Below are 57,251 nucleotides of genomic sequence, written 5' to 3' on the forward strand. Positions count from 1 at the left end.
CCCCCGCCTATACTAAATTCATGTCTTACAGTATGACCTGGAGCTTTAGGAGCTATCATAATCACATCTATACCTTTTGGAGCAACAATTTGTCCATAATGGATATTAAATCCATGTGCAAATGCTAGAGTTTTACCTGCTTTTAATTCAGTTTTAATTTCTTCATTAAAAATTTCACTTTGAATTTCATCAGGAGCTAAAATCATAATCAAATCTGCTTCTTTAGTAGCTTCTTTTACACTTTTTACTATAAAATTTGCTTTTTGAGCTTTTGCCCAACTTTGCCCACCCTCTTTTAAGCCTATGATCACTTCTACACCACTATCTCTTAAATTCATAGCATGAGCATGACCTTGAGAGCCAAAACCTATAATAGCTACTTTTTTTGATTTTATTAAATTAATATCACAATCTTTATCATAATAAATTGACACAGCCATTATGCACTCCTAAAATTAAAATTAAAGCAAAGATTATAACTAAAAAATATAAATTTAATCCTTTTATGATAAAATTTAAGTTTTGAAAAATTACTATAAAGAGTATTATGAAAGAATTATTTAATCAACTAAGCTATGGTCTAAATGCTGATGAAATTACCAATAAAAGCAAGCAAATCATTAGAGAGTTGCTAACTTGTGATATCATTAAATTTTATAAAAACAAATACTATTTAAAAGATGGCTTTACTTTTGGTAAGATTGATATTTCAGCTAATGGAACGGGATTTTTAGAAAGTTTTGATCCTGTTTTTAAGCGTGATTTGCTCATAGAAAATAAAAATTTAAAAGGAGCAAATTATGCTGATATAGTTGTAGCAAAATTACTTCCTCTTAAAAAAAAGCGTCCAAGTGCTAAAGTTATCTTAATACTTAAAAGAGCCCATGAAACTTCTTTGGTTATAACTAAAAAATACGGTGAAGCAGTCCTTGGAGTAAATATTCAAACAGGACTCACATGTGCCTTAAAAGCCTCTCAAAAATCCTTAAAAACTCTACCTTTAGGAACTATTTTAAAAATAGAAAATCATGATAATAATATCACTGAAGTGATAGGGCATATTAATGATGATTTTGTAGATGAAAAAATTTCCTTAGCACTTTTTAATAAAAATGCAGTTTTTGATAATTTATGTGAAAATGAAGCAAGAGCTTATGGAAATGAAGTTGATGCGAGTATGTATCCATCAAGAAAAGATCTTAGAAATTTAAATTTTTGTACCATTGATCCAATTGATGCAAAAGATTTTGATGATGCAATTTATTATGATAAAAATGAGCATGCTATTTATGTAGCCATAGCTGATGTAAGTGCTTATGTGCATGCTTATAGTGCTATTGATAAAGAAGCAAGATCAAGGGGTTTTTCGATTTATTTTCCTCATATTGCTATACCTATGCTACCAAGAGCTTTGAGTGAAAATATTTGCTCACTAAAACCTAATGAAGATAGGTTAGCATTTTGTTTTAAAATAAGCTTAGATCAAAACAATGAAGTGATTAAAGAAGAGCTTTTTGAGGCTATTATCAACTCAAAACGCCGTTTTAATTACGATGAAGTTGATGAGTATTTACAAAAGCAAGAAGATTTAGGCGCAATCAATTGGCTTTATGAGGTTTTCAAAATCACTCAAAATTTACGAAAAAAACGATTAAAAAATGCTTGTGAGTTTAAAACCCAAGAGCTAAGAATGACTTTAGATGAAAATAATAAACTCATAAAAACACGCCTTGAAAATGACACTGCCTCGCATAATTTAATCGAAGATTGCATGCTTTTAGCTAATAAAGCTGCAGCAAAACTCATTGATATAGGAGTTTTTAGAAATCATTTAAGTCCTGATTATAAAAAAATAGAGCAATTGCTAGCTGATCTTTCAACACTTAGTATAGATATTAATCCTAAAAATAATGTCATAGAATTATTTAAAGATATTCAAGTCTTAGCAAATGAGCTAAATATAAGAGAAGAAGTAGATAAACTCATCATCAAGGCGCAAAAAAAAGCAGAATATTCTAGTGAAAATGCAGGGCATTTTGGCTTAGGTTTTGATAAATATACCCATTTTACAAGTCCTATTAGAAGATATTCTGATCTTATATTACATAGACTTTTAAAAGCTAAAATCAATAATGATGAAAAAATGTTTAATTATTTGCTTTTAAACATACAAAGCACTTGTGAGGAATTAAGTTTATTAGAAAGAGAAGCAGATAAGGTTGCTTGGCATTTTATGGATAGAAAATTTGCAAGATGGGCAAAAGAAAATATAGGAAAAAGATTTAAGGCTTTAGTGGTAGAAAATCAAAGTTTATTGCAAGTAAAATTAAATGATGAAATTAAGGGAGCTTTGATTACCATCATAGGTTCAAGGGCAAATTTATTAGAAAACATAGAAGTGGAAATCACTGAAGTAGATATTGTTAGTGCTAAAATTTTTGGCAAAATTACCAAGCATTTTAGTTTAGAAAGAAACCAAAATGTATAAAAATCAACTCCAAAGCTTACTTAATAGCAATAATTTTCCTAATTATTTCTTACTTTATGGAGCAGATAATTTCCAAATAGAGCTTTATACTAAATTTATTAAAGACAAATACTCTTTTGATGAGAGTTTAAGATTTTATTTTGAAGAATATGATTTTAAGCAAGCATATGATTATTTATCTAGCGCTTCCTTATTTAGCGAAAGAAAATTGCTAGAAATCAAAACTCAAAAGAAAATCCCAAATAAAGAACTCAAGCAACTTTTACAGCTTTGTCAAAATTCGCAAGATAATTATTTTTTACTTGAAATTTATGATGAAAGCTCCAAACAAAGTGAAGCGGAGAAAATTTTTGCTAATAATTTTTGTAGATTTTATAAAGTAAATTCAGCTAAGGAAGGCATGGAATTACTAGCTTTAAAAGCTAAAGAATTAAATATTAACATTACTCAAAATGCCCTTTATACTCTTTTTTATAATTTTAATGAAAATTTATATTTAGCGGCTAATGAGTTAAATAAATTTAGTGGTCTAAATATCGATGAAAAAATCATCCAAGAGCATTGTTATAGTTTAAGTACTATTAGTTTTGAAAGTTTTTTTGATAAATTAATGCAAAAAAAAGATTTAAGGAATGAACTTGAAAGTATTTTAGAAAATTACAATGAAATAGCATTGATTAATGCCTTATATGCAAATTTTTCTAGACTTTTTAAAATAGCTTTACATATTAAAATTTATGGAAATTTAGACTTAAAAGAAATTTTAGGCTATGCTCCACCTATTTCTGTGGCGCAAAATCTTCAAAAACAAGCTCTTATGATTAAAATGTCACAATATAAAAATATCTTTCTGACACTTTGTAATTGCGAATATGAATTAAAAAAGAATTCTAAAATAGAAAAAAAAGAATTTTTAATCGCAACACTTTTACAACTTAGCTCCATATTAAAAAGTTAAATTAAGAAAACTTATGGTAGAATGAAATTTGCATTTTATGCAAAATCCTTGCCTAAAATTTTAGGCTTTATATCCATAAGGAGAAATTAAATGAGACATTATGAAGTTTTATTCATATTAAAACCAACACTTACAGAAGAAGAAGTAAGTGCTAAGTTGGAATTCGTAAAAGAAGTCCTTACAAAAAATGGCGCAGAAATTGAAAGCGTAGTTCCAATGGGAACAAGAAAACTTGCGTACAAAATTAAAAAATACGAAAGAGGAACTTATTTTGTGATTTATTTCAAAGCTCCTACAAATTTAATAGCAGAGCTTGAAAGGGTATTAAGAATCACTGAAGAAGTAATCAGATTTTTAATCGTAAAATATGAAAATAAAAAAGAAATTGCAGCTTGGGAAAGATTAAGCAAGGGTATCAAACAAAATAAAAAAGAAATTAAAGCTAGTGAAAGTACAGAAGGCTAATTAATGTTTAATAAAGTCGTTTTAGTAGGGAATCTTACAAGGGACATAGAAATGCGTTATGCTCCATCAGGTAGCGCAATAGGCTCTTCTGCTATAGCTGTAACAAGAAGATTTAGTACAAATACAGGAGAAAAAAGAGAGGAAACCTGCTTTATCGACATTAGCTTTTTTGGAAGAACTGCAGAAATTGCTAATCAATACCTTAATAAAGGTAGTAAAATTTTAATCGAAGGTCGTTTGAGATTTGAGCAATGGAGCGATCAAAATGGACAAAACAGATCAAAGCATAGTATTCAAGTTGAAAATTTAGAAATGCTAGGTTCAACTGTACAAAATAATCAACAAAGTAATTTTGAAAATCAAAATTATGGTTATAATCAAAATTTTAATCAACAACAAAGCTTTGATCCTTATGCTCAAGTACAAACTAGAACAAATTCATCTAATAATACCTATCAAAATCCTCAAAAGGAAGCCCCTATGAAGGAAATTGATATTGATAAATATGATGATGATACAGAATTACCATTTTAAAGGAAAAAACATGGCAGAAAAAAGAAAATACTCACGCAAATATTGTAAATATACTGAAGCTAAAGTTGATTTTATAGACTATAAAGATACAGCATTGCTAAAACATGCTTTATCAGAAAGATTTAAAATCATGCCACGCCGTTTAACAGGCACTAGCAAAAAACACCAAGAAATGGTTGAAGTTGCTATTAAGCGTGCAAGACATGTAGCACTTATCCCTTATATCGTAGATAGAAAAGAAGTTGTTACTAATCCTTTTGAAGGACTATAATTATTAAATCAAACCCAAGCTTTTTAAGCTTGGGAAAATAAAAGGTTGTTTTATGTTTTCAGATATAGAATCTGAAATTTATGTTATTTTACTTGCATCCGTTGCTATTATAGCAGTTTTAAATCCTTTTGGAAATCTTCCACAATTTATTGCAATGACTGAAGGTCTAGATGCTGATATAAGAAAAAAACTTTTTAGAAATATCATTTACACTGCATTTTGTATTGTTTTAGTTTTTTTACTTTCTGGACCATTTATCATGAAATATTTATTTAAAATAGATATTAATGATTTACGAGTTGCAGGTGGTTTGATTTTAATCATTATGAGTACAAAAAATCTACTTTTCACCCCATCAAGCACTCAATTTCAACACTATCAAGGATTAAGCCACAAAGAATTATTAAAAAAAAGTATAGTACCAATGGCATTTCCTATGCTTGTAGGACCTGGAACACTTTCTACCATAGTAGTTATTTCAGAAGATCAAAATTTAGCTATAGCCATAGCTTCTGTATTACTTACTTTTGCTTTTATTTTTGCTTTATTTCACTTTTCAGCTACTATTGAAAAAGTTATCGGTAAGCTTGTGCTTTATGTTTTTTCACGCATTGCTTTAGTTTTTATTATGGCTATGGGAGTAAAAATGATAGCTATTGGAATTCAAACTTACATTCAATCTACCTAGGATAAATAAAAAAACTTTTTTGTAAAAACACTTCTTCATTTACTGCTTTATTGGTATTTAACAACACACTAATATTTACCGCTACAATACTTTTTGCATGAACATACTTTGCAATTAATTTATTATTTTTACATTCACCCAAAGGATAAGCATAATCAATTCGTATTTTTATATTATTATATTCAAAATTATATTCACTTAAGCATTCTTTACCCTCCAAATAGGCTTGATATAAAAAATATTTAGCAAACTCTTTTGCATCATGAAGTAAAATATTTCCTTGAGTATAAAGCGCTAAATCTTTCATAATTCTTGGTGGATATGAAGAAATTTTTATTATAAACGCCATAATAAAAGAAATAAATAAAATAAAAAATATTGTATATATCATTGCAAATGATTTTTTCACAAAAGCATCCATTTATCTAAACATCTATTTTGAGTATTACTGCAAATTGTAATTTTTAATAACTCGCCATCATGCTTGAAAATAAGTTTTGAAATATTTTGAGCTAATAAAAATACTTGTTTGTTATGATTTAAATCATCAATTTGCATATAAATATTTTTATTTTTCAAATACACCTTAATATAAGCATATAAAATAGTACAAAATCCGCTAAAACTCTCATCAAAAAAATTGATTTTTTCTCTATCATCAACTAATATTTTATAGATTTTTGAATTTTTTATATCATAAATATACATATAATCACTAGTATATATTTTCAACTTCTTCATACTATGCATATCTTTATAATTGCTCAAAATTCCTTCAGAAATTCCATTTTCTATAAAATGCAAATTACTTTTTGGACTAAAAAAACTTTCATTATTTTCTAAAATAATACCACTGAAGTTTAATTTTTTTAATGACAAATCATAAAAAATATCATCATTTGCACTCATATAACACTCAAAAGAATTACTTGTAAATATTGCATTCAAGCAAGAATTATAAATTTTCTCCATGCTAAGTAAAGCTTGATTTAAATCAAAAAATATTTCACTAGATTTTTTAACATTAAAACTATAATTATAAATATACATAGCTGGATTAATTAAAATAGTAATCAAAATACCCAAAATAACAAGGCTTAACGCAAGTTCCAATAAACTAAAAGCCTTTGTCATCTATAAAAGCTTCTTTATAGGATAAATCTTTTATTTTTAAAGATTTGAGTTTAAATTCATCACTAGTGTATTCTAAAAAGTTGTAAGTATTTATATTTATCTCTTTTGCTTTATATGAAGGAATTTTATTTAGCAATTCTTTTTCTTCATTAAAAAGGGTTTGATTTTGCCATATAACATTTAAAGATTTATTTGTAAATACAAGATAATAAGATCCAAAAATAAAAGATAAAATTACAATACAAAAAGCAAGCTCTAGGAGACTAAAAGCTTGCTTCATTTATTTAAACTTGCATTAAAAGCTTCAAAAAAAGCACCACGTAAAGCTCTTTTTTCCAAAGCTTCAATTCCTTTTATAGTTACCCCTGCTGGAGAACAAATTTTTTCTTTAATAATAGCAGGATGAGCATGATTAAACAAAGCACTAAAGCTTTCAAAACTTGCGCGAGTAAGCTCATAACTAAGCTCATTTTTTAAACCATTTTTCACACCTGCATTAGCTAAACTTTCTGCTACCAAAGCTAAAAATGCAGGAGCACAACCGCTCAAAACCATAGCTATATCAAATTCTTTTTCATTTTGCAAACTTATGGCTTTACCAAAAGTATTTAACAAAGATAAAATTTCATCTTTAAATAAATCTTTTTCCATTAAATAAGCAGTTGTAGAAGCTTTAAATTCGGCTGCTGTATTTGGCATAATTTTCACATAATTTTGTGCATCAATACAATGAAGCCGCTCAAAAGTAGTGTTTGCTAAAACCGAAATAAGCCATCTTGCCTTGCCTTTTAATTTAACAGCTACTTCTTCTAATGCATAAGGTTTAAAAGCCAAAATAATATTTTTATTATCCATATCAAACTCATCATATGATAATACTTTTAAATTTAAACCACTGGCTTTTTTTAAATCCCTAGCAACAATAACTACTTTATAAGTATCCTCTAAACCTTTAGCTATAGCACTTGCCATAGCACCATTTCCTAAAATATAAATTTCAGACATTATTTTGTTTGTTTAATAAAAGCTGAAATCTTTTCAGACTGAAAATAATTAGGATATTTGCTTGTATCTAAAATCACTTGCACTAAAGAGTTATTATCATAATTCATCACAACAGGTGCTAAAAAATTTACCGTAGATTCTTCTAATGGCTCATTAATAGCCACTATAACAAACACACCAAAATTAGTTTGCTCATTTAAAGCTAATAATTCTTGATAATAATCAGGCACTTCAAAATCATAATCAGGACGGATCATATAAGGATCAATCATCACAAAAGAAAAATCTTTACCATCAAGGCTTTTAAGTCTATAAAAAACCTCGTCTATTTTATAAAAATTCATATTTTTGGTATCTTCAAAACCTAAAATAGGACATTTAACTTCTAAGTTCATCTTGCCTCCTAAAATCTATTGACTAAGAAATTACAACTCATTAAGCAATTTTAGTTCCAATTTTAAAAATTACACTAATTAAGAGTTTTTGACTATAATTTTAGTTTTAAAAATTAACAATTTCATAAACATAAAAACATTATAATTACAATTATTAAATTTATAAGGTAACACAATGAAAAAACTTTTTATTTTTTCACTTATTATTGCAGGTTTATTTTTAGGAGCATGTAGCTCGAAAAAAGCTGAAGATTTATATAATCTAAGTTCTATGGAATGGTATCAACAAATTATAAAAGATTTACAAGAAAAAAATCTTGAAGCAGCTGATAAACACTATACCTCAATGGCAGGTGAGCATATTGCTGATCCATTATTAGAACAAACTTTACTTATATTAGCTCAAGCTCATATTAGTGAAGAAGAATATGAAATGGCAAATTTTTATCTTGATGAATATTTAAATAAATTTGGTGATTCTAAAAATGTAGCTTATATAAGATATTTAAAAATCAAAGCTAAATTTGACTCTTTTGCTGTTCCAAATCGTAACCAAGCCTTAATGCTAAAAACAATAGAAGAAATCAAAGAATACAATCAAAACTATCCCAATGTACAATATAATGATTTAATCGATACTATGCTAACTAAATTTAATCTTGCAGTTTTTTACCTTGATACAAGTATAGCAGAGTTATATCAGAAAAAAAACAGAGAGCAAAGCTATGAGATTTATAAGCAAAAAATCGAAAATTCCGATTTTAATAAAATCGATATGATTAAACCAGAACTTCCATGGTATAGAAAAATATTTGAAGAAGGTATAATGTAATGAAATTAGAAAATACTCAAAACTATCCAACAAAACTTCCCATTCTTGTAGAAGATGAGCTTTTTTTATACCCTTTTATGATAACACCTATTTTTTTAAATGATATGCAAAATATTAAAGCCTTAGATACCGCTTTACAAAATGAAAGTATGATTTTTGTGGCACCATCAAAAATTGAAGGTGGGCGTGGCTTTGATGATATATATGATTGTGGTGTCATTGGGAGTATTATGAGAAAAGTTCCACTGCCTGATGGTAGGATTAAAATTTTATTCCAAGGATATGCAAAAGCCAAGATTGTTGAGAGAATTTCGGATGATCCTTTATATGCTTTAGTTGATTTAATTCATCAAGAGCCAATTTGTAATACAAAAAAAGAAGCTATTATAGAAGTAGTTAGAGAAAAAGCCAAAGCTTTATCGACTGTGAGTCATTATTTTCCACCTGATCTTTTAAGAACTATAGAAGAAGATGTCGAGCCTAGCAGAATTTGTGATCTAATATTAAATTCTATTAAAATCAAAAAACAACAAGCTTATGAATTTTTTATCGAAACTAATTTAGAAACTAAGCTTTTAAATTTAATTGATTATTTAGCTAAAGAAATTGAAGCAAATAAAATCCAAAAAGAAATCAAAAATAAAGTTCACTCTAAAATTGACAAGGTTAATAAAGAATACTTTTTAAAAGAACAACTCAAACAAATTCAAAGAGAGCTTGGAAGCGATATACAAAAAGAAAGCGAAGTAGAGGAATATAATAAAAAATTAGAAAAGAAAAAAGCTTTTATGTATGAAGAGGCTTATAAAGAAATCAAAAAGCAAATTCAAAAATATGAAAGAATTCATCAAGATAATTCAGAAGCTTCTATGGTGCAAACTTACATAGAAACGGTTTTAGATATACCTTTTGAGCACTCCTCAAAGAAAAAACTAAATTTAAAAGATGTATCTTTACAACTCAATAGTGATCACTATGCCCTAGAAAAACCAAAAGAGCGTATTGAAGAATACTTTGCAGTTAAAGAACTTTTAGAAAAACGCAAGATTAAAGATAGAGATGGTGCAAAAGTCATCTTGTGCTTAGTTGGCCCTCCTGGTGTTGGCAAGACTTCTTTAGCAAATTCAGTCGCAAAGGCATTAAAAAGAGAGTTAGTGCGCATAGCTTTAGGTGGTTTAGAAGATGTTAATGAACTAAGAGGACATAGAAGAACCTATATAGGAGCTATGCCAGGACGCATTATACAAGGACTTATAGAAGCAAAACAAAGCAACCCAGTAGTTGTGCTTGATGAGATTGATAAACTAAGTCGCAATCATAGAGGAGATCCAAGTGCAGTTTTACTTGAAATCTTAGATCCTGAACAAAATACTAAATTTAGAGATTATTATCTAAATTTCAACATCGATTTAAGCAAAATCATTTTCATAGCTACTGCAAATGATGCAAGTTTAATTCCACCTGCTCTAAAAGATAGAATGGAATTTATAGAACTTAGCTCTTACACTCCTCAAGAGAAATTCCAAATAGCCAAAAACTATCTCATACCTGATGAAATAAAAAAACATGGATTAAAAAAAGAAGAAATAAGCTTTAGTGATGATGCTATAGAATTAATAGTGAATGAATATACTAGAGAATCAGGTGTAAGAAATTTAAGAAGAAAAATTGCTGAAATTTGTAGAAAATGTGTTAAAAAACTTCTTTTAGAAAAAGATATTAAAAATATTGAAATTAATGATAAAAATTTAAAAGATTTTTTAAGTAAAAAAGTCTTTGAAATAGAAAAGCACGAAAAAGAAAATAAAATCGGACAGGTAAATGGACTTGCTTGGACTGCAGTAGGTGGAGATGTATTGAAAATCGAAGCCATTAAAATCAAAGGCAAGGGTGATCTAACTTTAACAGGGAGCTTAGGTGATGTAATGAAAGAATCAGCAAAAATTGCTCAAAGTCTTGTTAAGAATTTAATCGATGATGAACAAATTAAAGTCTCAAAGAAACTTTTCTACAAAGAAGATGAAAACATATACAATCAATACAATCTTCACATTCATGTACCAGATGGAGCCACTCCAAAAGACGGACCAAGTGCAGGCATAACTATTACCACAGCCATTGCTTCTATTTTTAGCGACAAGAAAGTAAAATCAAATGTTGCAATGACTGGAGAAATTGATCTAATGGGCAATGTTCTACCAATAGGTGGTTTAAAAGAAAAACTTATTGCTGCTTATAAAGCTGATATTAAAACAGCCATTATCCCACATAAAAACTATGAAAGAGATTTAAAAGATATTCCTGAAGAAGTAGTAAAAAATATGAAAATTATTGGGGTGAAAAATTTACAAGAAGTTTTAAAAATAGCTCTTATCTAAATTAGAAGCTTTAAGCTTCTAATTTATTCATAACTACTCTACTTTCATTTTCAAGTTCTCTTATATCATTAATAATAGAGTCATAATCTTCTTTTGATATATTGTCCTTTTTAGCTATTTTTATAGCTTTACTTGCCGCGCTTTGTATTTTCTCACTCTTAATCTCCATTTCATTTTGAGAAATTAAAGGACAGAAAATACTTTTTGCATCTTCATCTTTACATAAAGTTGAAATAGGATCTAGATTTTGAAGATTTTCTTGAGAACCATTTAGAGTTAAATAAACATCAGATTTATATAATATATGATCTATTTTCATTGCAGAAAGAGTTAAATCAGAAGCAAAATTAACAAATTCTTTTCCTAAATGAGAGCTTTTATCCTCTAATTCTTTAAATGCCTCACTAAAATCAGCAACTTTACTATCAGAAGAATTTGCAATATCAAATACTTTTTCGCTATTTTCTTGTATAGAAGCAATTTCTTGATTCATTACTTGAATTGCTAAAGTAATTTCACCTGTTGCTTTTTGTGTTTTTTCAGCAAGTTGTCTTACTTCATCTGCAACTACCGCAAAACCTCTACCATGCTCTCCTGCACGAGCTGCTTCAATAGCTGCATTTAATGCAAGTAGGTTAGTTTGATCTGCAATATCCCTAATTACCTCAACAATTGCATTGATACTCTGAGCATTAGATGCAAAAGTATTTACAGCATTTTTACTTTCATCGGCCACTTGCATCATTGATGAAATTGAATCCTGTAAATTACCTACTTCTAAACCATTTTTTTGTGCTGTATTTGAGATTATTCTAATATCACCAAAAACTTCTCTCATAAGTTTGATGATTTTATTTAATGCAGAAGACAAATCATTTAAATTTTTATTTTGACTATTTAAACTCAAGTCCATAAGTTCTCTTGATAAAGCATTTTTAAAAACAGATTTTCCTGTTTTTTCTATATCATCTAAAGCTTTATTAATAAAGTTAATATTATGAACAAAAATACCTTTTAAACCTTCAGGGATAGCTCTTCTAAAATATTCACCTTTTTGAGAACAAGCAATTGAAGTATTTATCTCTCTTAAATAAGCTTCTAAACCATCTATTGTATTATTAAGATTATCAGCAATTTCTTTTAATTTTTTATTAGCACATTTAATATATACAATTCTTGAATCAAAATTACCATTTTTTAACTCTCTACTAAGATGTAAAATCTTATCGCTAAATTGTTCTTCTTTTTTTAAAATAAACAATCCATATATAAATAAACAAAACAAAACTAAAAAGAAACCTAAGGAAATAAACTCTGCATAAAGCAAAGAATTAATACAGGCTACTATGCTTAAAACTATACCAAGAAACAAAATATTTTTCATAAGAAATCCTTTTTTTATTTTTGAATTTTCATCATTAGTTCATTATAGGTCACCCCATAAGATTTTACTATTGCTTTTAACTCCTCTATTCCAGATTTAATACCACCATCTTTTTCTTTCAACAAAAGAACTTTATAAATTTCTTCTATTGTTTTGATAGCATCAACATTAGGTTTTCTTCTAACTGAATAATAATTTAAAATGCTTCCACTTTCATCACATGAAGCAGTTACATTAGCAAAAACCCAATAATAATCATTATATTTTGTTTTATTTTTTACAAAAGCAAAAATTTCTTTTTTAAGCTGAATGTTATCCCATAAATATTTAAAAACCGTTCTTGGCATATCAGGATGACGCATAATACTGTGAGGTTTGTATAAAATTTCATCAATTTTATAATCAGAATATCTCAAAAAATCCTCATTTGCATAAATAATCTCACCTTTTAAATTAGTTTTTGATGTTATTAAAACATCCGAGGTTAGAATTTTTTCTGAAGACATAACACAATCTCCTTAGTTTAAAATTAAAAAGAGAGTGATTATATCTTAATACAAAATAATAATTTATAAACAAAATTTATCAAATTCATCTTTGAAGCTCTAAAATTAATTGATTATAACTCATACCATAAGAATTAACTATCTTAACAAGTTCATCCACTCCGGCTTTTATACCATCTTTTTCTTCTATTTCTAAAAGAATTTTATAAACTTGCTCTATAGTTGATATTGCCTCTCTTTTAGGTTTTCTTCTAACTGAATAATAATTTATAATATTTCCTTGTTCATCAAAAGAAGCTGTAACATTAGTAAAAACCCAATAATAATCATTTTGTTTGGTTTTATTTTTAACAAAAGCAAAAATTTCTTTTCCATCTTGTATATAATCCCATAAACATTTAAAAACAGTTTTTGGCATATCAGGATGACGCACAATATTGTGAGGTTTATATAAAATTTCCTCCATTTTATAACCCGCATATTTTAAAAAATCATCATTAGCATAAATAATATCCCCTTTTAAATCTGTCTTAGAGGTTATTAATGTATCTGGTTCTAAAATTTTTTCTTGCGACATTTTTTTCCTTATAATTTATTTACAAAATATTATATTTCATTTATCATAAAATTTCATTGAAATTAAAACCTTTGTCATAAAGTATCTTTCTGACTAATTCTTGATGTTCTTTTCCTTTTGTTTCTAAAGTAATTGAAATCATCGCATCACCATATTCTAACTTAGTGGAAAATCTATCATAATCAATTTTAACTATATTAGCTTGAGCTTCTTTTATAGCATCACTCAAAGTACTCAAAGCTCCTGGTTTATCAACCAAAGTAACATTGATAAGCATTTTTCTAAAAGCTTTAAACAAACCTTTTTCTATGATAATATTTAACATTTGTACATCAATATTTCCACCGCTTAAAATCACGCCTATTTTTTTATGATTTTTTAAATCTATTTTTTTATGTAAAAGTGCAGCAACTGCTGATGCTCCAGCACCTTCAACTGTGATTTTATGTTTTTCAAGTAAATATAACACCGCATTAGCTATTTCTTCATCATCAACTTGAATAAAATCATCAACACATTCAAGAATAATATCAAAATTAATTTTATTTACATCACGCACTGCAATACCATCAGCTATGGTTCTCACAGCCTTTGAATTGATTATTTTTTTACTTTTAAAACTCTCATACATAGCAGGAGCTCCTTTAGCACTTACTCCAATAACTTTTATATTAGGATTAATCTGCTTAGCAGCACTCGCCACTCCACTAATCAAACCTCCACCACCAACTGGAGCTAAAATCATATCTAAATCACTTATTTCATCAAGCATTTCAAGCATTAAAGTACCCTGCCCTGCTATAATACTTTCATTTTCAAAAGGATGAATAAAATTTAAATGATGTTCTTTAGCATAATTTAACGCATAAGCATAAGCCTCATCAAAATTATCTCCTTTTAAAATCACTTTTGCGCCTAAATTTTTAGTCGCACTTACTTTTAGCAAAGGTGTAGCTTCAGGCATAACAATCACAGCTTCTATCCCAAATTTTTTAGCACTAATTGCAACTCCTTGTGCATGATTTCCAGCGCTTGCAGCTATTACACCTGCTTGCTTTTGTTCTTTACTTAAATTAGCAATAGCATTATAAGCACCTCTGATTTTATAAGCACCTGTTTTTTGTAAATTTTCACATTTTAGAAAAACATCAGTATCTAAAAACTCACTTAAAAAAGAAGAGTGCACCAAAGGGGTTTTTAATACAAAATCTGCAATTTTTTGCTTTGCTTGATAAATTTTATTTAACTCAATCATGATTTACCTTTTTATCTAATTCTATTTTAATACAACGATCTTGAACGCAATTTATACCAAATTTTTTACATTTTTGCATTATTTCATCGTTAATAATACCAAGTTGCATCCAAAAATTTTTAACATTTTTAGCTAAAAGATCTTCAAAAATTTCATTTGCGTAACTTGCTTTTCTAAACATTACAACCGTGTCAATTTCAGAAGGAATTTCCCTTAAATTTCTATAAACTTTCTCGTTTAAAATAAAATCTTCTTTAGGATAGATAGGATAAATTGTATAAGATAAATCTTGTAAATATTTGCTTACAAAATACGAAGGTTTTTCTTGATTAGGACTAAGTCCTATAATGGCGATATTTTTCATAGAACTTAGTATTTTATGAGTATCACACAATGCTTTTTCCTTATTTTTAAAAAAGCATTGTATCTAAAATAAAATTAACAAAAAGTTTTTTTAACTATTAATAAATAATATAAAACAAGAGCAAACAAAACAAGTACAGCACAAAGTGCATAGACATTAGCAAAACCTATACTTGGTTCAACAATACCCAACAAATAAGGACTAACTCCTATGCCAAAATCCAAAGATAGAAAAAAAGTAGAATTAGCTAACCCCATTTTTTCTTTAGGAGCTAGTTTGATAGCCAAAGCTTGTGCACTTGAAGTAGCATTTGCATAACCTAGTGCACAAAATATACCGGCGATAATAATCATATAAAAATTTTTTGCAAACGCAAGTAAAAGTAAACACAATATAAAACTAAATAATGAAAAAATTATTACAATATTAGCTCCATGTTTATCAAATACCTTTCCAGCAAGAGGTCTAAAAACTATAGAAAATCCAGCATATATTACAAAAAACATAGATCCAGCAAAGCTTAAATTTAAACTTTGAGTATAAGCACTCATATAAGCTATAATAGCTCCAAAAGGACATGCGATCAAAAAAGTAATCAAAGCCAAATTTAAAACTGATTTTTCAAAATAATTATAAATACTAAATTTTCTTTTTACATGATAATGTTTTTTAAATCTTCTTACTTTTAAAAAAATTGATAAAACTAATGCAAAGATAATACTCACACTTGCAATTAAAAAGCTTAGTTGAAATAAGTTGATAGAGTCAAGTTTTATGGCCAAAAAAGGCCCTAAAGCTGAAGTTAAAACAACACTCGTAGCATAATACCCTATACCAATTCCTCTTTTATTACTAGGTATTATTCTAGCAATAGCTGCCCCACAAGCACAAGAACAAATTCCATAGCAAACTCCAGCTAGAAAGCGTATCAATACCAAAAAATACACATTATAAAATTTCAAATACATTAAATTAATAAAAAGATAAAATAAAAGTGAAAATATAATCACTTTTTTTATATTAATACCATCAATAATAGAACCAAAATAAAGTCTAGAAAGCAAAGCACCTATAACAAAAGCACCCATTATAAGTCCTGCGGTGCTAGTTTGAAGATTTAAAACACCCAAAACATAATCTGTACTAGAAATAGTACTCATATAAAAAACAAGACAAATAACAAAATTTATCCCAAAAATACAGAAAAAATTTATATTAAATAAATTATATTTCTTACTAAGACCCATGAAAAAACCTTTCTTAAATTTTTTCATTGATATAATCAAGTAATTTTAAAAGCACTTCTTGATCTTGTTCATCTAATATATCTAAGATTTCTTTTTCATATTTTCTTATACAAACATTTGCATCAAAAAAAATTTCTTTACCCTTGGCACTTAAAGTAATGATCTTTTCTCTTTTATCATCAGCTTTTAAAAACTCTATATATTCAAGTTTTGCTAGTTTGGAAACAACTCTAGAAAGTATAGCTTTATCCATTTGATAAAATTCACATATTGGAGCTAAAGTGCTATTTTGATGATGGCTTAAATAAACAAAAACTCTCCAATCACTTGATTTCAATCCAAATGGCTTTAAAATTTCATTGACTTTATAGAGTATTTTTCTATTTGTATAAGTAATTTTTTGAAAAAATATGAGAAATCCTTTGTAAAAATTAATTGATTAAATCAACTATTTTAATAGTAACAAAGATTACATAAATTCTAACTTATATAAGTTTTTTCCTTAAATACATTCTGCATTTAAGATAAAAAATATCAAAAAATTAAAGCTTGTAACTTTGTTATAATATTTTAAATTTACAAATATTTGTAGTATTGACAAACTCAAATTAGCTTAGATTAAACTATGACATTAGAGACTTTATTTATACTAATAAAACTTGCATTATTATTTTATAATGCTTAATATAATTTAACATAAGTCAATAAATTTTACCACTGAGTATTGTAAAATATTAAAAATTATCGCAATAAAGGTTGTAATCATGATCGATATTTATCCTTATATACTAATAATACATTTATTTTGTGCTATATTTTTTATAGGATTTTTATTTACCGATGTATTCTTATTAAGAAAATTAAATTTGGATATAAAAAATACAATTAAAATAATGCCACCTATTGTATTGATTTTATTTCTTAGCGGTTTATATTTAGCTCATTTTCACTTAAATTCATTAAATTGGATATTTATTTGCAAAATATTCTTTGCTTTATGTATTTTTATATTAATACTATTTTCTCTTTTTTATAAAATAATCTTAAAAAAACAAAATCCTTTTCATGCATATATTCACCCTATTGTATTTATTTTTACTATAATTATTGTAATATGTGCAAAATTAATGTTTTATATTGTTATTTGATTTTCAAATAAACACCACATTCAAGATGATTTGTGTTTGCAAATTGATCAAAAAATGCAAATTTGGATATTTTATGAGTTTTGCATAATTTCTCAAGGTTTTCTTTTAAAGTGATAGGATTGCACGATATATAAATGATATTTTCATAATTTTTAATAAGTTCAATCACACTTAAATCAAGTCCTGCTCTTGGAGGATCAACTAAGACATGAGATATTTTAAAACCATCTAATTCTATGTCTTTTAAGCGATTAAATTCCCTTTCTTTTTTCAATGCTTGACTTAACTCTTCGCTAGAAAGCCTTGTAAAAGTTATATTTTCAATAGAATTTAAAACGCAATTTTTTAAAGCAAACTCAATATTTTTCTTAGAAATTTCAGTTGCTAAAACTTTTTTAAAATTTCTTGCTAAAGCTATGGTAAAATTTCCATAACCACAATAAAGCTCTAATAAATCTTGCTTAAAATCACTCTCTACACAAGATACAACCCATTCGATCATCTTTTCATTAATAAAAGTATTGGGTTGGATAAAACAATCATTATTAAACACATATAAAAATTCATTTGTATTGATATTTAAAATTTGTCTTAAATTTTCTCCATTAAATACAAGTTTTTTACCCCTACTTCTTGCTATGAGCTTGAGATTTAATTTTTCTGCTAATTCTTGTAAATCTTGTGTGATTAGCTCTATATTTTTATGGAAAAGTAAAGTTATACTTAAATCTAATTTTGTAGCTAAAAACTCTACTCCAAAAAGCTTTTCTTTTAAATTTTCATTTAGATTATTTAATAAAATAGGCATATATTTTTGAATTTTTTCATCTGCTATATCAAAATTTTCAATAGGAATTTTTTTCTTATTTTCAAACATTGCATAAGAAATTTTCCCATTTTCATGATGATATATAGAAAATTCCGCCCTAGTTCTATAAGCTTTTAAAGGTGATTTAAAGCACTGAATTTCTCCATCATATAAAGAAGAAAACAATGCTTTGTTTAAAGCAATTTTTTCTTCAAAATGCATTTACGCATCTACCTTTTTGCCAACCACAAAAAGTAAAACTATCATAGCTAAGATTCCAAAAACAAGTCCTAGCCACACATTAAGTCCTAATGCTACCGGTAAATAACCACAAAGTATACTAATAGCACAAACACTCAAAGCATAAGGCATTTGTGTACTAACATGAGCTAAAAGATCACACTTACTTCCCATAGACGAAAGTATAGTTGTATCAGAAATTGGCGAGCAATGATCTCCAAAAATAGCTCCTGTTAAAACCCCTGAAATATTAATAATCATATATTGGTGTAACTCTGCTCCGCTTAATTCATTATGAACCCCAACAGCCATAGCTAAAGGAATAGCCAAAGGCATTAAAATACCCATAGTTCCATAACTAGTTCCCGTTGAAAAAGAAATAATAGAAGCAAAAATAAAAATTGCTGTAGGAAGCAAATAAAGAGGTGTTTTATCTGAAAATAAGTCAATTAAATATTTAGAAGTTCCCAAATCTTTAATCACAGAAGCTAATGACCATGCACAAAGTAAAATAATCACAGTCATAATCATAGTTCTCCAGCCATGAGTCCAAACCGCAATAGCTTCTTTTAAAGTAAATATTTTTCTATACATTCCCAAAATAATAGCTACTATGGTAGCTAAAAGTGCTGCTTGAAACAATACAACTGAAGCATCAGCTGCGCCAAAAGTCTCTCTAAAAGCAAATAAACTAAGCGGTGCTGCATCAATTTGTGCTTTAACACTCACATCATCTAAGGCATTATAACCACTAAAATAAAAACCTATAAATGAAAACACGATCAAGACAGCTAAAGGTATAATAGCATTAGAAGCTTGCAATTTTACATGCTCTTTTGGCTCTAAAACTTTATCTTCTATATTATCAATTTGCTCATGACCATGAGAAAATTTACCCGCTCTAGCTCTAAGTTCAGCTTTTAACATAGGTCCAAATTCCCTACCTGTATAAATAGTCAAAACAACAAAAATCAACATAAAAAGATTATAAAATCTATAAGGTAAGGTTTGTACAAAAATTTCAAAAGCGTTAATTTCTTCTTTTACTACACCTAAATGTGCAAAAGTTGCATTATCAATTAGATCATATCCGCTGCGAATTAAAGAAATTTCAAGTCCTATCCAAGTAGAAATGATAGCAAGACCGGTAATTGGTGCTGCAGTTGCATCCATTATAAAAGCAAGCTTTTCACGGCTTACTCTAAATTTATCTGTTACCGGACGCATGATAGGACCTACGATTAATGAATTGGCATAATCATCAAAGAAAATAAAAATTCCCATACACCAAGTAGCAAATTGTGAGCTTTTTGCTTGTTTAGCTTTAGTAGAAAGCCAAAGAGCTACTGCTTTTGTCCCCCCTGTTTTGGTAATAAGAGCTACAACACCACCTATAGTTAAAACTTGCAATAAAATTCCTGCATTACCCGGACTTGCCATGGCATTTACCACTTTGGAAATAAACCCTGTAAAAGAAGCAATGATAGCATGGTAAATACTATTTTCAATAAGTCCTAACATAAAAGTACCACTTAATGCACCAATAAATAACGAAAGTACTACATCTTTAGTAACAAAAGCTAAAATAATAGCTATCACTGGTGGTAAAAGCGTCCAAGCTCCAAAAAGTTCTGCATTTGCTTGTGCATCAGCAAATAACAACAAAGGAGCTAATAATAAATAAAAAATTTTCATAATTATCCTTAAGTTTTTATATTTTTTCGCTAAAAGTTCCCGCCCATGTTTGAGTCACAGGCATAAGCTCTATTTCATTAATATTAATATGCTCAGGTAAGCTAATGATAAAAGTAATAATTTTTGCTATATCTTCAGCTTTGATATATTTAGTATTTTCATAAACCTCATCAGCTTTTTTAATATCACCTTTAAATCTCACTTCACTAAATTCAGTTTTACAAAGTCCTGGAGCAATATTTGTTACTTTTATATTACTTCCACGCAAATCCGTTCTTAAAGCTTTGGAAAATTGTGCCACAAAAGCCTTAGTTCCACAATAAACATTACCTCCATAATAAGGCACATTAGCTGCAATTGAGCCAAGATTAATTATGTGGGCATTTTTTGCTTTTCTAAGTAAAGGTAAAGCAGCTCTTGCTACATATAAAAAGCCTTTGATATTAGTATCTACCATGGCTTCAATATCTTCAATATCCAAAGAATCAAATTCATTTAAACCTAAAGCAAGACCTGCATTGTTAATAAGCAAAGAAATATTGCCAAAATCTTGAGGTAAATTTTCAATTGATGCAAAAACTGCTTGTTTATCTCTAACATCAAGTTCTATGGGATAAATTTTATCCCCATAAAGCTCTTGTAGTTTTTCTAATCTGTCTTTGCGTCTTGCTATAGCTATAACTTTGTAATCAAGTTCTATTAAAGCTTTTAAACTCTCTAGTCCAAAACCTGAACTTACTCCAGTTATTAAAGCAGTTTTCATGGTTGTGTCTCTTCATATAGCATCAAATTCTCATTTTCCTTTAAACCAAGTTTTTTTAGATATTTAATATTTTGTTCTTTTTTTGCAATTATGGCAAAATCAAGAGCATTAAATCCCAAATCATCAATTTCTTTATAATTTGCTTTGTAATCTATAAGTAACTTAAGCATTTTTACATCTGCATAGTTTGCTCCATGCATAAAAATATTTTTAGAAGTATGCTCAAGTGCACATAAAGTAATGAAATATGGCGTATTACTTCCCATACTAGCAATAGAAAGTTTTTCATTATCGTTAATGTATTTTTGATTTACATTAGCTCCATTTTCTAATAAAACTTTTGCAACCTTATAATTGTTGTATTCAACTGCATAAAACAAAGGTGTTTTTCCAAAAGAATTTCTATAATCAACAATAGCCCCATTTTCTAATAAAAGCTTGACATTATCTGCACTATCTAATGCAAAAAACAAAGCAGACTCATAACCTTCATTTATTTTTACACCTAATTTTATAAACTCACTTATAATTTGACTTTCTCTATTGTTTAACAAAGCAGATTTAAAACCATTATTTAATTCTAAATTGCTAATTTTTTTAGAATAAATATATTCTTTTATTTGTTCTAAAGAGTTGTTTTTATTAGCCACAAATTTTTCAAAGTCCGAAATATCTTTAAAGATTTTAGTCTCGCCAACTGCCCAATTTAAAAATTCATTCAAAGCATTACTAGCAAAGTAAATAGCACTTGCTTTATCTAAATTAAATTCGTTTTGAAAATATTTTGTTAAAGGATTAATCGCATTATTATACTCTTTCCAAAATTCCTTAAAGAGCTTAAAATTTCCTATACTTTGATAAGCCCAAAATCTAAAATAAGCTTTTAATTTTGCAAATTTTTCTTCAAGTATTATAGGATCTTGTAAAGTTTTTTGATAAACTTGCGGATCAAGCGCAATTTCTAATAATTTAAAATCAAATTTTCTCAAATCGCTAAAATATTCCCCTCCCATACAGGCACTATTACTTCCTCTAATTTCATTAGCAAGCTCATATAATCTTTTTGTAATTTGATTATTTTTTAAAGAAAAATCGCAATTTAAATCTACTTGAGCAAAATCTTGAGAAACTTGTGGTTTAAACTCTTTAAAAAAATCCATCTTATTTTCTTTGACATACCCGCAAGTGTAATCTAAAGCTAATGCATTTAAACTTATAATCAAACTAAATAATAAAATCCTCAAATATTTTCCTTTGATATAAATTAAATCACTATTTTAACTAAATTTTTGCTTTAATAACAATTAATTAATTTAAAATTCATACAATGATTATTTTAAAATGAGGAAAAAATGTATCAAAGTTTTTACAAAGCTAGTTTTGCTTATATTCTTTTGCAGAGTAATGAAAATAAACTTATCAATGTTGATTTTATAACATATAAGCCCAATTTTAGCAAAGATAAACACATTATTTTAGAACAAGCCTTAGAAGAACTAGACCTTTATTTTAATAAAAAACTTTTTTTCTTTAATACACCCCTAGCTCTTCAGGGGAGCGAATTTGAGCAAAAAGTATATAAAGCTTTAATTAAAATTCCCTATGGACAAACTAAAACATATCAAGAAATTGCTTCTTTTATCAATCATCCAAAAGCTTTTAGAGCGGTAGGTAATGCAAATTCTAAAAACAAACTTGCAATTTTTATACCTTGTCATAGAGTGGTAGCTAAAAATCACTTAGGCGGATACAATGGTGGTTTATTTATCAAAGAAGCTTTACTTAAATTAGAAGGTGTGCTTTAAAATGCCAAGTTTATTACTAGCAAGTTTTATTTGGGCTTTTTCTTTTCCATTAATTGGGCATTTTATAACCTTAGAAATGGATAGTTTTTTTGCTGCATTTGCAAAAGTTTTTTTGTCTTTATTAGTATTTTTACCTTTTTTAAATTTTAAGCTGAATTTGCATTTAAAACTAAAACTCATAAGCATTGGAGCTTTACAACTTGGTGTGATGAATTTATTTTATTATCATTCTTTTTTATATTTAAGTGTAAGCGAAGTGGCACTTTTTACGATTTTTACACCTTTTTATGTTGTACTTTTTTATGGGCTTTTTTCAAAAAATCTTAGATATTTATATTTTATAAGTATTTTTATATGTATTGTAGGTGCTTTTGTAGTTAAATTTGATAATATTAACTCTAATTTTTTATATGGCTTTTTACTTATTCAAGGAGCTAATTTAGTATTTGGCGCTGGACAAAGTTTTTATAAAATTTTATTAGAAAAAAATACAAATTTAAATCAAAAAGAAGCTTTCGCTTATTTTTATTTAGGCGCAACCAGTATAACCTTACCTGCTTTTTTATTTTTTGGAGATTATAATAATTTACCATCCAATTTAAGTTCTTGGATAGCTTTGATTTATCTTGGGACTATTGCTTCAGGATTTGGATATTTTTTATGGAACAAAGGCTCCACTGAAGTAGATAGCGGGGTTTTAGCTTTGATGAATAATGCCATTATACCTATAAGTATTTTTATCAATATGAGTATTTTTGGAGTAGATGTAGAGCTACTACCTTTTTGCATAGGGACCTTGATCATTCTTTTTTCATTTTTTATACATAGAAAAATCATGCATTATTATAATAAGAAATCTTACTCAAATACAAACCACTAGCAGGAGCTAAAAATCTACAATGAGCTTTTTTGGCATTGATTTGATCTAAAAGCTCATTTTTGCTCATTTTTCCTTCTAATACTTTTAAAATACTTGCCATCATCATTCTAATTTGAGATCTTAAAAAACCATTTGCTTCAAAATAAAACACAGTGTAATTTTTATAAGCATAAACTCTAGTTTTATACATTTTTCTTATACTTGTTTTATTATCAGAGCCTTCTTTTTGAAAGAGTTTAAAATCATGCTCTCCTTCAAATAAAAAAGCAATTTCCTTGGCTAATTTAATATTTATTTTTGGATAAAAATGCACATATGAGGCTAAAAAAGGATTATATTTTTCATGACTTATAATATAGCGATATGCTCTTTTTTGCACATCAAAACGCACTTGGAAATTTTCTTGCATTCTTTGGATATGCTTTATATGTATAAATGGGTGTGCAAAATGATTGATTTTATTTTTTAAATATACAAAATCTTTAAAATGTTCTCCTGCTTTTACACAAGCAACTGCATTAAATGCATGCACACCTTTATCAGTTCTTGAAGCAAATAAAGGTTTTTCATAAATACCCAAATGCGACAAGGCCTGCGCTAAGGTATCTTGGACACTAAGCTTATGTGGTTGGGTGGCTGAACCTTGAAATTTAGAACCATCATAAGAAAAAGTTAATTTTAAAAGCATTAATACTTACTTGCAATTTTTGCTTTAAAATAAAACAAAGAAGTAATTAAAAAGCTTGAAAAAATCACAGCGATAGCTACAAAAGGAGGATTATAAAAACTAATCAAAAGCGTAAAATAGGCAAAAATAATCACAAAAATTCCAAAATAAGCAAAACCTTTTTCATAACGATAAGTTACTATACCAAAAGAGAGTGCAAAAAGCACACTAGCTAAAGGAAATAAAGCTATAAGAATATAAATAACAAATTCTTTTGCTTTTTCTTTATTGCTTGTTACATCAGACCAATACCCATAAAAACTTTGAGTATTTAATTCTTTAGAAGAAAGTTTGCTTTTAATTAATAAATTTTTAAAACTAGAAATATGCCAATCTTCTTCTTTAATCTCATAAGCTTTTCCTTCATCTAGCTTAAAAGTAATAACCCCATCATTTGTTTCTAACTTTCCTTCTTTAGCTAAAATCACTTGTTCTTTATCTTGTGGGTTTTTCTTTGGATGATACATTATGATATTTTTATAAGTTTCATCAGAATTTTTGGCATCGATAAAAACAAGCCATTCTCCATATCTTTGTCCAAATTCCCCTGTTTTTATACTTACTTTAGCACTAATTTTTTTATAATCTACAAAATTATCAAAAAGTTCAAAAGATATAGGTATAAAAACCAAGACCACCACAAGCATAAAAGCACTTACTAAAGCTGCAATTTTTGCAAAAAAACTTGCTATCATGCTTGGAGCTATACTCAAAGCAAACAACACTGTGCTTTCATTTTCTCTAGAAAGCCTATAAAAGGCCAAAGTCAAAGCTATGAAAAAAGATATGGGTAGAGTAAAAATTAATATCTTTGGTAAAAGAAAAATATATAATTTGATTAATTCAAAAAAAGTAATTTCAATATAAGCAGTAATTTTAGCAAGTTGTATAAAAAAAATAATCGAAACAATAATAAATAAAGTAAAAAATAAAGATAACATTGTACTTAAAAACTGATTAAGCAAATACTTATAAACTAGTTTCATAATATACTTTCTACACTTAGATTAATCAAAATTCCACAAAATAAAAAAGGAATCATAGGCATTTGATAATCTTTCTTGGCTATTTTTATAAACATCAAAAGACTTAAAAAACTTGCAATAAATAAAATCAAAAAGCCTTTTTCATAGCCAAAAATTCCAAAAATCAAAGCTATTATTATAACATCACCTTCCCCTAAACTTTCTAAAATTTCATCTCTTTTTTTAAAATTTTTAATAAAATTAATCACACTTTTTAGTATAAAAATTAACCCCGCTCCAAAACACACTCTAAATAAAAAGCTATCTTGAAAATCCTCTAAATTTAAACCATTTTGCAAAAAATCAAAACAAAAAGCTAAAATAAATAAAATCCAAAGCCATAGCTCACTCACTGCTTTTAGATAATAATCCATCCAAGAAAGTGCTAATAATACAGCTAGCATACAAGCAAAAATTAAAATTTGAAAAACATCTTCGATTAAATAAAAGGCAAAGACAAACAAACACGCACAAATAAATTCATTAAAAGGATAAATCAAAGAAATTTTTTCTTTACAAAAAGCACATTTGCCTTTTAAAAATACAAAAGATAACAAAGGAAAAAGATGATAAAATTTCAAAGTTTTAAAACACTTAGGGCATTTTGATCTTGGGCTTATTATGCTTTCTTTATTAATCGTTCTTAAAATCAAAACATTGACAAAAGAACCCACACAAAGCCCTAGTAATAAAAATAAAAATATCATTTACCAAAGGTTCTTTTGCGTTTTTTAAACTCAGTAATGATATTTGTGATTTCTTTTTTAGTAAGTGCAGGAAATAAGGTTTGACTAAAATAAATTTCTGCATAACTTGATTGCCATAATAAAAAATTTGAAATTCTTTTAGCGCTCCCTACCCTTAAAAACAAATCCACATCTTCACTTAAGTCAAGATTTGCTTGTATATTTGCTTCATTAATTTCAAGATTTTTTTCAATCACCTTTTTAACCGCTCTAACTATTTCATCCTTGCTTCCATAAGAAATAGCTAAATTTACACATAATCTTGTGTGGTTTTTAGTTTGTTCTTGAAAATTTTGTATTTTTTTCAAGGTTAATTCATCTAAAAGACTTAAATTTCCTATAGCTTTAAAACGCACTTCATTAGCTATAAATTTATTTAAAGATTCATCAAGATATTTATTTAATAGTTTAAAAAGAAACTCCACTTCTTCTTTTGGTCTTTGCCAATTTTCTGTACTAAAAGCATAAAGGGTTAGATTTTGAATTTTTTCATCTATACATACTTCTATAATTTTTTCAACAACTTTAGCACCTTGACTATAGCCAATTTTTTCTAAAAGTCCATTTTTTCTAGCCCATCTTCTATTGCCATCCATTACTACAGCAAGATGCTTTAACTCATTCATTCTATCCCTTTATATCCATCAATCTTTTAAAAACAAACATAGGATTGAGCGTATTAACTACTTCAAATTTAAAATACTCGTTTAAAAAATGTGCTACTTTGGCAAAAGGTGTTTGTATGCGTGTGATTTTACCATTATCAATTATAATTTTTAAAGCACCAAAAATTTCAAAATACAAATACACCTCTAAAATATTTCCATTTTTCTTAGCTTCAAATAAAGCTCTATTTCCCTCATAAACAAAAGGTATATGATAAATTCCTTCAAAAAACGCAAAAAACATTTCCTTATAAATTTCAAACTCATATGCGCTTTTGCTTTCCATAAGTCTTTGGATAATGAATTTTTTATACCAAGCTTTTTCATCACCTTCTTGTAAAAGCTTTTCTATAAGTTCAGTCCCTTCTTCAAAAAGTCTAATTTTAGGCTTTTTCAAAAGATTTTTAAAAGAAATCACGCCTTTATCTTCATAAACTTCAGCTAAATACTCCTCCCCTACTTCAAGCTCTATCAAACTTTTTGTTTCAAGCTTTTTAGTGTTTAAAAGCAATACATAGCGATTATATGCGCGTTTTTCTAAAATTTGCATTCTTACAGGTAAGGTTGAGTTGATGATATTCACCAAAGTTTCCTTAATTCTTGTGCTAAAATAAAACCAAGTTTTTCTTTGCTTTGTTTGGAACTTTGAGAGATGCTATTTTTAGTGATAAAACAAATGCTATTTTCATCACTTCCAAAGTTCATTTGCTCATTTAAGACATTTAAACACACCATATCTAAATTTTTACTAACTAAAGATTTTTTAGCATTTTCTAAAGCATTTTGCTCATCAAATTCCATTTTAAAGCCTATTTTTTTGCCTTTAAAATCTAAATTTTTTAAGATATCCTCATTAAGCTTTAATTTTAAATCAAGTCCGTTTAAATGCTCATTTTTCTTAATCTTACCCTTATAAGCCTCAAGAGTAAAATCACTCACAGCAGCAGCCATAATTAAAGCATCAAAATCTTTGTATTTTTGCAATTTTTCTTTTAGTTTTAAAGAAGATTCAAATTTTTCTAATTTATAAGGTGTTTTAAACTCTACTGAGCTAACTAACACTACTTTAGCACCTAAAAAATACAAGGCATCAGCAACCGCCTTTGCCATTTTTCCACTTGAAAAATTACTAATACATCTTACATCATCAATTTTTTCTTTAGTGCCACCACCACTTACAATAAAACTTTTATCTTTAAAAAAATCTTCTTGCATTAGACTTCTTTTTAAAGCATTTATAATACTATCAAGCTCAGCCAAAGCTCCTAATCCTTCATCTTTACAAGCTAGAGTTTTAACTATAGGATCAATGATAATACAACCTTGCTCTTTTAAATTTTTTAAAGAATTTTGAGTGCTAAAATGTAAATACATGTTTGTATTTGCAGCGGGTGCGATTAAAAATGGTTTATTTTTATCTACTGCTATTAAAGTTTGAATAAATAAATTATCTGCTATACCATAGTTTAATTTATTAATAGAATTTATACTAGCAGGCGCAAAAAGTACACAATCGCAAGTCTTGCTAAAAGCTATATGATTATTAGTATTTTGCCAACTTTCATTATCTTCACATAAAACTTCATCCGCTAAAGCTTCAAAGCTAAGCTTAGTGCCAAATTTTAAAACTCCCAAACTTAGTAAAACTTTAACCCTAAAACCTTCTTTTTTTAATAAAGAAATAAGCTCATAAGCTTTATAAAAGGCTATGCTTCCACTTACTGCTAGTAAGATTGTTTTCATTTTTTACCTAGTTTTTTATAGTAAAAATCTTCTATAATTTGCGTCTTTGCTCTATTAATATACAAAGAGCCTTTTTCTACATCCTTACACACAGTGCTTCCTGCTGCGATGATTACCTCATCTTTTATCTCAACCGGAGCGATAAATTGCGTATCTGAACCCACAAAAACATTTTTACCTATTTTGGTCTTATGCTTTTTAACCCCATCATAATTACAAGTGATAGTACCACAACCTATATTAGTTCCCTCATCTATCTCACAATCCCCTAAATAACTCAAATGCCCTGCTTTAACTCCATTCAATAAAGCATTTTTACATTCTACGAAATTTCCTATATGGGTATTTTTAAGCTGGCATTTTGGACGCAAATGCGCTAAAGGCCCTACATCGCTATTTTCTACTATACTATCTTCAATCACACTTGAACTTTTAATGATAGAATTAATGATTTTTGATTTTCCTTCTATACGCACATTTTCATACACTTCACACTCACCTACAAACTCAACTTCATCTGAAATAAAAGTCGTCGCAGGCATGTGAAAAATCACTCCTTGCTTCATCCATTCTTTTTTAATCGCTTCTTGCATAAGATCTTGAGCTAGGCAAAGCTCAATTTTATCATTTACCCCCATAAAATCTTGCTCATTTACAAACACCGCATCGATTTCATAGCCCTTTTCTTTTGCTAAATAAACCGCATCGGTTAAATAATACTCTTTAGCTTTATTATCATTTTTTATCAAAGGCAATACTTCTTTTAAAATTTGTGCTTTTATAGCATAAACACCACTATTGCAAATGTTTATAGCAAGCTCTTCTTTGCTTGCATCTTTTGTTTCTACTATTTTTTGAATTTTATTTTCTTTTAAAACTATTCTTCCATAACTTTTTGGATCTTTTGCCTCAAAAACTGCCACATTAAAATCACTCTCATTTAAAGCTATTTTTTCTAAACCATCTGCTTTAACTAAAGGCATATCGCCACATAAAATCAATACTTTTTCATGCTTACTCTCATAACCCCTTAAAGCCCCTGCAGTACCTGGAAAATTTTGCAAGTCTTGTTCTAAAAAGCGTGTATTTGGAAAATACTCTAAAACAACTTGTTCAACCTTTTCTTTTTGATGAGAAAGCACCACACATACATCATCACTAATTTTATATGCTTGTTTTAAAATATGTAAAATCATTGCTTTTGAGCAAATTTTTTGAAGCACTTTTGGATTGTGTGATTTCATACGCGTGCCAAGTCCAGCAGCCAAAATAAGCACAGAAATTTTCATAATTTACCTTTGTTTTAAAAATTATTGCTTATTTTAACAAGCTAAAGTAAAAATTCTTACTAGTTGTTATTTGTTTTTTACAGATTTTCATTTACTTTAAACTTAAATTTATGGGGCGGGGTATAATGCTTTTTTCAATTTAAATTTACTTCCAAAAAATGTATTTTTTGAAGATACTGATTTGGCTCAATTTACAGATTATAAACTTAGTGTTTCTAATGATGGCAAAAGTCTTTTAATTAGCGGTGGTGCTAATGAAAATGTAAGAGATTTATCAAAAATATTAAAATCTGAAATTGATATTAGAAAAGAAGCTTTAGATAGCTTTAATAATATAAAAGAAGATATTAAAAGAAATGAAAATTTAGAAAATTCTGGATTTGGAGCCTACCAAAAACCAGGATATATTGGCGATGATGCTATGCTTGAAGCCATAGCACAAGCAGAAAAAGAACTACAGGACCAAATTAAAAAATTAGAACAACAAATCCAAGATATACAAGATAATGGTGGAAAATTTGATGGTAGTGATTTAGTTGAAAATATGAAAGATGTTAGCTTAGAAAATAAAAATTTAGCTGTAAATATGCTAAATAGTATTTTAGATTCTAAACTTAGCAATGATGCTATCGCAGCACTCACTCTAGATACCACAGGAAAAAATCTAAACACACTTACCACAAATACAAAAGCAAGTGCAAAAGCTATAGTAAATAATGCTCAAAATTCTTCTGTTAATTCATCTATAGGTATAGCAAATGACCTAGCAATTGGAACAAGAATAGCAAAACTTTCAAATCCTTATCAAGATAAAGCTTTAGTAGAAAAATTTGCTACAACCCATATAGCAGCACTAGCAAGCGATGTTTATAATTATTATGGAAATTCTTCATTTAATAATAGCTTTTGGGGTAATGTTTTTGGTGGTGCAAATATCATAGATGGAGATAGTGGTGCTTTATATGGATTTACACTAGGTGCTGATAGAAAAATCAATGATAATGCTTTGCTTGGTTTTTACTTTACTTATGCTGATTCAACTATCAAAGATGGAGTTATGGAACAAAAATCAGATAACTATCAATTTGGTATTTATTCTTTAATTAATCCAAACGATCAATGGGAAATTAATCTAAGAGCTTACGGGCAAATTTCTCCAACAGATCAAAGTGTTGTAATGTTAAATGATTCTAATAAGGCTGATTTTGATAGTAAATTCTTTGGTTTAAGTGCTAATGCCGGTAGAATTTTTAATCCAAATTCATCATCATTATTCATCAAGCCTTTTGCTGGTATAAATTACTACTACGCACACACTCCAAGTTATAAAGAAAGTGGTATGTTTGCAAAAGATGTTCAAAGTATGACAAATAATTCCATATCTTTAGAACTTGGTACTGAATTTAGAAAATATATGAGCGAAACATCATATTTATTTATCACTCCAAAAATAGAACAATATGTAATGAATAATGGAGATGATTATGTAGCTGGATTTGTTGGATCAAATTCAAATTTTATCATCAAAGGTAATGATAAGAAAAAAACTTATGGACAAATCATCATAGGTGGAAATGTAGATATTAGTGAGCAATTTAGCTTAAATGCAGGTGTTGGAGCCAAACAAATACTAGCTGGTAAAACAGATGGTAAAAATGAAACTTATGTAAGTGGTCAAGTAGGTTTTAAATACAAATTCTAAAAAAAATATTTTTTGAGAAACTCCTAAATGCTAGAGTTTTTCACTCTAGCATTTTAAAAATAAACCATTAATTCAATCATATAAATTGCATTTTTAAGAGTAAAATTGCTAAAATAATGCTTTTAATTTTAACCAAGGAAATATTTTGAGGGTTTTACTAGTTTTATTTTTATCAAGCCTAGCTCTTTTTGGCGCTGAAGCAACTATACCAACTGTAAATTTAAGCCTTAGTGCCCCAAATAGCCCTCAACAGCTCGTAACAACTTTAAATATAATTATAGTTTTAACTATACTAGCACTTGCTCCAACTATCATCTTTGTAATGACTTCATTTTTAAGACTTATAGTAGTTTTTTCTTTTTTAAGAACTGCTCTTGGCACACAAACCATGCCTCCAAATACCATCTTAGCGACACTAGCTTTGATTTTAACTTTTTTTATTATGGAACCTGTTGCTACAAAATCATACAATGAAGGCATAAAACCCTATATTGCTGAACAAATAGGCTATGAAGAAGCCTTTGCTAAAGGCGTTAAACCTTTTAAAGATTTCATGTTAAAAAATACCAGAGAAAAAGACTTAGCGCTTTTTTATAGGATCAGAAATTTAGAAAATCCAAAAACCATAGATGATGTTCCTTTAACGGTTTTAGTGCCTGCTTTTATGATAAGTGAACTCAAAACTGCCTTTGAAATAGGCTTTTTACTTTTCTTGCCATTTTTAGTTATTGATATGGTAGTAAGCTCAGTGCTAATGGCTATGGGTATGATGATGTTACCACCTGTTATGATTTCCATGCCTTTTAAATTGCTTATTTTTGTTTTGGTAGATGGATGGAATTTGCTTATACAAAATCTCGTCAAAAGCTTTTTAACTTAGCAATTTAGAGCAAAAATATGTGTATTATTAGCTTTATTTGTATTTTTCTAAATCAAAGATTTTAAATGGCATTTGCTATATTTGGAAAATACCTTTATGATAATCTTGCCTTCACTCTTAAAGCTCACACTCAAAAAGAAAGTAAAAAAGCTTTTAAAATCATAGAAAAATATAAAAATCAATATTATTTTTTAGGCTATATTCAATATGAATTCTATAAATATCTAGAAAATAAAAATTATAAAAGCAAAGAGCCTTTTTTATATTTTTTTGCTTTTAAATCAAAAAAAATCTTTACAAACGAAGAAAAAAATTTAGACTTTTATCCAAGTTTTTCATCCAATTTAAACCAAGAAAAGTATTTTGAAAACTTTGACAAAGTCAAAGAAGCCATAGCTAAAGGTCAAAGTTATCAAGTTAATCTTACTCAAGAACTACATTTACAATCAAATCTTAATGTGTATGAGAGTTTTTTAAGCCTTTATCCTAAGCAAAATACCCCCTATAAAGCTTATATGAAAAATGAATTTTTAGAATTGGCTTCATTTTCACCTGAACTTTTTTTTAAAATCAAAAATAAAAAAATCATCACAAAACCCATGAAAGGCACAATCAAACGCTCAAATAATCCAAAAGAAGATGAAAGTCTAAAAAACTTTTTAAAATGCGATGAAAAAACTATTAGTGAAAATGTAATGATAGTTGATTTATTACGCAATGATATTTCAAAACTCATCAAAAAACATTCTTTAAAATGCGAACTTTTTAAGGTTAAAACCTACCCTACCTTACACCAACTCATTTCAAAAATAAGTGGGAAATTAAAGCCAAAAAATGATTATTTTAAAATTTTCAAAGCCCTTTTTCCATGTGGATCTATCACAGGTGCACCCAAAATAGAAACTATTAAACTCATAGAAAATTTAGAGCAAAGAAAACGCGGGATTTATTGTGGAGCGATAGGCTTAATCCATAAAGATAAAGCAAAATTTAGCGTAGCCATACGCACTTTAGAGAAAAAAAATAATGATGATTTTTTAAGATATGGTGTGGGAAGCGGACTTGTGTGGGACTCACAAAAACAAGATGAATTTGAAGAATTAAAACTAAAAAGTAAAATTTTAAAACCTAACTTTTATTTATTTGAAACAATGTATTATAAAAATCACTCTATTTTATTTTTCAAAGAACATTTGACAAGAATTTTAAACTCAGCTAATTTTTTTGGCTTTGATACTCAAAGATTAAAACATGATTTTAAAAATATACTAGAGAGCAAAGATAAAAAATTCCATTTTAAATCTTTACAAAATTTTAACAATTTTGTTTTCAATCATCATCATTTTTTTACAAAAAGTAATTTTACTCAAAAAGGCTCAAAGGCTATTAAATTAAAACTTTTTGAAAATGGCCTCTATGAGTTTGATTTTAGCAATATACAAGAAAATTCAAGCAAAAAACTACTCATAAGTAAAGACATCATAAAAGTAAATCTTTTAACACACCATAAAACTTCTCTGCGTAGTTTATATGAAGCAAATTCTTATCTATGGAAAGAAAATATTTGCTATGACATAGTTTTTTTTGATGAAAAAGGCATACTTTGTGAGGGTTCAAGAAGTAACATTATTATAAATTTAAATGATGAGTATTTTACCCCTTATGCTAAAAACTGCCTAAATGGTATTTATAGACAAACACTCTTAAAACACAAGCTCATCAAAGAAAAAGATATCACTAAAGATGAGCTTTTAAATGCTAAAGAAATTTATGCTATTAATTCTTTAAGAGGCTTAAAAAAGGTATTTTTGTGAAAGTTTTGATTATAGATAATTATGATTCTTTTACCTACACCATAGCCTTTTATTTAAAAGAATTAAACATTGCTTATAAAATTATTAAAAACGATAAATTTAAAAATCCAAAAAAGCTTAAAAAATATGATTTTACCCATCTTCTAATCTCCCCTGGACCAAATTCTCCAAAAAAATCAAAGTTAAGTTTAAAAGCTATAAAATATTTTAAAAAAGATAAAAAAATTCTTGGAATTTGTCTAGGACACCAATGTATAGCACATGTTTTTGGTGGTAAAATTTCTAAACTTCCAAACCCAACTCATGGTAAGGTAAAAACTATAAAATTCAAACCAAACCCACTTTTTAAAAATCTTAAACAAAATTTTAAAATTTGTTTATATCACTCTCTTTATGTTAATCATATAGGTAAAAAATGTGAAATTTTAGCCCATAGTGAAGATAATATCATCATGACTTTAAAACATAAAAAATACGATATTTATGGAGTTCAATTCCACCCTGAAGCCATACTGAGTCAAAATGGCAAAAAGCTACTTAAAAACTTTCTTACTTTGCAATAATCTAATATTTATATTTTTTTTCATTTACTTTAAACTTAAATTTAGGGGGGGGTATAATGCTTTTTTCAATTTAAATTTACAAGGAGTAATCAAATGAAACTTTCTTATTACACAAGTAAAGTTTTAATGGGAGTTGGTATTAGTGCTTTATTAAGCAATGCTATCTTAGCACAAGAAATTACCATAACAGATGACACTATGAAAAATTATTTTGAAACCAGTGATGGTCAAAATTTCAATCTAAAACAAGAACATACCAATCAAGACTTAACTATAAATCTCACAATGACAGACCTAGCTAATGCTATAGCTAACGATGAATATAAAGATCTCTCAAGAGTAAATATTAACTTAAATTCTAATAATCTTAGTTTTAAAAATACCTCCGAAGGTGCTAGTTATGTAACAAACTATACCATTAATGCTAAAAAAACTGAGGCAACAGATGTGATATTTCAAAGCTTAGATGGAAAATCCATCGTAAATGGAGATTTTAGCATAAAAGGTTCATCTAATCCTGCAGAGGGTATTTTAGATGATATAAAATCTTCAGCTATTTTAATCGCTGATGGGCATGGCCTACAAGGCTCTCTTGAAGTAAATGGAAATTTTACAGCAGATAAATCTACTCTATTTACCATAGGTGGTAATAAAAGTCAAAACCACATACAAGTAAATGGTAAAGCAAATATCACAAATTCAAACTTTTCCATAGGAACAACAAGTTTTGGTGATTTAGCTTTAAATAATTATGTTTTTATGAGTGCAAGTGAAGGGTTTAATGAAGATATAACAAGCTCAAACAAAGCTAGTGTAAACATAAGTAAAAATTTTGAAAGCATTGTTGGTATGAGCAACAAAGACTTAGGACTTGATTATGAAGTTGTAAGAGCTATGGATGTAAAAGATTTTGTTGAATATGAACTTTCTACAAAAGATAATAAGCTTTTAATTAGTGGTGGTGCAAATGAAAATGTAAATAACAATAAGATGATTCTAGAAAGCGATAAAAAATATCTAGAATTAATTAAAACTGATTTAGAAGATGCCAAAGATGATGAAGGTGTTAATATAGAAAAAATTGATAAAGCTATTGCAAAAATTAATGAGCAAATAAAACAAATTCAAGATATGATTAGCAATGCTGGAAGTGGAATAATCTCTAATGATGATTACATTAAAAACGATTCTAGTGTTTCAGCTTCTAACAAAGACTTTGTTTCTAAAATTTTAGATGGACTTAAAATTGGTGGAGATTTAAATGCAATAGGTAGTATTAAATTTGATAAAGTCGGGGAACAAGTAGCAAATGATATAAAAGATTCAGCTAAATCTATCTCAAATGTAAATCAAGCCTCATCAGGTATAAACTCAACTATCAATGTATCAAATGATGTATCTATAGGTTCTCGTGTAGCTATGTTAAATAATCCTTATGGAAATTACGCTACAAAATTATCTCAAATAAGATTTGCTACTAATGATTATAGAGGAAATTATATTGATAATTATAATAACAGCATTTGGGGTAATGTAATAGGCGGTGCAAACATCATAGATGGAGATAGTGGTGCTTTATATGGAGCCACTATAGGTATGGATAGAAAAATTAACGATGATGTTATTATTGGTGCTTATTTTACTTATGCAAACGCTGAAATAAAAGATAATCTTTTAACCCAAAAATCAGATAATTTCCAATTTGGTGCTTATTCTAATATCCATATAAGTCCAAAGGTAGAAGTTAATGTTAAGGCTTATGCTCAAATTTCTCCAACAGATCAAGATATTGTAAATAGAGGATTTAACACTACAAATAGTGCTGACTTTAATAGAAAATTCCTTGGTTTGAGTGCTAACATGGGATATATTTTTGATTTTAGTAATAATACCTTATTTATCAAACCTTTTGCCGGAGCAAACTACTACTATGCATATACCCCAAGCTATAAAGAAAATGGAATTGCAGGAAAAGATGTCAATAGCGCTAGTAATAATTCTATTTCTTTAGAACTTGGTGCTGAATTTAGAAAATATATGAGCGAAACATCATATTTATTTATCACTCCAAAAATAGAACAATATGTAATGAATAATGGAGATGATTATGTAGCGAGTTTAAATGGAGTGGCGCTACCTAGCGTAAAAAGCGATGATAAGAAAAAAACTTATGGACAAATCATCATAGGTGGAAATGTAGATATTAGTGAGCAATTTAGCCTAAATGCAGGTGTTGGAGCTAAACAAATACTAGCTGGTAAAACAGATGGTAAAAATGAAACTTATGTAAGTGGTCAAGTAGGTTTTAAATACAAATTCTAAAAAAAATATTTTTTGAGAAACTCCTAAATGCTAGAGTTTTTCACTCTAGCATTTTAAAAACTCTCATACTCTTTAGCTATAAAAACTTCATCATCTTTTACAATTAATGGGCGTTTTATAAGCGTTGGGTTTTGCAAAATCATCACTTTAATTTCATCTTGGTTTAAATTTTGAAGTTTTTCTTTATTTAACCCTAATTTTCTAGCACTCATACCCGCTGTATTTACAAGCTCTAAAACACTCCTTTTGCTAAGCCAAAAATCCAAAGTTTCTTCATCTAGCTTTTTAATGTCTAAAAATTCAAATTCAATTTGCTTAGAATTTAAATAATCCATAGCTTTTTTAACACTATTACAATTTTTAATACCATAAAATTTTAACATCTTCTTGCCTTTTTCACTAAGTCTGCTATGATAAATGCTAATTCTAAAGCTTGGTCAGCATTTAATCTTGGATCACATTGTGTTTCATAGCGTTTAGAAAGTTCTTCTTGAGTGATATTTAAAGAGCCTCCTACACATTCTGTTACATTTTGCCCTGTCATTTCCAAATGTACCCCACCAGGATACACTCCTTCACTCATAGCTATCTCAAAAAACGCACGCACTTCTTGAATAATTTTATCAAATTCTCTTGTTTTAAAATTACCTGATTTAACCGTATTTGCATGCATAGGATCTATGCTATAAAGTATATTAAACCCTTCTTGTTTTAACTCTTTAAATAATTTTGGCAAGGCATTTTCTATCTTATCACATCCCATACGGATGATGAAATTTAATCTTCCTGCTTCATTATGCGGATTTAAAATACTTACTAGCTTTTTTATTTCATCTAAATCATAATTAGCACTAAGCTTAACACCGAGTGGATTTTTTACTCCACTTAAAAAATGCACATGTGCTTCATCTGCTTTTCTAGTACGCTCACCTATCCAAAGCATATGTGCTGAACAATCATAAATTTCCCCGCTTAAACTATCTACTCTAGTTAAAGCTTCTTCATAAGGCAAAAGCAAGGCTTCATGAGAAGTATAAAAGGCTGTTTGAGAAAGATTTGGGGTATCAGTGATACCACAAGCTTGCATAAAAGCTAAAGCTTGAGTGATTTTTTCACTAAGTTCATTATATTTTTTCCCAAGCTCTGCTTTTTTTAAAAAACCCAAATTCCACTTATGCACTACTCTTAAATCTGCTAAACCACCTCTTGAAAAAGCTCTTAATAAATTTAAAGTTGTAGCACTTTGATAATACGCTTCTAGCATTCTTTTAGGATCGGCTATTCTTGATTTTTCATTAAATTCAAAACCATTAATAATATCCCCACGATAACTTGGAAGTGTTACTCCATCTACTTCTTCAAAATCACTACTTCTTGGCTTTGCAAATTGTCCTGCAACACGCCCTACTTTAACGATAGGACAAGATCCTGCAAAAGTAAGCACTATGGCCATTTGAAGCATAACTTTAAACATATCTCTTATATTATCAGCACCAAAATTTACAAAACTCTCTGCGCAATCTCCTCCTTGGAGTAAAAATGCTTGAGAATTTACAACATTAGCAAGAGATTTTTTTAACTTATCTACCTCACCTGCAAAAACAAGTGGTGGTAATTTTTCTAATTTTTTAACAACATCTTGTAATTCATTTTCATCAGGATATTGCGGCTGTTGCTGAATTTTATAATTTTTCCAAGAATCTTTAGTCCATTTCATAGCTTAACTTCCTAATTTTAAGTAAGCTAAAATTATACAAAATGAGACTTAAATTAAGATTTCAAAACACTCTCAACGCGTTCAAGGCTATCTTGTTTATATAGAGTTAAACGCACTATAGAATCTTCTAGTGCTAAAAGATTATGAATTTCATTAGCTTTTAAACTAATGCTATCTAAAGATTTAAGTAGAATTTGCTGATTTAAAACTCCAAAATCAATAGAGCCTTTTAATACTTGTATAGTAATATCAAAAGGTGCTTTATGATCTTTCATAAAGCTATCCTTTGACATATTTATGCATATTTCCTTAGCATAAGCATTTTCTATTTTTTTAGATATATTTATGCCATTTTCAATTTCTTGTTCCCAAGAAATTACTTCATGCATTTGAGTTCTAAATTTCATTTTATTTTTTAAGTTCTTTAATACGAGCAGCCTTACCTCTTCTATCTCTTAAATAGAATAATCTAGCACGGCGTACACGACCTCTTCTTAATACTGTAATACTTTCTAAACTTTCACTATAAATAGGGAAAATTCTTTCAACACCTACATTATTAGCGCCTATTTTACGCACGATGAAAGTTTCATCTACACCATTTCCTCTACGCGCTATACAAATACCTTCAAAATTTTGAATTCTTGTTTTATCGCCTTCTTTAATGCGAATAGCAAGTCTTAAAGTATCTCCAGCACGAAATTCTGGAACATTTTTACCTTCAATTTGTTTTTGCTCAAATTGCTCAATGTATTTATTTTTCATAACGATATTCCTTAAAATTTGCGTTCATGCTTTTGATACAAATCAGGACGAAAATATTTCGTTTTGCAAGACGCCAAAGTAGTTTTTAAAGCTGTGATTTTAGCGTGATTTCCCTTTAAAAACTCTGAAGGAACATAAAATTTTTTATTTTCCTTTTCAAAAACAAATGGCTTAGAAAATGATGGTGCTTCTAATAAATCATTTTCAAAACTTTCTTCACTTAAACTTTCACTATTTCCAAGAACATCTTGAATATTTCTACTAATAGCATCACACATCACCAAAGATGCTAACTCTCCACCTGTAAGTATAAAATCTCCTATAGAAAACACTTCATTAGCAAATTCTTCCACAATACGCTCATCTAAACCCTCATATCTACTACATACAAAACAAATATGCTCTTTGACGCTTAATCTTTTAGCATCTATTTGCTTAAAAGTTTTAGCACATGGTAAAAGAAAAATAAAATGCGTATTTTTATCTTGGCTTTTAATATGCGTTAAACAATCATATAAAGGCTGAGCTTGTAATAAAAGTCCCGCACCACCGCCTATTTTATAATCATCTACTTTTAGATGTTTATTTGTAGTAAAATTTCTAGGATTAACAAAATCAAATTCTAAAATTCCTTTTTCTTTTGCCCTTGCCAAAATAGAAGTTTTAAAATAAGGCTCAATAAGCTCTGGGAATAAACTTACAAAAGTATATTTCATGAATTTTCTAAAATATCTAAAGCAGATTGTGTGAATATTTTTTTATTTTCTATATCAACTTTTTGAATATATTTATCAACATAAGGAATATAAAAGTTTTTAACCTTTGTCTGTAGTTTTTCATCGCATTTTATATAGAATAAAAATCCAGCTCCATTTTCTAAAATATCTTCAACTACACCTAATTTTTGTTCATTTTCAAAAATTTCACAGCCTATAATATCAAAATAAAAATACTCATCTTTTTTTAACTTACAAGTTTCTTTTGTAGTTTTTATGCTTTGAAATAGTGTAATATTAGTTAGTTTTTTTGCAGATTCTAAATTCTCAAAATCTTCAAATAAAACCAAAGATCTTGTTTTATCAAAAGCTTTTATGGTGTAAATTTTTTGATTACCATCAAAAAATTTAGCACCTGCTTTAAACTGCTCATAAAAATCACTTAAGTTATGTAATTTCACATAACCTTTCAAACCAACACTTTTCCCAAGTTTAGCAACTTGGACCAAATCATTCTTCAATAGCTTTTACCGTTATACGATATGAAGTTGCATCTTTAACTTTATAAGCCATAATAACTGTTTTTATTGCGTTGATTAATTTCCCGTTTTTTCCGATCAACTTACCAGTATCAGTTGGATCAACATAAATGATAATTTCAGCAAAATTGTTTTCTAAATTTTGTTTTTGTATATCAACTTTTTCAGGAAAATCAACAATTAATTTTGCGTATTCTCTTAAAAAATTTTCAACCATTTTTATTTGCTTGTAATAGCTGCTACTCTATCGCTTAATTTAGCACCTACGCTCTTCCAATAAGCTAAACGCTCAGCATCAAATTTTACTACTTCAGGTTCAACCATAGGATTATAATATCCAATGCTTTCTATCCAACTACCATCGCGTCTTTTTCTACTATCAGTTACAACTATACGATAAAATGGTCTTTTTTTGCGTCCCATTTTTGTAAGTCTGATTACTGTCATTTTAATACTCCTAAAAAAATTAAAATTTTGTTATAGATATTTTAACTCATATATCCATAAAAAAGCTTTAATTATTGCGGTCTTTTAGCTTGCTGCAACATATTCATAAAATTTTCCATTCCTTTTTTGTTTGAAAATTTCTTTGCCAACTTAGCCGCATTACTAAATTGTTTTAAAAAGCGATTTACTTCCATTTGAGATAAACCAGCACCCTCTGCAATACGACGCTTTCTTGCGTTGTTTAACAAATCAGGATTTTCTCTTTCTTTTGGCGTCATTGATGAAATCATTGCTTTAATATGAATAATTTCTTTAGAATTATCCAAATCAATATCTTTAATATTTGCTGCCATAGATGATAAACCAGGTATCATACCAATGATTGATTTCATACTACCAAGTTTTTTAACACTTTCCATTTGATTTAAAAAGTCATTGAAATTAAATTCACCTTTTTTGATTTTTTTATTAAGTTTTTTTGCTTCTTTTTCATCTATAATAGCGGCAGTTTTTTCAGCCAAAGTCGCCAAATCACCTTCACCCATAATACGATTAACAATCCTATCAGGGATAAATACTTCTAAATCAGCTACTTTCTCACCAACACCAATAAATCTTAAAGGCACACCAATTTGTTTAGCTATACCTAGCGCAACACCACCTTTAGTATCTGCATCAAATTTACTTAAAATAACCCCAGTGATTTCTAAAGCTTCATTAAAGCTACTTGCTGTTTTAACTCCATCTTGACCACTCATAGCATCAGCTACATAAAATACTTCATCAGGATTTAAAATAGCTTTTACTTCTTTAAGCTCATTCATCAAAGCTATATCAATTGCCAAACGGCCGGCAGTATCTACAAGCAAAACATCATACATAGAATTTTTTGCTTTTTCTAAAGCTTGTTTAGCTACATTTAAAGGATTACTTTCATTTTCTATGAAAAATAAATCAAGCTCATTAGCTTGAGTGAGTTGTCTTAATTGCTCTACTGCAGCTAATCTTTGCAAGTCACATGCAGCAATTAATACTTTTTTATTTCTTAGTTTTAAGTAATTAGCAATTTTTACCGTAGTAGTTGTTTTACCACCACCTTGCAAACCACACATCAAAACAACCGTAGGTGGCTTACTAGCAAATACAAAACCTTGATTTTTACCTTTAACACTAAGAATTTCTTCTAAATTTTTCTTAATTGAGTCTAAAAATTGCTTTTGGCCTATGCCATTAGTTTTTACATCATTTTCTACTAAAGTGAGTAATTCTTTCGTAACTTTATGATGTACATCTGCTTTTAAAAGGGCTTTTTTTAAAGTGTCAAGAGCATTTTTTAAAGCTTTTTCATCATCAACAAAACGAAGTTTATTAACCGCGGATTTAAATGACTCACTAACTATTTCAAACACTTTATTTTCCCTTTATTAAAATTTTAAAAAGCTAAATTATAAACCCTTTTAGCTTTAAACGCCTTTAAAAATTTAAATTTTTTATTTCAAAACCATAAGCATTAAAACTCTCATCAAGTAAAGCTTTAAATTGATAATCAAAAATATGCGTTTCATAAGAATGCAAATACATTCTAGAAGAGCTATTTTTTGCATATTTTTCATCGCCAATAATACCATGTTTTATATGATTTAAATGCACTCTGATTTGATGTGTTCTACCTGTTTTAATGACTGCTTTTATTAAAGTTTTTTTTGCATTTACCATTAAAGGTATAACCTGAGTATGAGCTTCTAAGCCAAATTTATCGATTTTACTAAAAGCTCCGGATTTATTTTTTATAGTAGTTATTTTTTCACAAATTTCAAGTTCTTCAGCAATTACTCCATCGACAATAGCTAAATAGCTTTTATAAACATTTTGTTTTTTATACTCTTGAATGCATTTTAGTCTAAATTCCTCATCTTTGCTTAAAAGCAAAACTCCACTTGTTTCTTTATCAAGCCTGTTAATTAATTTAGCATTATAAACACCTTCTAAATTCTCGCTAATTTCCCCATAAGGCTTATTTAAAGCTATGATTTTATCATCTTCAAAAAGTATTTTTGCTTTTTTTATTTTTTGCACAACAAATCTTGTTTTTGAGCTCATCAAAGCTCTAGCTATAACAACCTTTTTTCCCATAGCAAAAACACAACCTTTATCAATCAAATCTTTTGCTGCATTATTGGAAATTTTTTCTTGCATTGCAAGCAATTTATAAGCTTTTTCTTGCATCTAAACCTTCTTTTATACTTAATATAACTTCATTTAAATCATTTTGCTCTTTGACTCGTGCTTGTGATAATTTTTGCTTTAAAAAATCATTTATATCTTTTACACTCTCACAAATATACAAATCATCAACTTCTTGATATAAACTTTCTTGATTAAAATAATATTTCCCCGAGATAATAACATTATTCCATCTAGCTGCCTCTATAGGATTATGCCCGCCTATATTATTTACAAAAGAGCCGCATAAAAAAACCACATCACTAATCTTATAAAAACTTTCTAGCTCACCCAAAGTATCTAGTAATAAGCACTTGGTCTTAAAAAAATTTGCAAAATCATTTTCACTTAAAGTAAAGTCTGAAAATTTTTGCATATTATAATGATTTTTTTGGCAAAAATCTTTTAAAATCCCCTCAACCTCGCCAAAACGCTCCGGATGTCTTGGAGCGATAATTAATCTATCATTTTCTTCTAGTTTAATCTCATTAAGCAATAATAGTTCTTCATTTTTATGCGTACTAGCAAATATAATAACCCTAGCCTTAGGTTTTGAATAATTTTTCACTTGTTCTTGTTTTATATATGCTTTGATATTTTTATATGCTGCAACATTTTTAGCACCCAAACACTCTAACCTTTCTTTGTCTTTTTGACTTTGCGCAAACACAACATCAATATATTTAAAAATCAAACGATAAAAAAAGCTAAAACGCTTGTAGTTTTTTAAAGATCTATCACTAATCCTAGCATTTAATAAAATAACTTTTGCATTATAAAATTTAGCCATCAATACAAGCATAAGCCAAAGCTCTGCTTCAAAAATAATCAAAACTTTGCAAGGTTTCATCCAAAATGGTATAAAAATTTCAAATGGTAAAAAATTTACTTTTTTAGAATGTCTTAAAGCTTCATTAAATCCGGTTTGCGTGATAGTTGAAATTTTACAAGTTGGAAAAAGTTTTATTAAGGGAACAATGCTTTTAATCTCCCCAAAGGAGCAAGCATGAAAATATATATCTCCTTGTTCTTGTTTTAAGTTTTTGTAAAGAAAAAATCTAGATTTTAGAGATACTTTATATTTTTCTTTACAAAAACTTAAAATCAACAAAAAAGGAACTGCGATTACATATATAATCACAGCAAAAATGTAATAAAAAAAAATCAATTTTGATTTTCTTCTTTTTCTTTATATAAAATTCTTCCACAATGCGGACAAGTTACGATTTCATCACCTTTTAAAACTGCTAAATAAGTTTTATCATAAATTCTCATAAAACAGCCATAACAAGCATGTTTTTTCACAGGAACTACAGCACTATTTCCCGCCCATTTTCTAATTTTCTCATAAAAAGTTAAAACTTTTTGATTTATTTCGCCAACCAGCTTTACTTTTTTATCATAAATCTCTAATCTTTCTTTTTCAATATCAACTAATACAACTTTTGTTTGAGCATCTATTTGATCCACTTCATTTTCAAGTTCAGTTCTCTTAGTTTGCAATTCTTGTATAAATTTTTCTTTGTTTTCTAAAATTTTATCTAATCTTTCTATCTCTTCATTTGCTGCATCAAGTTGCTCTTTAGCTATATCTTCTTCGATTTTTAAAGCATTTGCTTCTTTTTCAGTTTTCACTGCAGCACTTTTTTTGGCTATTTCTTTAATTTTCACACCAAATTCTGCAATATGGTTATTGTTTTGTATTTTTTGATTTTCTATATCTTTAATATCTTTTTCAAAACCTGCAATTTCTTCTTCAGTTTTATCAAGCAAATTACGCTTTTCTTTTAAATCCTTTGTAGCATCTTCTACTTTATTTGCAAAACTATCTAACTCTTTATCAATTTGCGATAAAGCTATAAGTTGTTCTAAATATTTATTCATTGATTTTTTCCTTAAAAATATTGAAATGGATTTTTTGAAACTGATATTATAACTTCTAAATGAAATTTTTGCAAATCTTTTGCTAAAATTTCACCAAAGTATGACTCACTTTCATAGTGACCTATATCAATCAAATTGAGTTTATTATGATAACTTTCTAAGGCCTGATGATACTTAAAATCTCCACTTAAAAAACAATCTGCTTTTACACTAGAAATCAAATCTCCACCACTGCCTGTACATATTGCTAAAGTTTTTATTTTTTCTTGATGAGCATTAACAACCCTAATATGATTAAGCTTTAAACACTTTTTAACATGATCAACTAATGTATCTAATTGAAAATCTACATCACAATAGATCAAAAATTCATTTTGTTCTTTGATCTTAAAACCCAAAATTTCGCTAGTAAAATAAGTATTTAAATGACTTAAATCAAAATTTGTATGTATAGCAATCAAGGCTATATTTTTTTGTATCATTTTTGTAAGAAGATTTTGCGGATAAAGCACTCCACTTAAATTCTTCAAACCTTTAAAAATTAAAGGATGATGAACTATAAAAAGTGAATTTTCGCTTGCATTTTCAATTAAATGCATATCTACATCAAGCGCAAGATAAATCTTATTTACATCTTGATCGAAATTTCCAAGCAATAAACCACTATTGTCCCATGAACTTTGCGTATTAAATGGACTAATAGTATCTAAATAATCATAAATTTCTTTAATTTTCATCTAAACTTTCTTTATATACTAAAGCACAATTTTTAGATAATTCTCTAATTTTAAGCATAAAATCTTGTCTTTGAGTTACTGAAATAGCTCCTCTTGCATCAAGCAAGTTAAAAGTATGTGCTGCTAACATACAATAATCATATGCTGGTAAAGCAAGTTTTGCATCTAATGCATTTTTACACTCATTGTAAGCATTTTCAAATTGTACATTTAAAGTTTTTACATCACTTACTTCAAAATTATATTTACTAAATTCAAACTCACCTTGCTTATGAACATCTTTATAGGTAATTTTTTCGCCGTTAAATTCATTCCAAACTATGTCATATACATTATCTACATCTTGTAAATACATTGCAAGTCTTTCCAAGCCATAAGTAATTTCAGCACTAACTAAATCTACGCTTATACCACCAACTTGTTGAAAATAAGTAAATTGTGTAACTTCCATACCATCAAGCCAAACTTCCCAGCCCAAACCCCAAGCACCTAAACTTGGACTTTCCCAATTATCTTCAACAAAACGAATATCATGTGATTTCAAATCAAAGCCTAAATTTTCTAAACTTTTTAAATATAATTCTTGGATATTATCAGGACTTGGTTTAATTAAAACTTGAAATTGATAATAAGCACCCAACCTATTAGGATTTTCACCATATCTTCCATCAGTTGGTCTTCTACTTGGTGCTACATAAGCAGCCGCCCAAGGTTTTTTACCTAAACTTCTTAAAAAAGTTGCCGGGTGAAAAGTCCCTGCACCTGCTGGAAAATCATAAGGTTGCATAATAGCACAACCTTGCTTTTGCCAAAATTCTTGTAAATTTAAAATCATTTGAGAAAAAGTCATTTTTCTTCCTTTAATTCTTCAGACTTCTCAGGCGAATTTGCATATAATTCCACTGTTTTATTCCACATCATTTTATATTTTCTTTTTAGAAATTCAACTTCATTACGCGCATATTTAAGTTGCTCGTTAAGATTTTCTATAGTTTTTCTATCCTCATCATAAAGCTCTTGCATAGAATAAAGAGCATCTTTTAAAAATTTATTTTCACTCTTTAAAGCTTCTAAGGTTTCATCCTTAGCATCAAGAACTTTTTCATGTAAATTTAAAATAGTCCCTATAGTTTTTTCTACAAAACTTTCTCCTGCCAAGGTCATAGAATTTACCATAGCAGGTTGCTTTGAACTTGAAGGAACTACGCTAAAAGTACCTTGATTAGCTTCTATATAAATTTTACCTTCTTCTTCTTTGAAATTTAAAGCACCATTTGCCATCATTCCTTTTACAACATCTTCGGATAAATGAACTAACTGACAAAATTCTTTTAATTCCAAGTAAGTTTGCATATACGCTCCTTAAAGAAAAACTTCAATTGTATTAGAATCTTGGATTAATTTTTCTTGTTGTCTTTGTCTATCTTCTAATAATTTTTGCGCTAAAGACTCATCTTCTATTGCTAAAATTTGCACTGCCAAATAAGCTGCATTAATAGCCCCTGCTTTACCTATAGCCACAGTTGCTACAGGAATTCCACTTGGCATTTGCACAGTAGAAAATAAAGAATCCATGCTAGCTAAATTACTTCCTGGCATAGGTATACCTAAAACAGGTTTTGTTGTATGTGCTGCAACAGCTCCTGCTAAATGAGCTGCCATACCCGCTGCAGCAATAAATACTTTTGCACCTTTTTCTTCAGCATTTTTGATGTATTCTTGGGTTCTTTGAGGACTTCTATGAGCTGAAGTGATCAAGACTTCATATTTTACATCAAATTTTTCCAAAATTCCTAAAGCTTCTTTTACTATATCATAATCACTCTTACTTCCCATCAATATGGAAACAAATTTCATTCAACACTCCTTCTTAAAAAGCTAAATTCTGGAAGTTTAAATGGCAAAGTAATTTCATTTTCATTACCACTATGAATTTCACTAAATTCTTTATTGTTTTTTGCTAATAATTGTTTAAACACTATGAATTTTTTTCCTTCATTTTCATATACTAAACCTAGTTTATTTTCCCCTAATTCTATATTAGAATCAACCGGAGCTAGAATTTCATATTCTTTGTTTAATTCTATCTTACCCTTACATTTAAAAAATTCACCATCTTCGCTAATAGCATGCACTTGATGGGTTCCTTCTTCTATACTTGTATTATGATTTATTGAATCGGTTTTTTCATAAGCTCTTGAAACTAAATATCCATCTGTAAAACCTCTGTGTTTTAAAGTATGAATTTCTTTTTCATACTTAGCCGCATCAAAAGTATTTTGCAATACATCTTGCACTGCCATTTTATAAGTTCTTGTAGTCAAAGCTACATAATACTCGCTTTTCGTTCTTCCTTCTATTTTAAAAGCATGAATGCAACCTTCTTGCATAATTTTTTGAATATACGAGCTTAAATTTAAATCTTTAGAATTAAACACATGCGTGCCATTCTCATCTTCTTCAAGTCTAAAAAGTGTATTAGTTTCTGGGTTCTTTGCATAAAGTTCATAGTTAAATCTACAATCATTTGCACATGATCCACGATTACTCATGCGTCCACTTTGCACTGAGCTTATCAAACATCTGCCAGAATACGCAAAACACATAGAACCATGGACAAAACTTTCAAGTTCTATGTCACAATTATTTTTCAAATCTTTTGCATCTTTTAAACCAAGTTCCCTTGCTATAACAACACGCTTAGCTCCCATATCTTTATAAACTTGAGCGTCTAAGTAATTTAAAATATTAGCTTGGGTTGATACATGAAGATTGATTTCAGGTGCAAGCTCTTTAACCAAACGCATAGCACCTACAGAAGCTACTATAAAAGCATCGGGTTTCATTTCTTTTAATTTTAAAATATGCCTTTTCAAACCTTCAATTTGTGAGCTAAAATGAAATCCATTAATCGTTACATAAATTTTTTTTCCTTTTGCATGCGTGTACTCAATAGCTTCTTTAAAAGTTTCATAATTAAAATCTCTAGCAGTTCTTGCTCTTAATGAAAAATTACTCACTCCTGCATAAACAGCATCAGCTCCATAAGCTAAAGCTATTTTTAATTTTGTAAAATTACCTGCAGGAGCTACTATTTCAGGAATAATCATTTTTTTCCTAAACTTGCGATTAATGCCTCAATATCATCATTACTTACAACATCTGCAGTTGTATCTCCTTCGATATGCACAGCAGATCCCACGCGTTTTTCATCATCAATTTTACCTTCAAACAAACTACTCATATATCTACTTAAAGCTCTCATAACATTAATAACACGCTCAATTTTTTGACGATGAATATCTTGATATTGCATAGCATCCATTGCCATCATAACTTCATCTTGTCCAGTTTGCAAACAACCTGTAATCTCATCTATGATATTTTTAGCATTGTTATTTATTTCAATAGCTTCTTTAAAGCTTACCACATTAGGAAATTTTGCATTTAATTTTTCAAAAATTTCTATATTTTTATTTAAAGCATCACTGATTACACAAAGATCACTCTCAGAATTTGCAAAAAAGTCGTTAATAGCTTCTAATTTTTCCATCATCTCTGTGGCTTTTATTTCACTATCTCTTGTAACATCATCAAGTTGATGTACAACTTTATGTTCTTTACTAGGTGGCGGTGGTGGCCAAGCCATATCCGCTCTTGCTTTATAATCACCATTAATCATATCATTAACAATTTGCTTATTTTTTTCCTCATCTTCATAATCTGTATCTGGTTTTTCTTCTGTTTCTTCTACAGAATCAAGATCTAAGTCTTCAGTGCCATTCATTAAAGCATCTAATTCTTCTTGAGTCATTGTTACACCTTTTTTAATAAAAAAACTAATGCGAGATTATATTACAAAAAAATATAAATCAACATTAATTTTACCAATTAATTATTTTTTTACGCAAAATAATCTTTTTTTTAATTTGATTATAAAAAAAATATTAATTTAAACTTAATTTAAAAAAAATATACTACAATCTATAAAATAAATTAAAAAACCCAAAAAATAAAAAGGAGAAAAAAATGGGTAAATTTGTAAATAACATTGATGAGTTTTTTAGTTATTGTCAAGAACATGAAGTTTTATTTGTTGATTTTAGATTTACTGATATGATAGGCACTTGGCATCACATCACTTATAATATAAAAGCAATTGATGATAAAACCTTTGAAAACGGAATTCCTTTTGACGCAAGCTCTTTGCATGGTTGGCAGCCTATAGAAAAATCAGATATGATTTTAAAACCTGATGTGGAAAGTGCGTTTTTAGATCCTTTTACAGCTGATCCTACTATCATAGTAATTTGCGATGTATATGATATTTACAAAGATCAAATGTATGAAAAATGTCCAAGAAGTATTGCTAAAAAAGCAATGCAACACTTAAACACAAGCAATATCGCTGATACTGCTTATTTTGGTCCTGAAAATGAATTTTTTATTTTTGATAATGTAAAAATAGTTGATTCTTCTCACTGTGCAAAATATGAAGTAGATACTGAAGAAGGTGAATGGAATGATAATAAAGATTTTACAGATAGTTACAATAGTGGACATCGCCCAAGAAATAAAGGTGGATATTTTCCTGTAAGTCCTATTGATTCTAGTGTGGATATTAGAGCTGAAATGGTACAAGTTTTAGAAAGAGTTGGTTTAAAAACTTTCGTACATCATCATGAAGTAGCACAAGGACAAGCTGAAATTGGTGTAGAATTTGGAAATTTAGTTGAAGCTGCTGATAATGTACAAATTTATAAATATGTAGTTAAAATGGTAGCACATTTAAATGGAAAAACAGCGACCTTTATGCCAAAACCACTCTATGGAGATAATGGAAGTGGTATGCATGTGCATATGAGCCTTTGGAAAGATGGAGTAAATTTATTTTATGATAAAGAAGGATATGGAAAATTAAGTGAATATGCGATTAATTACATCGGTGGAATTTTAGCTAATGCAAGAAGTGTTGCTGCATTTACCAATCCTAGTTCAAATTCTTATAAAAGAATAGTTCCAGGTTTTGAAGCACCTTGCATACTAACTTATTCTTGCCAAAATCGCTCTGCAAGTTGTCGCGTGCCTTATGGTATTAATGAAAAAAGCGCAAGAGTTGAAATAAGATTTCCTGATAGCACTTCCAATCCTTACCTAGCTTTTACAAGCTTGCTTATGGCAGGACTTGATGGTATTAAAAATAAAACCATACCGGTAGGTCCTATGGATGAAAATTTATTTGCACTAACCCTAGATGAGATTAGAGAAAAAGGTATAGAGCAATTACCTCACACTTTAAGAGGATCTTTGGAAGCACTCATTAGAAAAAATGCCTTCTTAAAGCCTGTTATGAGTGATGTATTTATTGATGATTATCAACATATGAAATTTGAAACCCAAGTATGGCCTGTAGAAGCTAGACCAACTGCATATGAGTTTAAAACTTGCTATTCATGCTAATCTTGATGCTTTTTAGCATCAAGATTAAAATACTATTGTTTTATTATCATATATAAAAATCCTATCATCAAACACTAAATCCAAGGCCTTAGAAAAAACATTTTTTTCTACATTACGCCCTGCTTGTTGCATAGCTTGCCAAGAATATTCATGAGTAACCGGTATAACATCTTGGGTAATAATTGGCCCCTCATCTAAATTATTATTTACAAAATGTGCTGTTGCACCTATAATCTTTACCCCTCTTTCATAAGCTTGCTTATAAGGATTAGCTCCTATAAATGCAGGTAAAAAAGAATGATGGATATTAATAATCTTCCCCTCAAAATTCTCTACAAAAGATGGAGATAATATTCTCATATATTTTGCTAAAACAATATAATCAAACTCATATTGTTTTAAACACTCTAGTAGTTTTTTTTCATGCTCTTGTCTGCTTAAATCCTGTGCTAAAATAGTATGAAAAGGTATGTTAAATTTATCCACTAAAGGTTTTAATACATCATAATTTGCAATAACTGCCTTAATATTTGCATTAAATTCTCCACTAAATTGACGGATAAGTAACTCACCTAAACAATGAGTTTCTTTAGTAGCTAAAACAATAATATCTTTTTTTCTTTTTGAAGTAATTTCAATTTGTGCATTATCAGGAAGCATAGCTTCAAGCGTTCCTTTAAAAGCTTTTATATCAAGCTCACCTTCTAAATGCGCCCTAAAGAAAAAACGATTTTCTCCAACAAATTCATCATTTTTTATAATATTGATTCTATATTTAAAAATAACATCTGAAATTCTATAAATCAATCCTTTTTCATCGCTGCATGAAATTTTTAAAATATACTCATTCATTTTTACTCCTTTATATAGTTTTTTAATTCTTGTAATTTTCTTTTTTCAAGTTCAATTCCAAGTTCTTTCCCACTAAATCCTTCCTTTAGTAAGTCATTGGCGCTAATTTTACTTTCAAAAGCATGATGGTATAAATTTATTTTTTTTGCTTGTGTTATACGCTCATTATTCCAAAGTCCAAGCCATTTGCAAAGTGGTATTTTTAAAGCAATTTTAGCTAAATCAAAATCATCAATTTTACCTAAAATAAATTCTTGTTCGCATTTTTTTAAAAGCTCTTTTTTTAATTTTGTTTTTTTAAAAAATTTCTCTTTACTTATATGAAAAAAATTCAAATACAAATACAAAAACAAAGCCTCATCACAAATTAACTTTTGGCTATACTCTAAAAGTCTCTCAAATTCTTTATTACAACTTTGATAAAAAAAGATTTTTTCTTCTAAATTTAAAATTTTAAAATACTCATAAGCTTTATTTAGTCTTGAAGTTTTAAAAATTTTATAAAGTTCATTATTAATACGCTCTTTAGATAAATCGCTTATATCCATAGTTTGCATTAATTTTAAACTTTCTTTTGCAATTGTTAAATCAAACCTACATGCAAAAGAAATTCCACGAAGTACTCTTAAACTATCTTCAATAAAACTTTTATCATCAATATGTCTTATAATCTTTGCTTGCAAATCTTGCAAACCATTAAAAAAATCCAAAAATTCAAAATCAAAAATATTTACCATCAATGCATTAATGGTAAAATCTCTTCTTCTTGCTCCTTCTTGCTCATTATTACAAACTTTAACTTCAAAACCTCTATGGCCTGTAGAAATTTTATTTTCATAGCGTGCTAGAGCTAAATCAAATTTTTTATATTTATATACAAAAAAACTTTTTCCTACTCCATTTGCACCAAGTTTTTGCATAAGCTCATCAAAAAGCATAGGCTCAATATCATAAATTTCTATATCATAATCATCACTAGATAAATCTAAAAAAGAATTCCTTACACAACCACCTACTAAATAAACCCTTTGTGTATAAGGCTTAAGTATATTCTTAATTCTTAAAAAATCTTGGTCATTTTTTAAGTCTATCTTCAATCTTTGCAAGTAAAAACTCTAAAAAAGTAATGGTCATATCTAGTCTTTTTTCCATATGCTCATCTTTGGTATTTTTTAATCCTTCAAATAAAACCAAAATACGCTCTCTAAGATTTTTCAAGAAAAATTCTTCATTATTTATAATGCTTTCTTCTTTTTCTTCTAAAGCTTCAACCTTAATAGCGACATTTTGTTTATCATCTTTTACTTTTACTTCTAAATCATCTAGTTCTTGGATTAGCTCTTGTGTAACCTTACTAATTTCTTCTTTGATTTTTTTCTCTTGAGTATTAACATTTTTTTCTTGAGTAATTTCTTCTACCATAGGGGCAAATTCATCGTTTTTATTTTTTTTATTATCTAACTCTGAATTAACTTCACTAATAGCCATTTTTGCTAAATCTTCTATATTCATAGTTTTATCAACCACCTTTTAAATTCATTAATTTCTTCTTCACTTTTCATATTGACAAAAAAATCAAGCATATCATAATTTAAATCTTCATGATTAGAACGCAAGCCACTCAAACGCCTTATAGCATCAATGGCATTTTTATTTTGTGGATCTTGTTTTAATATATTTTTATAAATCTCCAAAGCCTCATCTTTTAAGCCTTGTGCTTCATAAATAGAAGCCTCTGTTACTGTATATCGCATTATTAACTCACAAAAATAAAATCCTAAAATTCTAACAAAAAAGGCTTTAATTTATTTTTAATTTTCACTTAATCACAGGAGCCTTATATGCCAAAAATACAAAAATGTTAAGTATTATAGCTACTATAATAAGCATAATAAAGCCTGAAGTGAAATTTCTAAAATTATCATGAAGCATACCTATAATCCAAGGTGATTGAGCAGCTATTAAATACCCTATACCTTGTGACATAGCAGAAAGTTTAGCCGCTATGATAGAATTTGAGCTTTTGATAGCAATAAATAATAGCGAAATTGTAAAAACTCCACTAGAAGCAAAACCTAAAAAAATAGCCGCTAAAAACAAAATCGCTTTTACTTTAAAAAGAAAAATCATCATAAAACTTAAAAAATACAAAAACCCTAACATCACTATAGCAAAACTTTTAGCACGAGATCTAAGCTTTCCTAAAATGATAGGTAGTAAAAATGCCACAGGCATTCCTATGATTTGAGATAATAATAAAACATTAGAACCAAAGTCAATTCCAAAGCCCTTTTCACTAATCATCACACTAAGCCATGCAAAAAGACTATAAGATAAAAAACTTTGTAATCCCATTACAATAGTAACTTTCCAGGCTGTTAAGTTTAAAAAGATATTCACTTTATTAATATTTTTCTTTTTAGGGCGTAATAATCTTTTATTTTTCAAATGTGGAAAATAAAAAATCAAAGCAATTAAAGCCAATATAGCCCAAAAAAACATAGCTTGAGGTACATCAAAAAATTTAAGCAAAGGAAGCGATAAGGCCACGCCAGCAATTGAAGATAAGCCTATAATTGATCCATATAAACCCATTATCTTATAAGTATTTTTAGAAAATTTTTCTTTTACAAAAGAAGGTAATAAAACATTAGCTATTGCAATGCCTGCTCCTATCAAAAAAACCCCAGAAAATAAACCTATAGTTCCTCCATAACTTCTAATAACTTCTCCAAAGACAATCAAAATTAAGGCAAAAAACAAAGCTTTAATTTGTGAAAAATACGCTACAAAAAACGATATAAGACCAAAAGCTATTAAAGGTAAGGTTGTTAGCATACCTGCTAAAGTAGAATTAATATTGTAATATTCTTGAATATGTTCTATCATAGGACCTATGGAAGTTATAGGTGCTCTTAAATTTAAAGCAAGAGTAATCACAACTAAAATATTAATCCAAAAGAATTTTTTATATGAAATTTGTGTGTACATGATTATTTTTGATTTAATATATTTTCAAGATATCTTTGTTTATCAGAATCGGTGTTTTTTTGCACTACTTGTTTTTTTTCTTTTACAACTTCATTCTCTTTGGAAAAATAAAAGTGATCAATGATAAAAATAGAAGAAATAATCACAATTAAAGGAATTAAAAAAATCATAATCAATACTTTCTAAAAACATTACCATAGTATTCTAAATTATCTTTTTTTAAATTTTCATCAAAAGTATTTGCCTCAAAATTTGCTTTTAAAATTTTTTCTCTTTCTTCATCCAAATCCTGATACGAAAATACCATATTAATACTTATCACCCCATCAAGCTGTTCTAATTGTTTATATGCTTTTAACTCATCATCTAAATTTTCACTTTCTATTACCACTATAATTTTTTCTTCTTGAGCTAATTCCACACTACAACATGGTGTTTGTTGAATTTGTTCTTTAAGTTTTTCTAATTTTTCCTCTTTAGTTAAAATCAATACACTAGAAAGATTCATCTATACTCCAAAATATAATTTTATCTTCATAACCAGCACTAATAAATTCATGCTCGTTTAAAAATATAAGATATTCTAGCAAAAAATCTTTATTTTGGAATTTTTTTATTGTTTTTAAATTTTTAGTATCTATAAGCTCTATAATATTTTTTTCATTATCTCCAAAAACCGCTATAGAACCACTTTTATTTAGACTACAAGCATATATTAAAAAGTCTCTTTCTATGCTTTTTTCTTGATCATTTCGCACTATGCCTAATTTTCTATCAGTGCTACAACTTGTAATAATTGCATTTTTAAAATCAAGTTGATAAATATTATCTTTATGAAGATTTTTATAACTTTTTATTTTTTGCCACTTTTTCACATCAAAAAGTACTATTTCACCACTTTCAAAACCTGCTACTAATTGAGTTTTTGCCTCATTTAAAACCACATCACTTAAACTTGAGTTAGAGAAAGTAAAATTTTTTATAATATTTTTTGTTTTTAAATCAAAAAGCTCTATATTAGAACCTAGCAAGGCTAATAAAATAGTATCATCATCTAAAAACAAAGCTTTTTTTACTCCATCACTTAAAAGCTTATAGTTGTAAAGTTGTTTATTTTTATAAATACTAAGCCTTTTACTACCAAAATCACCTTCACTTAAAATCAAAATAGCCCCATTTAAGTAATCAATACTATAAATTCTAGGGCTAAGATTTTCTTCATAAAAATTTTTAATCTTATCAAGTTGAGTGATTTTTTGCATTTTTTTGTCTTTAATAAAGTACTGATTTAATTCTCCATTATCAAGTCCTATAAGCAAACTACTATCAACAAGTTTTAAGGCATTTAAATTTGAATCAAGTTTAAGCTCATAACTAAATACATATACACTCATTAGTAAGATTAAAAATATTTTTTTCATAGTTTTATTTTACGCCTTCATTTAAAACATCTAAAAGATTAGATTTTTTCTTTAGTTCCTCATTTTTAAATTTAGCTTCAAAACTATTTCCTACTAAAGGTTTTGCATCGCTTTGTGGCACATGGCATTGTGTACAATTAAACCTTGCATCACTTATCATATCTTTAGTAGATTTGTTTTTTCTTAAGTCAAAATAATGGCTA

The 57,251-nt window shown here is 28.2% G+C and carries 67 protein-coding genes (1 of these 67 running past the window's edge); 16 read left to right on the forward strand and 51 right to left on the reverse strand.

Features of this window, described 5'->3' with window-relative positions; genetic code table 11:
* A partial coding sequence (locus L8U04_RS00005) for an NAD(P)-dependent oxidoreductase (RefSeq protein ID WP_263709142.1) occupies positions 1-440 on the reverse strand: 440 nt, incomplete at its 3' end.
* Positions 441-547: 107 nt separating this feature from the next.
* On the opposite strand from L8U04_RS00005, the gene L8U04_RS00010 reads away from it, so the two are divergent.
* The 6 genes from L8U04_RS00010 (at position 548) to L8U04_RS00035 (ending at position 5,404) form a co-directional block, all read left to right on the forward strand.
* A complete protein-coding gene (locus L8U04_RS00010) occupies positions 548-2,488 on the forward strand; it encodes a VacB/RNase II family 3'-5' exoribonuclease (RefSeq protein ID WP_263709144.1) in 1,941 nt (646 codons plus the stop codon).
* A complete protein-coding gene (gene holA, locus L8U04_RS00015; protein ID WP_263709145.1) occupies positions 2,481-3,446 on the forward strand; it encodes a DNA polymerase III subunit delta in 966 nt (321 codons plus the stop codon). The genes L8U04_RS00010 and holA overlap by 8 nt, the downstream gene beginning before the upstream one ends.
* A gap of 90 nt (positions 3,447-3,536) precedes the next feature.
* Positions 3,537-3,911: a 30S ribosomal protein S6 gene (gene rpsF, locus L8U04_RS00020; RefSeq protein ID WP_133318789.1), complete on the forward strand. Its 375-nt coding sequence runs from the start codon at positions 3,537-3,539 to the stop codon at positions 3,909-3,911.
* A gap of 3 nt (positions 3,912-3,914) precedes the next feature.
* On the forward strand, positions 3,915-4,445 hold the full coding sequence (locus L8U04_RS00025; protein WP_133318788.1) for a single-stranded DNA-binding protein: 531 nt from the start codon (positions 3,915-3,917) through the stop codon (positions 4,443-4,445).
* Positions 4,446-4,455: 10 nt separating this feature from the next.
* On the forward strand, positions 4,456-4,716 hold the full coding sequence (gene rpsR, locus L8U04_RS00030; protein WP_039618521.1) for a 30S ribosomal protein S18: 261 nt from the start codon (positions 4,456-4,458) through the stop codon (positions 4,714-4,716).
* Between the two features lie 52 nt (positions 4,717-4,768).
* Positions 4,769-5,404 (forward strand): MarC family protein, encoded by a 636-nt coding sequence (locus tag L8U04_RS00035; RefSeq protein WP_263659084.1) that lies wholly within the window; start codon positions 4,769-4,771, stop codon positions 5,402-5,404.
* Here L8U04_RS00035 and L8U04_RS00040 read toward each other — a convergent pair.
* The 5 genes from L8U04_RS00040 to fliW all read right to left on the reverse strand — a co-directional run bounded on the left by L8U04_RS00040 (position 5,397) and on the right by fliW (position 7,938).
* Positions 5,397-5,711, reverse strand: coding sequence for a hypothetical protein (locus L8U04_RS00040; protein ID WP_263659083.1), 315 nt, complete (start codon positions 5,709-5,711; stop codon positions 5,397-5,399). The two genes, L8U04_RS00035 and L8U04_RS00040, sit on opposite strands and share 8 nt — an antisense overlap.
* Before the next feature lie 98 nt (positions 5,712-5,809).
* Positions 5,810-6,538 carry a hypothetical protein gene (locus L8U04_RS00045; RefSeq protein ID WP_263659082.1) on the reverse strand — a complete coding sequence of 243 codons (729 nt, stop codon included), beginning with the start codon at positions 6,536-6,538 and terminating at the stop codon, positions 5,810-5,812.
* Positions 6,522-6,818, reverse strand: a complete 297-nt coding sequence (locus L8U04_RS00050; protein WP_263659081.1) for a hypothetical protein — start codon at positions 6,816-6,818, stop codon at positions 6,522-6,524. The genes L8U04_RS00045 and L8U04_RS00050 overlap by 17 nt, the downstream gene beginning before the upstream one ends.
* Positions 6,815-7,543, reverse strand: a complete 729-nt coding sequence (locus L8U04_RS00055) for a pyrroline-5-carboxylate reductase (RefSeq protein ID WP_263659080.1) — start codon at positions 7,541-7,543, stop codon at positions 6,815-6,817. The genes L8U04_RS00050 and L8U04_RS00055 overlap by 4 nt, the downstream gene beginning before the upstream one ends.
* Positions 7,543-7,938: a flagellar assembly protein FliW gene (gene fliW, locus L8U04_RS00060; RefSeq protein ID WP_012661666.1), complete on the reverse strand. Its 396-nt coding sequence runs from the start codon at positions 7,936-7,938 to the stop codon at positions 7,543-7,545. Before fliW ends, L8U04_RS00055 begins: the two co-directional genes overlap by 1 nt.
* Before the next feature lie 175 nt (positions 7,939-8,113).
* On the opposite strand from fliW, the gene bamD reads away from it, so the two are divergent.
* Both bamD and lon read left to right on the forward strand, forming a co-directional pair.
* Positions 8,114-8,770 (forward strand): outer membrane protein assembly factor BamD, encoded by a 657-nt coding sequence (gene bamD, locus L8U04_RS00065; RefSeq protein ID WP_133318782.1) that lies wholly within the window; start codon positions 8,114-8,116, stop codon positions 8,768-8,770.
* The gene (lon, locus tag L8U04_RS00070; protein ID WP_133318781.1) at positions 8,770-11,148 is read left to right on the forward strand and encodes an endopeptidase La; all 2,379 of its coding nucleotides are present in this window, start codon (positions 8,770-8,772) and stop codon (positions 11,146-11,148) included. Before bamD ends, lon begins: the two co-directional genes overlap by 1 nt.
* A gap of 10 nt (positions 11,149-11,158) precedes the next feature.
* Here the strand turns inward: lon and L8U04_RS08290 are convergent, their stop codons facing one another.
* The 11 genes from L8U04_RS08290 to L8U04_RS00125 form a co-directional block, all read right to left on the reverse strand.
* Positions 11,159-12,532 (reverse strand): methyl-accepting chemotaxis protein, encoded by a 1,374-nt coding sequence (locus tag L8U04_RS08290; protein ID WP_318530205.1) that lies wholly within the window; start codon positions 12,530-12,532, stop codon positions 11,159-11,161.
* A 14-nt stretch (positions 12,533-12,546) separates the two neighbouring features.
* Positions 12,547-13,038 carry a PAS domain-containing protein gene (locus L8U04_RS00080; RefSeq protein WP_263709147.1) on the reverse strand — a complete coding sequence of 164 codons (492 nt, stop codon included), beginning with the start codon at positions 13,036-13,038 and terminating at the stop codon, positions 12,547-12,549.
* A gap of 85 nt (positions 13,039-13,123) precedes the next feature.
* Positions 13,124-13,615: a PAS domain-containing protein gene (locus tag L8U04_RS00085; RefSeq protein ID WP_133318778.1), complete on the reverse strand. Its 492-nt coding sequence runs from the start codon at positions 13,613-13,615 to the stop codon at positions 13,124-13,126.
* A 43-nt stretch (positions 13,616-13,658) separates the two neighbouring features.
* Complete coding sequence (gene ilvA, locus L8U04_RS00090; protein WP_220567254.1) at positions 13,659-14,870, reverse strand: threonine ammonia-lyase; 1,212 nt, start codon at positions 14,868-14,870, stop codon at positions 13,659-13,661.
* Positions 14,863-15,234, reverse strand: coding sequence for a CoA-binding protein (locus tag L8U04_RS00095; RefSeq protein ID WP_220567274.1), 372 nt, complete (start codon positions 15,232-15,234; stop codon positions 14,863-14,865). Before L8U04_RS00095 ends, ilvA begins: the two co-directional genes overlap by 8 nt.
* 74 nt (positions 15,235-15,308) lie before the next feature.
* Positions 15,309-16,481 carry an MFS transporter gene (locus tag L8U04_RS00100; RefSeq protein WP_263659077.1) on the reverse strand — a complete coding sequence of 391 codons (1,173 nt, stop codon included), beginning with the start codon at positions 16,479-16,481 and terminating at the stop codon, positions 15,309-15,311.
* 13 nt (positions 16,482-16,494) lie between these two features.
* Positions 16,495-16,818: a MarR family winged helix-turn-helix transcriptional regulator gene (locus tag L8U04_RS00105; RefSeq protein WP_133318774.1), complete on the reverse strand. Its 324-nt coding sequence runs from the start codon at positions 16,816-16,818 to the stop codon at positions 16,495-16,497.
* An 803-nt stretch (positions 16,819-17,621) separates the two neighbouring features.
* The gene (trmA, locus tag L8U04_RS00110) at positions 17,622-18,659 is read right to left on the reverse strand and encodes a tRNA (uridine(54)-C5)-methyltransferase TrmA (protein WP_263709150.1); all 1,038 of its coding nucleotides are present in this window, start codon (positions 18,657-18,659) and stop codon (positions 17,622-17,624) included.
* The gene (locus L8U04_RS00115; protein ID WP_263660972.1) at positions 18,660-20,372 is read right to left on the reverse strand and encodes a Na+/H+ antiporter NhaC family protein; all 1,713 of its coding nucleotides are present in this window, start codon (positions 20,370-20,372) and stop codon (positions 18,660-18,662) included.
* Positions 20,373-20,388: 16 nt separating this feature from the next.
* Positions 20,389-21,135: an SDR family NAD(P)-dependent oxidoreductase gene (locus L8U04_RS00120; RefSeq protein ID WP_263669812.1), complete on the reverse strand. Its 747-nt coding sequence runs from the start codon at positions 21,133-21,135 to the stop codon at positions 20,389-20,391.
* A complete protein-coding gene (locus tag L8U04_RS00125; RefSeq protein ID WP_412175210.1) occupies positions 21,132-22,379 on the reverse strand; it encodes an ankyrin repeat domain-containing protein in 1,248 nt (415 codons plus the stop codon). The genes L8U04_RS00120 and L8U04_RS00125 overlap by 4 nt, the downstream gene beginning before the upstream one ends.
* A 108-nt stretch (positions 22,380-22,487) precedes the next feature.
* On the opposite strand from L8U04_RS00125, the gene L8U04_RS00130 reads away from it, so the two are divergent.
* Together L8U04_RS00130 and L8U04_RS00135 are read left to right on the forward strand one after the other, a co-directional pair.
* Positions 22,488-22,940, forward strand: a complete 453-nt coding sequence (locus tag L8U04_RS00130; RefSeq protein ID WP_220567261.1) for a methylated-DNA--[protein]-cysteine S-methyltransferase — start codon at positions 22,488-22,490, stop codon at positions 22,938-22,940.
* 1 nt (position 22,941) lies between these two features.
* Complete coding sequence (locus L8U04_RS00135; protein ID WP_263664411.1) at positions 22,942-23,820, forward strand: EamA family transporter; 879 nt, start codon at positions 22,942-22,944, stop codon at positions 23,818-23,820.
* Here L8U04_RS00135 and truA read toward each other — a convergent pair.
* From truA to glmU, 7 genes are read right to left on the reverse strand one after another with little or no spacing between them, the layout of a single operon-like run.
* A complete protein-coding gene (gene truA, locus L8U04_RS00140; RefSeq protein ID WP_263664410.1) occupies positions 23,774-24,508 on the reverse strand; it encodes a tRNA pseudouridine(38-40) synthase TruA in 735 nt (244 codons plus the stop codon). The genes L8U04_RS00135 and truA overlap by 47 nt on opposite strands.
* Complete coding sequence (locus tag L8U04_RS00145; RefSeq protein ID WP_214100351.1) at positions 24,508-25,533, reverse strand: LptF/LptG family permease; 1,026 nt, start codon at positions 25,531-25,533, stop codon at positions 24,508-24,510. The genes truA and L8U04_RS00145 overlap by 1 nt, the downstream gene beginning before the upstream one ends.
* Positions 25,530-26,279, reverse strand: coding sequence for a prepilin peptidase (locus L8U04_RS00150; RefSeq protein WP_263664409.1), 750 nt, complete (start codon positions 26,277-26,279; stop codon positions 25,530-25,532). The genes L8U04_RS00145 and L8U04_RS00150 overlap by 4 nt, the downstream gene beginning before the upstream one ends.
* Positions 26,276-26,944, reverse strand: coding sequence for a polyprenyl diphosphate synthase (gene uppS, locus L8U04_RS00155; RefSeq protein WP_263672766.1), 669 nt, complete (start codon positions 26,942-26,944; stop codon positions 26,276-26,278). Before uppS ends, L8U04_RS00150 begins: the two co-directional genes overlap by 4 nt.
* Position 26,945: 1 nt before the next feature.
* Positions 26,946-27,566 carry a hypothetical protein gene (locus tag L8U04_RS00160; RefSeq protein ID WP_263664407.1) on the reverse strand — a complete coding sequence of 207 codons (621 nt, stop codon included), beginning with the start codon at positions 27,564-27,566 and terminating at the stop codon, positions 26,946-26,948.
* The gene (coaBC, locus tag L8U04_RS00165) at positions 27,563-28,726 is read right to left on the reverse strand and encodes a bifunctional phosphopantothenoylcysteine decarboxylase/phosphopantothenate--cysteine ligase CoaBC (protein WP_263664406.1); all 1,164 of its coding nucleotides are present in this window, start codon (positions 28,724-28,726) and stop codon (positions 27,563-27,565) included. The genes L8U04_RS00160 and coaBC overlap by 4 nt, the downstream gene beginning before the upstream one ends.
* Positions 28,723-30,015 (reverse strand): bifunctional UDP-N-acetylglucosamine diphosphorylase/glucosamine-1-phosphate N-acetyltransferase GlmU, encoded by a 1,293-nt coding sequence (gene glmU, locus L8U04_RS00170; RefSeq protein ID WP_263660101.1) that lies wholly within the window; start codon positions 30,013-30,015, stop codon positions 28,723-28,725. The genes coaBC and glmU overlap by 4 nt, the downstream gene beginning before the upstream one ends.
* A gap of 181 nt (positions 30,016-30,196) precedes the next feature.
* Between glmU and L8U04_RS00175 the strand changes: the two genes are divergently transcribed.
* The 5 genes from L8U04_RS00175 to L8U04_RS00195 all read left to right on the forward strand — a co-directional run bounded on the left by L8U04_RS00175 (position 30,197) and on the right by L8U04_RS00195 (position 37,296).
* The gene (locus L8U04_RS00175) at positions 30,197-31,717 is read left to right on the forward strand and encodes an autotransporter outer membrane beta-barrel domain-containing protein (RefSeq protein ID WP_263709153.1); all 1,521 of its coding nucleotides are present in this window, start codon (positions 30,197-30,199) and stop codon (positions 31,715-31,717) included.
* 145 nt (positions 31,718-31,862) lie between these two features.
* The gene (gene fliP / locus L8U04_RS00180) at positions 31,863-32,597 is read left to right on the forward strand and encodes a flagellar type III secretion system pore protein FliP (RefSeq protein WP_133318758.1); all 735 of its coding nucleotides are present in this window, start codon (positions 31,863-31,865) and stop codon (positions 32,595-32,597) included.
* A gap of 65 nt (positions 32,598-32,662) precedes the next feature.
* Complete coding sequence (locus L8U04_RS00185) at positions 32,663-34,411, forward strand: bifunctional anthranilate synthase component I family protein/class IV aminotransferase (protein ID WP_263709155.1); 1,749 nt, start codon at positions 32,663-32,665, stop codon at positions 34,409-34,411.
* Entirely contained in the window at positions 34,408-34,974 is a 567-nt protein-coding gene (locus L8U04_RS00190; protein WP_263664403.1) for an anthranilate synthase component II, read from the forward strand. Before L8U04_RS00185 ends, L8U04_RS00190 begins: the two co-directional genes overlap by 4 nt.
* 93 nt (positions 34,975-35,067) lie before the next feature.
* The gene (locus tag L8U04_RS00195; protein WP_263709156.1) at positions 35,068-37,296 is read left to right on the forward strand and encodes an autotransporter outer membrane beta-barrel domain-containing protein; all 2,229 of its coding nucleotides are present in this window, start codon (positions 35,068-35,070) and stop codon (positions 37,294-37,296) included.
* Positions 37,297-37,349: 53 nt separating this feature from the next.
* On the opposite strand, the gene L8U04_RS00200 is transcribed toward L8U04_RS00195, so the two are convergent.
* From L8U04_RS00200 to L8U04_RS00285, 18 genes are all read right to left on the reverse strand, one after another.
* Positions 37,350-37,679, reverse strand: coding sequence for a Spx/MgsR family RNA polymerase-binding regulatory protein (locus tag L8U04_RS00200; protein ID WP_220725370.1), 330 nt, complete (start codon positions 37,677-37,679; stop codon positions 37,350-37,352).
* On the reverse strand, positions 37,673-39,013 hold the full coding sequence (locus L8U04_RS00205; RefSeq protein ID WP_173786628.1) for a class II 3-deoxy-7-phosphoheptulonate synthase: 1,341 nt from the start codon (positions 39,011-39,013) through the stop codon (positions 37,673-37,675). The genes L8U04_RS00200 and L8U04_RS00205 overlap by 7 nt, the downstream gene beginning before the upstream one ends.
* A 53-nt stretch (positions 39,014-39,066) precedes the next feature.
* Positions 39,067-39,420, reverse strand: coding sequence for a cupin domain-containing protein (locus tag L8U04_RS00210; RefSeq protein ID WP_243705616.1), 354 nt, complete (start codon positions 39,418-39,420; stop codon positions 39,067-39,069).
* A gap of 1 nt (position 39,421) precedes the next feature.
* Entirely contained in the window at positions 39,422-39,778 is a 357-nt protein-coding gene (gene rplS, locus L8U04_RS00215; protein WP_012661698.1) for a 50S ribosomal protein L19, read from the reverse strand.
* A gap of 11 nt (positions 39,779-39,789) precedes the next feature.
* A complete protein-coding gene (gene trmD / locus L8U04_RS00220) occupies positions 39,790-40,494 on the reverse strand; it encodes a tRNA (guanosine(37)-N1)-methyltransferase TrmD (protein WP_133318752.1) in 705 nt (234 codons plus the stop codon).
* Positions 40,491-41,015, reverse strand: a complete 525-nt coding sequence (gene rimM, locus L8U04_RS00225) for a ribosome maturation factor RimM (protein ID WP_263659062.1) — start codon at positions 41,013-41,015, stop codon at positions 40,491-40,493. Before rimM ends, trmD begins: the two co-directional genes overlap by 4 nt.
* Entirely contained in the window at positions 41,005-41,250 is a 246-nt protein-coding gene (locus L8U04_RS00230) for a KH domain-containing protein (RefSeq protein ID WP_043019956.1), read from the reverse strand. Before L8U04_RS00230 ends, rimM begins: the two co-directional genes overlap by 11 nt.
* A gap of 2 nt (positions 41,251-41,252) precedes the next feature.
* Complete coding sequence (gene rpsP / locus L8U04_RS00235) at positions 41,253-41,480, reverse strand: 30S ribosomal protein S16 (protein WP_012661702.1); 228 nt, start codon at positions 41,478-41,480, stop codon at positions 41,253-41,255.
* 71 nt (positions 41,481-41,551) lie between these two features.
* Positions 41,552-42,889 (reverse strand): signal recognition particle protein, encoded by a 1,338-nt coding sequence (gene ffh, locus L8U04_RS00240; RefSeq protein WP_220566836.1) that lies wholly within the window; start codon positions 42,887-42,889, stop codon positions 41,552-41,554.
* Between the two features lie 64 nt (positions 42,890-42,953).
* Complete coding sequence (locus L8U04_RS00245) at positions 42,954-43,706, reverse strand: pseudouridine synthase family protein (protein ID WP_263669824.1); 753 nt, start codon at positions 43,704-43,706, stop codon at positions 42,954-42,956.
* Complete coding sequence (gene waaA / locus L8U04_RS00250; protein ID WP_263709157.1) at positions 43,687-44,871, reverse strand: lipid IV(A) 3-deoxy-D-manno-octulosonic acid transferase; 1,185 nt, start codon at positions 44,869-44,871, stop codon at positions 43,687-43,689. Before waaA ends, L8U04_RS00245 begins: the two co-directional genes overlap by 20 nt.
* Positions 44,868-45,587: a zinc ribbon domain-containing protein gene (locus L8U04_RS00255; RefSeq protein ID WP_263662514.1), complete on the reverse strand. Its 720-nt coding sequence runs from the start codon at positions 45,585-45,587 to the stop codon at positions 44,868-44,870. Before L8U04_RS00255 ends, waaA begins: the two co-directional genes overlap by 4 nt.
* Before the next feature lie 11 nt (positions 45,588-45,598).
* A complete protein-coding gene (locus tag L8U04_RS00260; protein ID WP_263662513.1) occupies positions 45,599-46,324 on the reverse strand; it encodes a Nif3-like dinuclear metal center hexameric protein in 726 nt (241 codons plus the stop codon).
* Positions 46,314-47,174: a glycine--tRNA ligase subunit alpha gene (glyQ, locus tag L8U04_RS00265; RefSeq protein WP_258107574.1), complete on the reverse strand. Its 861-nt coding sequence runs from the start codon at positions 47,172-47,174 to the stop codon at positions 46,314-46,316. Before glyQ ends, L8U04_RS00260 begins: the two co-directional genes overlap by 11 nt.
* Positions 47,171-47,677 (reverse strand): DUF3972 domain-containing protein, encoded by a 507-nt coding sequence (locus L8U04_RS00270; protein WP_263709159.1) that lies wholly within the window; start codon positions 47,675-47,677, stop codon positions 47,171-47,173. Before L8U04_RS00270 ends, glyQ begins: the two co-directional genes overlap by 4 nt.
* Before the next feature lie 9 nt (positions 47,678-47,686).
* Positions 47,687-48,181: a 5-(carboxyamino)imidazole ribonucleotide mutase gene (gene purE / locus L8U04_RS00275; RefSeq protein ID WP_263709160.1), complete on the reverse strand. Its 495-nt coding sequence runs from the start codon at positions 48,179-48,181 to the stop codon at positions 47,687-47,689.
* On the reverse strand, positions 48,178-49,434 hold the full coding sequence (locus L8U04_RS00280; RefSeq protein ID WP_263709161.1) for a peptidase U32 family protein: 1,257 nt from the start codon (positions 49,432-49,434) through the stop codon (positions 48,178-48,180). Before L8U04_RS00280 ends, purE begins: the two co-directional genes overlap by 4 nt.
* A complete protein-coding gene (locus L8U04_RS00285; RefSeq protein WP_263659057.1) occupies positions 49,431-50,138 on the reverse strand; it encodes a protein phosphatase CheZ in 708 nt (235 codons plus the stop codon). The genes L8U04_RS00280 and L8U04_RS00285 overlap by 4 nt, the downstream gene beginning before the upstream one ends.
* Before the next feature lie 215 nt (positions 50,139-50,353).
* Between L8U04_RS00285 and glnA the strand changes: the two genes are divergently transcribed.
* Positions 50,354-51,784: a type I glutamate--ammonia ligase gene (gene glnA / locus L8U04_RS00290; protein ID WP_263659056.1), complete on the forward strand. Its 1,431-nt coding sequence runs from the start codon at positions 50,354-50,356 to the stop codon at positions 51,782-51,784.
* A gap of 24 nt (positions 51,785-51,808) precedes the next feature.
* On the opposite strand, the gene purU is transcribed toward glnA, so the two are convergent.
* The 9 genes from purU to L8U04_RS00335 all read right to left on the reverse strand — a co-directional run.
* Complete coding sequence (gene purU / locus L8U04_RS00295) at positions 51,809-52,636, reverse strand: formyltetrahydrofolate deformylase (RefSeq protein WP_133318739.1); 828 nt, start codon at positions 52,634-52,636, stop codon at positions 51,809-51,811.
* A 2-nt stretch (positions 52,637-52,638) separates the two neighbouring features.
* Entirely contained in the window at positions 52,639-53,742 is a 1,104-nt protein-coding gene (locus L8U04_RS00300) for a CCA tRNA nucleotidyltransferase (protein WP_263709162.1), read from the reverse strand.
* Positions 53,711-54,148, reverse strand: coding sequence for an effector protein CiaD (gene ciaD / locus L8U04_RS00305; RefSeq protein ID WP_263660994.1), 438 nt, complete (start codon positions 54,146-54,148; stop codon positions 53,711-53,713). Before ciaD ends, L8U04_RS00300 begins: the two co-directional genes overlap by 32 nt.
* Complete coding sequence (locus L8U04_RS00310) at positions 54,145-54,393, reverse strand: hypothetical protein (protein WP_087691144.1); 249 nt, start codon at positions 54,391-54,393, stop codon at positions 54,145-54,147. The genes ciaD and L8U04_RS00310 overlap by 4 nt, the downstream gene beginning before the upstream one ends.
* 61 nt (positions 54,394-54,454) lie before the next feature.
* Positions 54,455-55,627 carry an MFS transporter gene (locus L8U04_RS00315; protein ID WP_263661822.1) on the reverse strand — a complete coding sequence of 391 codons (1,173 nt, stop codon included), beginning with the start codon at positions 55,625-55,627 and terminating at the stop codon, positions 54,455-54,457.
* A gap of 2 nt (positions 55,628-55,629) precedes the next feature.
* A complete protein-coding gene (locus tag L8U04_RS00320; protein ID WP_087699327.1) occupies positions 55,630-55,797 on the reverse strand; it encodes a hypothetical protein in 168 nt (55 codons plus the stop codon).
* 2 nt (positions 55,798-55,799) lie between these two features.
* Positions 55,800-56,135 carry a chaperone NapD gene (locus tag L8U04_RS00325; protein WP_133318735.1) on the reverse strand — a complete coding sequence of 112 codons (336 nt, stop codon included), beginning with the start codon at positions 56,133-56,135 and terminating at the stop codon, positions 55,800-55,802.
* Complete coding sequence (locus L8U04_RS00330; protein ID WP_263659052.1) at positions 56,122-57,048, reverse strand: WD40 repeat domain-containing protein; 927 nt, start codon at positions 57,046-57,048, stop codon at positions 56,122-56,124. Before L8U04_RS00330 ends, L8U04_RS00325 begins: the two co-directional genes overlap by 14 nt.
* A gap of 4 nt (positions 57,049-57,052) precedes the next feature.
* A protein-coding gene (locus L8U04_RS00335) for a nitrate reductase cytochrome c-type subunit (protein ID WP_133318733.1) crosses the window boundary here: on the reverse strand, positions 57,053-57,251 show its final stretch. Its footprint extends 320 nt past the window's final position; 199 of the gene's 519 nt are visible here — the last part of the coding sequence; the start codon falls outside the window, past its right edge — the gene reads right to left on this strand; the stop codon is at positions 57,053-57,055.

This window comes from Campylobacter sp. IFREMER_LSEM_CL908 (assembly GCF_025771545.1).
GTDB classification, from domain to species: domain Bacteria; phylum Campylobacterota; class Campylobacteria; order Campylobacterales; family Campylobacteraceae; genus Campylobacter_D; species Campylobacter_D lari_D.

What these genes read in the sequence shown, in the direction of transcription:
- glnA (WP_263659056.1), top strand. Translation starts at nt 50,354, where the DNA reads ATGGGTAAATTTGTAAATAACATTGATGAGTTTTTTAGTTATTGTCAA.
- L8U04_RS00050 (WP_263659081.1), bottom strand. Translation starts at nt 6,818, where the DNA reads ATGAAGCAAGCTTTTAGTCTCCTAGAGCTTGCTTTTTGTATTGTAATT.
- L8U04_RS00325 (WP_133318735.1), bottom strand. Translation starts at nt 56,135, where the DNA reads ATGAATCTTTCTAGTGTATTGATTTTAACTAAAGAGGAAAAATTAGAA.
- L8U04_RS00320 (WP_087699327.1), bottom strand. Translation starts at nt 55,797, where the DNA reads ATGATTTTTTTAATTCCTTTAATTGTGATTATTTCTTCTATTTTTATC.
- trmA (WP_263709150.1), bottom strand. Translation starts at nt 18,659, where the DNA reads ATGCATTTTGAAGAAAAAATTGCTTTAAACAAAGCATTGTTTTCTTCT.
- L8U04_RS00010 (WP_263709144.1), top strand. Translation starts at nt 548, where the DNA reads ATGAAAGAATTATTTAATCAACTAAGCTATGGTCTAAATGCTGATGAA.
- L8U04_RS00100 (WP_263659077.1), bottom strand. Translation starts at nt 16,481, where the DNA reads ATGGGTCTTAGTAAGAAATATAATTTATTTAATATAAATTTTTTCTGT.
- L8U04_RS00255 (WP_263662514.1), bottom strand. Translation starts at nt 45,587, where the DNA reads ATGAATAAATATTTAGAACAACTTATAGCTTTATCGCAAATTGATAAA.
- truA (WP_263664410.1), bottom strand. Translation starts at nt 24,508, where the DNA reads ATGCTTTTAAAATTAACTTTTTCTTATGATGGTTCTAAATTTCAAGGT.
- L8U04_RS00200 (WP_220725370.1), bottom strand. Translation starts at nt 37,679, where the DNA reads ATGTTAAAATTTTATGGTATTAAAAATTGTAATAGTGTTAAAAAAGCT.
- purE (WP_263709160.1), bottom strand. Translation starts at nt 48,181, where the DNA reads ATGAAATTTGTTTCCATATTGATGGGAAGTAAGAGTGATTATGATATA.
- ilvA (WP_220567254.1), bottom strand. Translation starts at nt 14,870, where the DNA reads ATGATTGAGTTAAATAAAATTTATCAAGCAAAGCAAAAAATTGCAGAT.
- L8U04_RS00185 (WP_263709155.1), top strand. Translation starts at nt 32,663, where the DNA reads ATGGCATTTGCTATATTTGGAAAATACCTTTATGATAATCTTGCCTTC.
- L8U04_RS08290 (WP_318530205.1), bottom strand. Translation starts at nt 12,532, where the DNA reads ATGAAAAATATTTTGTTTCTTGGTATAGTTTTAAGCATAGTAGCCTGT.
- L8U04_RS00330 (WP_263659052.1), bottom strand. Translation starts at nt 57,048, where the DNA reads ATGAAAAAAATATTTTTAATCTTACTAATGAGTGTATATGTATTTAGT.
- L8U04_RS00270 (WP_263709159.1), bottom strand. Translation starts at nt 47,677, where the DNA reads ATGCAAACTTACTTGGAATTAAAAGAATTTTGTCAGTTAGTTCATTTA.
- coaBC (WP_263664406.1), bottom strand. Translation starts at nt 28,726, where the DNA reads ATGAAAACAATCTTACTAGCAGTAAGTGGAAGCATAGCCTTTTATAAA.
- L8U04_RS00285 (WP_263659057.1), bottom strand. Translation starts at nt 50,138, where the DNA reads ATGACTCAAGAAGAATTAGATGCTTTAATGAATGGCACTGAAGACTTA.
- glmU (WP_263660101.1), bottom strand. Translation starts at nt 30,015, where the DNA reads ATGAAAATTTCTGTGCTTATTTTGGCTGCTGGACTTGGCACGCGTATG.
- L8U04_RS00055 (WP_263659080.1), bottom strand. Translation starts at nt 7,543, where the DNA reads ATGTCTGAAATTTATATTTTAGGAAATGGTGCTATGGCAAGTGCTATA.
- rpsF (WP_133318789.1), top strand. Translation starts at nt 3,537, where the DNA reads ATGAGACATTATGAAGTTTTATTCATATTAAAACCAACACTTACAGAA.
- L8U04_RS00045 (WP_263659082.1), bottom strand. Translation starts at nt 6,538, where the DNA reads ATGACAAAGGCTTTTAGTTTATTGGAACTTGCGTTAAGCCTTGTTATT.
- L8U04_RS00040 (WP_263659083.1), bottom strand. Translation starts at nt 5,711, where the DNA reads ATGAAAGATTTAGCGCTTTATACTCAAGGAAATATTTTACTTCATGAT.
- uppS (WP_263672766.1), bottom strand. Translation starts at nt 26,944, where the DNA reads ATGAATGAGTTAAAGCATCTTGCTGTAGTAATGGATGGCAATAGAAGA.
- rpsP (WP_012661702.1), bottom strand. Translation starts at nt 41,480, where the DNA reads ATGACAGTAATCAGACTTACAAAAATGGGACGCAAAAAAAGACCATTT.
- bamD (WP_133318782.1), top strand. Translation starts at nt 8,114, where the DNA reads ATGAAAAAACTTTTTATTTTTTCACTTATTATTGCAGGTTTATTTTTA.
- L8U04_RS00085 (WP_133318778.1), bottom strand. Translation starts at nt 13,615, where the DNA reads ATGTCGCAAGAAAAAATTTTAGAACCAGATACATTAATAACCTCTAAG.
- L8U04_RS00120 (WP_263669812.1), bottom strand. Translation starts at nt 21,135, where the DNA reads ATGAAAACTGCTTTAATAACTGGAGTAAGTTCAGGTTTTGGACTAGAG.
- L8U04_RS00095 (WP_220567274.1), bottom strand. Translation starts at nt 15,234, where the DNA reads ATGAAAAATATCGCCATTATAGGACTTAGTCCTAATCAAGAAAAACCT.
- L8U04_RS00115 (WP_263660972.1), bottom strand. Translation starts at nt 20,372, where the DNA reads ATGAAAATTTTTTATTTATTATTAGCTCCTTTGTTGTTATTTGCTGAT.
- L8U04_RS00145 (WP_214100351.1), bottom strand. Translation starts at nt 25,533, where the DNA reads ATGAAACTAGTTTATAAGTATTTGCTTAATCAGTTTTTAAGTACAATG.
- fliW (WP_012661666.1), bottom strand. Translation starts at nt 7,938, where the DNA reads ATGAACTTAGAAGTTAAATGTCCTATTTTAGGTTTTGAAGATACCAAA.
- L8U04_RS00210 (WP_243705616.1), bottom strand. Translation starts at nt 39,420, where the DNA reads ATGAAATTTAGAACTCAAATGCATGAAGTAATTTCTTGGGAACAAGAA.
- purU (WP_133318739.1), bottom strand. Translation starts at nt 52,636, where the DNA reads ATGAATGAGTATATTTTAAAAATTTCATGCAGCGATGAAAAAGGATTG.
- L8U04_RS00035 (WP_263659084.1), top strand. Translation starts at nt 4,769, where the DNA reads ATGTTTTCAGATATAGAATCTGAAATTTATGTTATTTTACTTGCATCC.
- L8U04_RS00280 (WP_263709161.1), bottom strand. Translation starts at nt 49,434, where the DNA reads ATGATTATTCCTGAAATAGTAGCTCCTGCAGGTAATTTTACAAAATTA.
- L8U04_RS00260 (WP_263662513.1), bottom strand. Translation starts at nt 46,324, where the DNA reads ATGAAAATTAAAGAAATTTATGATTATTTAGATACTATTAGTCCATTT.
- L8U04_RS00080 (WP_263709147.1), bottom strand. Translation starts at nt 13,038, where the DNA reads ATGTCTTCAGAAAAAATTCTAACCTCGGATGTTTTAATAACATCAAAA.
- L8U04_RS00245 (WP_263669824.1), bottom strand. Translation starts at nt 43,706, where the DNA reads ATGCAAGAAAAAGCTTATAAATTGCTTGCAATGCAAGAAAAAATTTCC.
- L8U04_RS00205 (WP_173786628.1), bottom strand. Translation starts at nt 39,013, where the DNA reads ATGAAATGGACTAAAGATTCTTGGAAAAATTATAAAATTCAGCAACAG.
- L8U04_RS00135 (WP_263664411.1), top strand. Translation starts at nt 22,942, where the DNA reads ATGCCAAGTTTATTACTAGCAAGTTTTATTTGGGCTTTTTCTTTTCCA.
- L8U04_RS00315 (WP_263661822.1), bottom strand. Translation starts at nt 55,627, where the DNA reads ATGTACACACAAATTTCATATAAAAAATTCTTTTGGATTAATATTTTA.
- L8U04_RS00195 (WP_263709156.1), top strand. Translation starts at nt 35,068, where the DNA reads ATGAAACTTTCTTATTACACAAGTAAAGTTTTAATGGGAGTTGGTATT.
- ciaD (WP_263660994.1), bottom strand. Translation starts at nt 54,148, where the DNA reads ATGAATATAGAAGATTTAGCAAAAATGGCTATTAGTGAAGTTAATTCA.
- L8U04_RS00025 (WP_133318788.1), top strand. Translation starts at nt 3,915, where the DNA reads ATGTTTAATAAAGTCGTTTTAGTAGGGAATCTTACAAGGGACATAGAA.
- rplS (WP_012661698.1), bottom strand. Translation starts at nt 39,778, where the DNA reads ATGAAAAATAAATACATTGAGCAATTTGAGCAAAAACAAATTGAAGGT.
- trmD (WP_133318752.1), bottom strand. Translation starts at nt 40,494, where the DNA reads ATGAAATATACTTTTGTAAGTTTATTCCCAGAGCTTATTGAGCCTTAT.
- L8U04_RS00230 (WP_043019956.1), bottom strand. Translation starts at nt 41,250, where the DNA reads ATGGTTGAAAATTTTTTAAGAGAATACGCAAAATTAATTGTTGATTTT.
- lon (WP_133318781.1), top strand. Translation starts at nt 8,770, where the DNA reads ATGAAATTAGAAAATACTCAAAACTATCCAACAAAACTTCCCATTCTT.
- glyQ (WP_258107574.1), bottom strand. Translation starts at nt 47,174, where the DNA reads ATGACTTTTTCTCAAATGATTTTAAATTTACAAGAATTTTGGCAAAAG.
- rpsR (WP_039618521.1), top strand. Translation starts at nt 4,456, where the DNA reads ATGGCAGAAAAAAGAAAATACTCACGCAAATATTGTAAATATACTGAA.
- L8U04_RS00150 (WP_263664409.1), bottom strand. Translation starts at nt 26,279, where the DNA reads ATGATATTTTTATTTTTATTACTAGGGCTTTGTGTGGGTTCTTTTGTC.
- L8U04_RS00130 (WP_220567261.1), top strand. Translation starts at nt 22,488, where the DNA reads ATGTATCAAAGTTTTTACAAAGCTAGTTTTGCTTATATTCTTTTGCAG.
- holA (WP_263709145.1), top strand. Translation starts at nt 2,481, where the DNA reads ATGTATAAAAATCAACTCCAAAGCTTACTTAATAGCAATAATTTTCCT.